Origin of the sequence: Vibrio sp. 070316B, assembly GCF_013114115.1 — a bacterium.
GTDB lineage: Bacteria > Pseudomonadota > Gammaproteobacteria > Enterobacterales > Vibrionaceae > Vibrio > Vibrio chagasii_B.
This window is the reverse complement of sequence record NZ_VTYC01000008.1, coordinates 1-57,671: the sequence shown is the minus strand read 5'-3', so window position 1 is coordinate 57,671 and position 57,671 is coordinate 1. Positions and strand designations below refer to the sequence as shown.

Here is a 57,671-nt window from a genome sequence, read left to right as displayed (position 1 = left end):
CATTTGGTTTATCGCGGTCGCAATGTTTTCGGTTTGTTGTTGCTGTTTGTTTAGCGCGCTTTCAACGTCCATACCGTCTTGTTGCTGTTGACTAGAGATGTGGCCGAGCTCATGTATCGAACCTTGTACTTGGCTTACCAGCTGGCGGATATCAATCAGTACTGCATTAAATGACCGAGCAATATCTGCAATTTCGTCAGAGCTGTTGTCTTCTGCTTTCACCGTGAAGTCGCGTTGTTCGGCGACCACACGCATGGTTGAGTTCAGTGATTGAATCTTTTGAGAGATGCGTGAAGAAATCCCGAGTGAGAGTGCGATCAAAACTGTAGTGACAATCGTCACTGAGCTGATGATAAAAGTGGTGATTGTTTCTTGGGTCGAATCGACGCCTTTTTCTAGCCGACTTTCTACGGCGGTGAAGATAGAGATGATATCTTCAAACAGCATTTTCATTTCAGATTTGAGTTCGGCGACCTTGGCTGGGTTGTGGTCGATGGCATCTACCATTAACGAGAAGTCTTTGTCGTATTGCTTTACTTCGAGTGTCAGCTTTTCTAACTCAGGGACTGCGATATCAGACTCTTTAAGCAAGACAGAAAACCTGCCCATTAATTGTTGAAAGTGAGAGTATTCTTGAGCAAATACTGGCTTGAGCGTTTTATCATGGCTTATTAGAAACTCTAATTCTGTTCGATTGAGTTGAAGCATCGAGACTTCGAGTGACTTTACCTTGATTAATGTCTTCTCAAGCTTGATTAGCTTAAGGTTCGCTATTTCTGTGAATGAAACCACGATCAGTAAAGACAGGATGGATAAAAAAACAAGGCTAATTAGGGAAGTTTTAATTTTCATAGGCGGGCACCAAAGCAAAACAATATGACTCAACAACGTATTTAGAATCGTGTTTCTCTTATTTGCGTGTTAGATAGCTTACGAAAACGATGAATGAGATCTGACTCGCACGGAAACGTTTGCTCACAGTATTTTATGAAATCGTTATGCGCAAGTTAAATATTTATTATTTTCAATACTTATTGATGATTGTTTTGTCATTATCTGGTGTTTGCGAACCCACTATTACTTGAAAAGTGGAAAACTATACGTTTGCCGAATAGCTGAAAGGTTAGGCTGTTAAGAGTAGGTAACCTGTCCCTATGTAATCTGGTGGGGACGAGCGCTGCATATACCGTGTGGTTATTTAAGGAAGAGTGACGACAGATAAGCTGAAGAAGAGTGTTCCCGCATTGAACGAAGAACACTCGTCGTTAAATTTAACTTTGAGTTGGCATCCAAACCTGCTTAGAGGTAATTTTGTGATCTTTAAAAGTCACTTCTTCAACTTTGTCACCATTAACATTCCAGCGTGTCAATTTGCCGTTGGCTATATTACCTTCACTAAATTTGGTTTCTGTCGCTTTATTGCCATTAGTGTAGTAATCAGTCACCAAGCCATCTTTTAATCCGTCGCTGTACTTTGCAGTTAGGCTCTTTTCGCCATTTGGATACCATCGAGTAGCAACCCCTGATAACTCATTATCTTTGTAGTTGAGCTCTGCTTTTTTCTGCCCGTTCGGGTACCAAGTCTCGGCTTTACCTTGTAATTCACCTTTAACGTAATTGACCTTGGAAGCGACTTGCCCATTTGGGTACCAGTTCGTTTCTAAGCCAAGTTCCAGGCCATCAGCAAATTGAGCTTGGGTTGCAATTTGGCCGTTATCGAATTTTTCTTCAAATTGACCAGTGAAGGGTTTTGAGTGGTTTACTTGATATGCCACGCCTTTGCGCATCTGTAAATAGTCGACAGCATCTTCTCGTGGAGCCGCGGCATAACTCATAGAAGACACCGTACTAAGAGCAATCAATATTGGGATGTATTTCTTCATAATGACACCTTTTTATTGGACGAGGGAAAGTGTAACCGGTGTGTTAACAGCATTTCACTTCTATGAATTACTGTCAGTATCTATTAGTGGTTTTCAAGTTTTCATTATTAGCGGTCTAATGAAGGGAACTTTTCAAAGCGAAATTTGACTATAAACTCGCAATATTTGTAATACAAATGAGTCGTGATCATTCATTTTTATAAGTTATATCTAGTGCTGTTTCCGTTGTTCGAATATGAAAATTTGCCGTAACGATTAACCGTCTTTAACGATTGTTATTAATTTTTTAGTGACTTTGTTCTTGTTTTTCGGGGGTTGGATGGGTTTTTGGCGCTGTGGGCTGCACTAAGTTGATGAAAGGCGCTCCCAGACGGTGCAAATTTGAACTCGATCACTTGTATGATTAATTGAGAGGCGGACTGTAAGATCACTGTCACGCATTTAAATTATTGTAGTACAAATGTGCTTGCCATCTATCTATAGTGACCCTAACAAAAAACATAAACAAAAAGGTCTTAAAGATGGAACTCAATACCCTGATAGTTGGCATCTATTTCCTATTCTTAATTGCGATAGGGTGGATGTTTAGAACGTTTACAAGTACGACAAGTGATTACTTCCGTGGGGGAGGTAACATGCTGTGGTGGATGGTAGGTGCAACGGCATTTATGACCCAGTTCAGTGCGTGGACATTTACCGGCGCCGCAGGTAAAGCTTTTACCGATGGTTTTGCAGTAGCGATTATTTTTATTGCTAACGCGTTTGGTTACCTGATGAACTACCTTTACTTCGCTCCGAAGTTCCGCCAACTGCGCGTTGTGACGGTAATTGAAGCGATTCGTATGCGTTTTGGTAAAGTGAATGAGCAAGTCTTCACTTGGTCTGGTATGCCAAACAGCGTTATCTCTGCAGGTATCTGGTTGAATGGTCTAGCGATCATCGCATCGGGTATCTTCGGTTTTGATATGACAACAACGATTATCCTAACGGGTCTGGTTGTACTGATCATGTCAGTGACGGGCGGCTCTTGGGCGGTAATCGCATCTGACTTTATGCAGATGGTTATCATCATGGCAGTAACGGTGACATGTGCAGTCGTTGCTATTTACCACGGTGGTGGTGTTACGCAAATCGTTAGCGACTTCCCAACGGATTCGTTCATCACGGGTGACAACCTTAACTACATGAGCATCTTCAGCATCTGGGCGGTGTTCATCTTCTTAAAGCAGTTTAGCATTACCAACAACATGCTTAACTCTTACCGTTACCTTGCTGCGAAAGATTCAAACAACGCACGTAAAGCTGCTCTGCTTGCTTGTGTATTAATGACGCTTGGTCCAATCATCTGGTTCATGCCTTCTTGGTTCATGGCTGGCCAAGGTGTTGATTTAGCAGCCGCTTACCCTGAAGCTGGCAGCAAAGCCGCTGACTTCGCTTACCTTTACTTCGTTCAAGAATACATGCCGGCAGGTATGGTTGGTCTTCTGATTGCCGCTATGTTCGCAGCAACTATGTCTTCAATGGACTCTGGTCTAAACCGTAACTCAGGTATCTTCGTTAAGAACTTCTACGAGCCGATTCTTCGCCCTAAAGCGAACGAAAAAGAGCTAATGGTTGTTTCTAAACTAACGTCTACTTTCTTCGGCATCGCGATCATCTTGGTTGCTCTGTTCATCAACTCTCTTAAAGGTCTGAGCCTTTTCGACACCATGATGTACGTGGGCGCATTGATCGGCTTCCCAATGACGATTCCAGCATTCTGTGGCTTCTTCATCCGTAAAACACCGGATTGGGCAGGTTGGGGCACGCTAGTTGTAGGTGGTGTGGTTTCTTACTTCGTTGGTTTCGTTATCACTGCTGACATGATCCAAAACTGGTTCGGTCTAAACGAGCTAACTGGCCGTGAGTGGGCTGACCTGAAAGTAGCTATCGGCCTTATCGGTCACATCGTATTTACTGCTGGCTTCTTCGTTCTATCAACACTGTTCTACAAGCCTCTTGCCGAGCATCGTGAGAAAGACGTAAACAAGTTCTTCAACAATCTAGCGACACCATTGGTTGCTGAAAGTAACGAGCAGAAGAAACTGGATAACAAGCAACGTCGTATGTTGGGTTCACTTATCGCAGTTGCGGGTGTGGGCGTAATGACAATGTTCGTACTGCCTAACCCAATGTGGGGACGCATGGTGTTCGTTCTTTGTGGCTTGATTGTATTCTCTGTTGGTTTGCTGCTTGTTAAAGCGGTAGATGACAAGGTAGAGAAGCAAGACGAAGTAACACCAGCTGAAAGCTAAGTCCTTATTCTTCAAGAAATACGGCTTTCAACAAGACGATAAGTCTTAAGAAATTATAAGTTCAAACAAAGAAAACTTTAATAAAACGGTCACCAGTTTGGGTGGCCGTTATTTTGGTAATCCAGTATTTAACGTGAGATGTAAGATGAAGAAAAAATTAATTTCGGTAAGCATTATTAGCGCGTTTACGTTGGCTTTCGCGACAGGCTGCACGACTCAAGAAAAAACAGCACCCGTGATCAGCGTGGCTGAGCAAGCAGTGCCTTCGATCAGCGAAATCGACCGTAGTTACTTATTAAGCAGTGACCGCTTAACTGAAGTTGATGGCAATACACTAGACGTTGCTTTAGAAGAACAAGTGGCTGCACTTAAGGCGCAATTTGAGAACCTAAAAGATGGCGACGAAGTGGTTATCCCCAATGGTAAATACGCAAATTTAGGCCAGGTGACGATCACTGCAAATGACGTCACAATCCGAGCTGAACAAGCAGGCTCCGCATGGCTGACAGGTCTAATTCAGTTTGAACTGAAAGGTGATGACATCACGCTTGATGGTCTCGTATTTACAGAGGGTGGTCCAAACGAACGCTTTGGCGCAGTTCGTATGATGGGTAATGGCAACACGTTGCAAAACTCAACATTCTACTACTTCAACCACGATTACACGTACGAGCCAGACGAGCGTCGTTCTGAGTATCCAAAGTACCTTTGGGTATCTCTATGGGGTAAAGATGGCAAAGTCATCAACAACCGTTTCGAAGGTAAGCAAAAACGCGGCACTTTGATTGGTGTACAAAAAGATGACACAGCTGACAACCACCTGATCGCAAATAACATCTTCATGGATCAAAAGCCTAACCAGTTCAACGAATTCGACATCAAAGAAGCGATTCGTTACAACGGCAACAGCTGGGAAGCGATCCGTATTGGTGATTCTAAATCTTCACAGTGGGATTCAAGTTCTAAGTTCGTGAACAACCTAATGATCGATATGGACGGTGAGCGTGAGCTTATCTCTATTAAGTCGGGCGACAATACGATTTCAGGCAACACGATCTTCCAAAGTGCTGCACTGATTTCACTGCGTCACGGCAAAGGCAACACGGTTGAGAACAACATGATCTTGGGTAACGAGAAACGCCTAACGGGTGGTATTCGTATCTATGATGAAGACCATGTGATCCGCAACAACTACATTGCTAATACTCGTGGCCGTGATGGTGTGATTGAAGGTAACGCTGACTTACGTGGTGGTATCGTGATCAACACGGGCATCATTGATGTGGCGAACGGTGAACAGCTTGAACAATCAGTGAAAGGTAAAGAGCTTAATAAGCAATGGACTCCGAAAAGCATCACCATCGAAAACAACTCTCTTGTCGATACGGAGTGGGGTATTGTTTACGGTAATCAAAGCCATCGCGTAAGCCTGTTTAATAACGCAGAAGTAGAAGGCATTTATGCCGGTGTTGATATTGCGTTCAAACACAACGTGGTTGATAACTCACAAACACCTGAATTTGTGAGTGTTCGCGCGACTCATGACTTCCCATTAGTGGGCGCAACTTACACAGATGAAACTTACGTTGGTCAAGTAACAGACTCAGAGCTGATTGAAAGCTACTCGGTTGAACTACCAAAAGTGACGGTCGAGAATGGCCTGAATGCTTACCAAGGTGAGGGCGCAGATGTGTCTAAACTCTCAGTTGTGACCGCTGAAACAGCAGGTCCAGATTATGTACTTGAGAACACAACTAAGTAACTTATTTATTAACGCTAAATACTTAATGGTATGAGCTATCGAATCGGCCCACGGTAGCTCGTCCAATCAAAACGAAAAAAGTCTCAACGACTAATACTTGTTGAGGCTTTATCGATCTTGAGCCATCACTATGATTTGTATTTATGCAGAAGAACCCAAGGGATGTGGCATAAATGATGGTCTTCTGGGAAGTGGCTTAAATGATGCTGGTGGATGTCGTCGCTGGCGATATAGTTAGTCAATGGCAACACTTCAACAGCGATGCGCTCGGCGTCTTCACGTGATGCGATATAGCGCTGCGCTTCAGCTAAGTGTTTGGCTTCGGTGCTGTAAACGCCAGTGCGATACTTTTCACCTACATCAACACCTTGTTTGTTGATACTGTAAGGGTCAATGATCTCAAAAAGGTGGCCTACTAGCGCTGTTACCGAGGTGAGGCTTGGGTCAAATTCAATTTGTACACACTCAGAGTAGCCATCGTATTCGCTTGGTTTGCTTTGGTTATCCTTTATTTGAGAACGTCCATTAGCACGACCTGCTTCTGTGCTTATCACGCCAGGCACATACTTAATGAACTCTTGTACGCCCCACAAGCAACCACCCGCTAAATAAATTTGTTCCATACTTCCTTTTGAGCTCTCTGAGTTTTTGTTCGATGGTTTTGATTTATCGCCCAAACCGTAGCAGTAGGTTGGAGCTTATATCAATACGCGATAGACGCGCATAAAAACAAACGCCTAAGCATTGCAAATCGTCGTAGATGAACAAATGTAAGTTGAATGCTATATCGAGATTATATAGGCCATCGCAACTTGTCACCAACCCGAAACTCAACATTAAGTGAGAGTTAACCTAATCATGTTTGAACAAGTCAAAGACTTCATTAACCCGAGCAAGAATCCTGACCTAACTCAGGCACACGAATATCAACGAAAGCACTTGCCGACCTTGTGGCTTCTCGGGAAAACGGGTGCAGGTAAATCATCGTTTATTCAAGCGGTCACGGGAGATTCCTCGGTGGAAGTCGGCAACGGATTTGCACCGTGTACCATGACAGCCATGTCGTATGCGTTTCCTCAAGACAAACCTGTGATGCGCTTTCTTGATACTCGTGGTTTGGGTGAAGCGGATTATGATGCGAAAGAAGATCTGGAAGAGATTGGTCAGGCAGGTAATGCGCTCGTTGTGGTGATGAAAGCCGACGAACCTGAACAATCCGCCGTGCTTACTGCTCTAAAACAGATTAAGAAACAGAAGAAGATTAAACACTTGTTGCTTGTTCATACGGCTGTGTTGTCTTCCAGTGAAATAGATCGAGCAAGGCAAATTCAATTTAACACTCAACAAGTAGAGAAGGTGTGGGGTAAAGGCTTTGAATCAGTCGCGGTTGATTTTGAGAGCGACAATGATGATGTCTATAACCTCGAATTATTGTTAGAACGGTTGACCAACATGCTCCCTGTTATAGGGATGATGGTGCAAGACAAAGAACACGCTACGCAAGAAGAAGCTAACTTTGACAAGGTCGAAAATGAAGTGCTTTGGTATGCGGGAAGTGCAGCGGCTAGCGATTTAGTTCCAGGCGTGGGCTTGGTGTCTGTGCCTGCGATTCAAGCGAAAATGCTTCATAGTTTGGCTAACCAATATGGGGTGGAGTGGAATAAGAGAGTCTTTAGTGAACTTATTGGTACTCTAGGCAGCAGCTTTGCGGTGCAATATGGAGTGAAGCTTGGCACTCGACAATTGGTTAAGTTGATACCTGTTTATGGGCAAACGGTTGGTGCCGTGGCCGCTGCGGCAATGAGTTTTGGCACCACTTATGGTCTTGGGCGAGCGGCATGTTACTACTTTTATCACAAGAACAGAGGCGAAGAAGTTTCTGAACAAGAGATGCAAAAAATCTATAAAGAATCCCTGAAAAAAGGTAAGGCAGCGTCGGGTTATGAAGAAAATTAAGAACTTATTTCGATTGCTCGCTGTGTTGTCGAGCGGGCGGTGGGGCATCGCTCTTATTTCGGCGATTTTTCCAAGCCTTATCATGATGTTCTTTGGTCTGTTCTTGGCGATTAAATATGGCTACTTACTGGAAATGTCGATAGCCATTGCTGTGAGTACTTTGCTGTTTACCATTCCGTTATATATTTCTAGTCGTTCGTCACGCAATTCAACCAATAGTGATGCGGAAAAAAATACAACAGATGAACCCCAAACTGAGTCATTAAGCCACAACATCGACGATGCGTTGGTCAAGGCGTCAAATGAATGGTCTCAAGCTGAACTGTCGATCTGGAACGACTCGAAACATTACGTTCGTCAACAATTAGTTGATGATATTGAGTGGGGCAATTTAGACCAAACTGGTTTGCAGGTACTGGAGTTCGTCGCCAAAAAGTTTGGTAAGAAGTCGCTCGATTTTTCAATTCCAGAAGGGCTCAAGCTGTTTGAAGAGGTAAGTCGTCGTTACAAAGTGGTGGTAAATGAGCACATACCGGGCATTGAGTACCTTAAGGTTTCTTACATCAAAGCGGGCTACGAAGCCTATGATAAATATGGTGAGTTGGGGCAGAAGATCTTCAAAGCGGCGATTTGGGGGAATCACCTTAAAAATCTGTATTTGAATCCATTGAAGGTGATTTCTGACTTGGGTCGTGAGCAAGCGACAGCCTCAATGACAAAAGGCGTTGTGGATGACATGCAATATGCAGCGAAACAAGCCTTGCTTGATGAAGTGGCAGCGGTTGCCATCGATTTATACAGTGGGCGTTTCAGCATTGAAGACGAAGCGTTAAAAGCGTCTGGTGTTTCAGAAGTCGACGAGAAACGTTTTGCTCATGAATTAGAGCCTGTGAGAATTGTGCTGGTGGGGCAAACAAGTTCGGGTAAATCATCGATTATCAATGCTCTCAAAGAGGAAATGGTTGCAGAGGTGGATGTTCTCCCATCAACGGACAGCTCTACGGTTTACAACGCATTTGTTGATGACAATGATGTGAGAGTGGTTGACCTTCAAGGGCTTGATGGCAATGCTAAAACCGAAGCTGTGATGCTTAAAGAGATGACTCAAGCTGATGTGGTGTTATGGGTACTTAAAGCGAACCAGTCTGCTCGTGAACTGGACAAGCAGCTTAAAGATAAATTTGATGCGTTTTATGATGATCCTAAGAACATTTCGCGCAAGCAGCCAATTGTGATCACCGTGGTTAACCAAGTCGATCGGTTAAAGCCTGCGGAAGAATGGCAGCCACCTTACGATTTGGAGAATCCAACCTCGGCAAAAGCTAAGATCATTGCTCAGGCCCTTGAATATAATCAAACACTTCTGAAGCCTGATATTGCTTTACCACTAGCGATTGCACCTGAAAAGGTACAGTTCGGTTTAGAGGCTTTGAAACAGACGCTAATAGAGCACATTGCAGATGCCAATAACGTACAGAGAAATCGTCAGCGCCTCGAAGCTATCAACAGAGGAACTTCGGTAAAAGGCCAGCTTAATAAAGCCATGAAAGCGGGTAAGAAGGTTGCTCCAAGCGCATTGAAAGCCGCGACCCCTAAGCTGGCTGAGATGGCGATAAAACAAGTCACCAAGAAAAAATAAGCAACAATACCAAAGCGATATTCGTAAGCCTCAATATCGCTTTGGTAAACCATTTCTTTTATATTTATGAACTTTTGGCCCTTGAACTTATTATTACTTTAAAAATAATGAACTAGTATAATAGTGCATTAAGTCGAATTCATGATAGTGTGATATCAGACAATAAAACATAAAATTATGATTCTAAATATTGATCACATTTATGATTTATTCGTCTTTATTTATAAAATAATTGCACTATATTTAAATTTCGGATCACCTTGATTTCAACGTAGGGATATATTGTGAACATGTATCTGAAATGGCAATCAACAACATGGCTAACCCTGTTAGCTTGGTATACTTTAGATCATCAGCTCTCTTTCCACCTTTCTTCAGAGTAGTACCCTCTGGGCGTGACGCGCCAGCGGAGCCTTTGAGCTTTGCCAATCCGATTAGTTTTGTCTTTGACTAATGCGCTAAGCAATGCGGTCACTAATACATTAGCTGTTAGTTTCATGCAGTCGTTATTTATCTCTTGGTCATTATTAATTGGATCCTAATCAATACATTGTTGATTTAATAATCTATTTCTAGCTATTAATTTTTATCGTAATTATCACGAGTGTGATAGTTCGTAAAAATAAAATTAATAGTGATGACTCGTGACATCTAAAAATAATTAATTTGGCTTCTTCTCCCTAAGCTGAATTTGTTGAAAGGTATTATTATGGAAAATTTCAAACATCTACCAGAACCGTTTCGTATTCGTGTTGTAGAGCCAGTAAAAAGAACCACCTATGCTTACCGTGAGCAAGCCATTGTCGAAGCGGGAATGAACCCATTTCTACTCGACAGTGATGATGTGTTCATCGATTTGCTGACAGACAGCGGTACCGGCTCAATCACACAACGTATGCAAGCGGCGATGTTGATGGGTGATGAAGCCTACAGTGGCAGTCGCAGTTACTACGCACTGTCGAACGCAGTGAAAGATATCTTCGGTTATGAGCTGACTATTCCTACTCACCAAGGTCGCGGCGCTGAGCAGATTTACATTCCTGTTCTGATTAAGAAGCGTGAAATTGAAAAGGGGCTCGATCGCAGCAAAATGGTCGCTTTGTCGAACTACTTCTTCGATACCACACAAGGCCACACTCAAGTGAATTGCTGCGTGGCGAAAAACGTCTATACCAAAGAAGCGTTTGATACTTCAGTGAATGCAGATTTCAAAGGCAACTTCGATGTCGTGAAATTAGAAGAGGCGATTTTAGAAGCGGGTGCTGCCAATGTTCCTTACATCGTGAGTACCATTACCTGTAACTCGGCTGGCGGACAACCTGTCTCTATCGCCAACCTCAAAGCCGTGTATGAAATCGCTCAGAAGTACGATATCCCAGTCATCATGGACTCTGCACGCTACGCTGAAAATGCTTATTTTATTCAGCAGCGTGAACCGGGTTATCAAGATTGGACGATCGAGCAAATCACTCGCGAATCTTATAGATACGCAGATGGTTTGGCGATGTCGGCCAAGAAAGACGCGATGGTACAAATGGGCGGCTTGTTGTGCTTTAAAGACGACTCTTTCATGGATGTGTACACAGAATGTCGAACCCTGTGCGTAGTGCAAGAGGGTTTCCCAACCTATGGTGGCTTAGAGGGCGGTGCAATGGAGCGCCTTGCGGTTGGGCTATACGACGGCATGCGTCAAGATTGGCTGGAGTATCGCATCGGTCAGGTACAATACCTGGTTGATGGCTTAGAAGCGATTGGCATCGTGTGCCAACAAGCGGGCGGTCACGCTGCGTTTGTTGATGCGGGTAAGTTGCTTCCACATATTCCAGCGGGTCAGTTCCCAGCTCATGCTTTAGCCTGTGAGCTGTATAAAGTTGCGGGAATCCGAGCTGTTGAGATTGGCTCGTTACTACAAGGTCGTGACCCGGTAACGGGAGAGCAGCATCCATGTCCTGCAGAGTTATTGCGCTTAACCATTCCGCGCGCGACTTACACACAAACCCACATGGACTTCATTATTGAAGCGTTCGAAAAAGTGGCAGAGAATGCAAGCAAAGTGAAAGGGCTCGATTTTGTTTACGAACCACCTGTACTAAGGCATTTCACTGCGCGTTTGAAAGAGGTGGAAACCTATGAGAGCCAACCTGAAAAAAAGAGTGAACCAACGCTCGAAGAAGCATTTTAAAATAAAAACATAAGCGAATAGTCACTAGAAATATAATCAAAGGCTCCCTCGGGAGCCTTTTGTTTTTCGAGTAAGACCAAGGGCGCAAGGTATCATCGGCTGGTGTCGAATAGGCTTGTTTAATCTAGGCTGGGCTTAGTTGTTTTTCAGGGTTGCTTTCAGTATGCGTAATAACCACTGATTTAACGGTGCATCTTTTTGCGAACGGCGGCAGCTCATCACATAGCTCACGTCAATGGCCAGTATTTCAGGTAGATCTATACTGCGGCAGCCCTCTGGCACGCTACCACTAAGTGTGATGCCATAATAGTCAGACTTGAGGACCACATCGTGAATCATCGCAGGGTGGTCGACTTCTACTTTTGGAGTGACGTCGAACCCTATGTTTCGAAGGCGCTCAAGGATAGGGTATTTGTTGTCATTCCACCCCGGGGTTTTAAATAGAACCGTTGGAAAATTTGCCAGTGACGCGAACTCTTTCGCTGGGTGAGCATCCCTTACAAAGAACACCACTTTTTCTTTTCCGAACTCCATTTGAGAAATCGACTGTGGCATAGTTTCATCAAAGTAGTGAACCGCTATCGATTCTTCGCCGTCAATCAATCGGTTCTTAACATTGCTTCCCCATCGAACAAATGAATAGTTTGCGTGCGGCGCTTGTTTACTCAAAGCAAAGTAGAGTTTCGAGCCAAAGCGCTCCCAAAATAGCGTATTCGCGTAGATCTTTATGTCGCCTTGATAGGACTCTGGGGAAAACTCTTGGTGTTTTATGGACTCAATGCTACTGAGTATTTGTTCAAAATTACCGATATTACTTTCAACAAATGTTGTGGGTTCAAACCCTTGCTTAGATTGAATGAACAAAGGATCACCGAGTTGGGCTTTGAGCTTGGCTAGGTTTTTACTGATCGCCCCCGGCGTTTTACCTAATGACTCCGCCACTAAGCTAACATTACGCAGTTCATACATTCGCTTTATAACAAGGATATTTTGAATATCTAGATTGAGGTCCACAGGCTCTCCAAATTGGTCCTTAATAGGCAGAAATTATGTGACCTTAATATCATAGTGGTAATGTCCGATTTTTAAGACAGCACAGCGTCAGAAGATCGCTAATCTGTTGATTTTCCATTTGGTAAATCTCGCTTTTCCTCGTGTCATTATCACCCTATCGCTAAAGTTACCTTAACAAAGCAACACAGATATCAGACGAACAAATAATTAGAAATACAACGAGGTGATGTATGAATAAGTTAATCGCACTTGGCTTGATGGCGTTTTCAATGAACACTGCTTTTGCTGCTAGCGACGCACATACCGGTACTATCGATATGACAAGAAGTGAAGGCAGCCAAGTTAAGGCTGAGCGTGTAGAATCAGACTTAACACTTGAAGGAAGAAATGAGGCAGCTTTGGGTGGAATCAAATTTCAAAAGCATGTTGAGCAAAACCAACCGATCCAACTTACAGGTCGTCGTGATTAACGCTTAAAGTGTGCTTACCACTTTAAACGTTCTGCCATTGTCATGAGAAATGCTGTGCCTTAGGGTGCAGCATTTTTCGTTATGGACTCACTCTCTTGTGACTGTGATGCTCATCAAGCCTTGGCACGGTGTGTAACGTGTGGCATTTTGGTTGGTTGTTAGAGGCTAGACACATATTTCACTGGCTAAGTGACGCGTTGAAAGGGAAGAATAGATGATTCGCCATATTTTACTGATTAAGTTTCAAGAACAAGCAGAGCCTTCAGAGATTGAAAAGCTGAAAGGGTTGTTTGAAGCAATGCCAAGCAAGATTGAAGGCGTAACTTCCGTAGAGTGGGGGCTAAATGATAGTCCAGAAAACAAGAACCAAGGTTATAGTCATTCGGTCTTAATGACGTTTGAAGATGAAGCTGGGCGACAAAACTATCTACCACATCCAGAACACGATGCCCTGAAAGAGGTATTTCGTCCGTTGTTGGATGACATTATCGTGTTTGATTATTCTCTTTAGCCCTAATAATTTCTCAGTTACAAGATGTAAAGCGTATAGGCATAGGCCCATACGCTTTGGTCAGAGCGAAAAATTACATGTTACTCTGTCGGCAATATGGTGACAGGAGTGAAAGAGGCTACGGCATTACCACCAGCACCAGGACGGTCAACATAAGGGGTGTTTTGCATTAAGGTGTAGTAGACGTCCACAAAATCATCGTCATTAACCAACACATTGTTTGGGATCAGCTCAATGATTTTACTGGTGATCTGAGGAATGATCGTATAACCCTGTACTTCTGGATCTGGAATCATTTTCAAAATCTCTTCAGCGGCTTGCACCAGCAGCTTCGCTAGGTCTTTATAGTTGGTGCCGTCATCATGTTCCATCAAGATCATGTCTGCAGCCCCCCAGCGGTAACGAGGCCAGAAGATGATGCTTTGGCTCGGATAGTAAGTCTGTTTGTCGTAGTCTAAGTAAGGCATCTCAATTAAGTCGATTTGCGGAGCTATACGACTTGAATCTACTCCAGTGACGATAGCGTAGATTTCCGCTTTGCCTGAGATCCACGGTTCTCTATCGATGGCTAAGCGAATCTTGGTTAACTGAGTGGTATTCAACTCTTCAGGCTCCGATTCAGCTAAAGAGCGCGCATCACTGTTAAATAGCGTCTGCTTTTGAGGTTCTTCGTGCTTGCTGCTAGCACTGTTGCTGCCTGAGTTAAGTTGTGTGTCTGTACCTTGTTTTTGCATTTCAGCTTGCATGGTCATCAACCCAGCCTTGAGCTCTTCGGCACCATTGCTGTCGATTACAAATACCGGGACATCGGGCATTTGGTACACGTCTAATTCATGAACTTGCCCATACACATCGTAAGCTTCGATGTATTGCCAATTTGAATCATCGCCCGATGGTTCGTAAGCAAACAGTGGGCTTTCTCCATTTTTCCAGGCTTCAACCATGGCTTCATCAGCCATCCTAATTTCTAAGACAGAATCACTGAAGTCGTCGATCCCTTTCATCTTACGATAGCTAAGATCGGCTTTGTGCATCTTGCTTGAAAAGGCAGAGTAGGGTTGAGCCGAGTTCAGTGTGTCTAATGGCGTCGATAAACTTTTTTCGCTGATTTGCTTTTTTAGAGAAGACTCAATGTCAATATAGCGAGCACTTATTTGTAACGCTAGTGATTGCTTTTGTTCAGCGACATTCTTTGCAACAGCAATAGAGTCAGTAAAAGAGTGTGGTGTATCGATATTGTTTGCATAAGACTGAAAGCCAACTACTGTCGTCGCAAGTACCATACTGATTTTAAAAGATGGTCTCATAAATAATCCTTATTTTAATTTTTATCATTAATAGAGCAATTGCCCTACAGGATTAACCTATCAATAAGGTGAATGTGTTTAAAACTTAGTTAGTGATTTCTGTATCGGTATTTAGCACAAGATCTCAGTTCTATTGATTGTTGTAAAATTTATATAATGCAAACTTGATATTTGGATTTTTATAAACAAATCAATAGTTTAATGATAATATTATTATCTATTTATATGTTTTGTGTAATGAAGGTATGTTTTCAGTACTGATTTTGAATTGGCTCCTAAACGACCGAATTAGGAACAGATGTGGGTAGGTAGGAATAATATTAAGAGGTTACACGTCAATAAGAGTTATAGGATTTCACTATATCTACTATAGTTTTGGCCGCATTTCGGAAGAGATAGTTTTCGGTATAATTCGACTCCCTTAATTACTAGCGCGATGAGATGATCTGCGCACTACGTTATTTTTAAGATCAGTCCACTCCTCACTGAACAACGTTATGGCGACTTCCTCTCGTTAAATTGCTTCGCGTTAAACACTTCCTACATTGCACAAGTATTACTGAGGTTTTTGGCTTTATCGCATTGGAAATGGCGCTACAGGAATACTGCATATGACGAACATTAAAGGCGCTTCACGCTTATCGAAAGCATTGCTCTTTATCTCTATTCTTTCTAAGTCCGCTTTCAGTCTAGAAGTGCCAGATAACGCACTTGAATCCTATGTTGGTGATTTCTCGGCTTTGAAAGAGAAAGGTGTAGTACGTGTTTTGGTCTCAGGTGATATCGGTTTCTATCACATTGAAAACGGTAAGCCGAAAGGGATTTTAGCCGAGCAAATCTATTACTTTGATCAGGCACTTAAACTGAGTGATCCACTGTTGCGCGTCAAGGTGATTCCGGTAGAACGAAGCGAATTGCTTGAAGCGTTAAACCAAGGGCGAGGGGATATTGCGGTAGCTAACCTTACGGTAACCGAAGAGCGTCAAAGGTTGGTGGATTTCAGCATGCCTATTCGCCGCGATATCGATGAAGTGTTAGTCACAAGCGTATCCAAGCCTTCAATTAGCAATATCTCACAGTTACAAGGTAAAGAAGTGTGGCTTAAGCAGAATTCTAGCTACATCAGTAGCGTTCAAAAATTGAATCAGCAGTTTGAGAGAGAAGGAATGGAGCCTATTTATATTCATTTGCTCAACGCGAACCTGCAAGACCTTGAACTCCTCGAACTGATTAAGAGTGAGAAGATCACAGCAACCATTGTTGATAGCCATAAGTTGGAGTTGTGGGAGAGTTTAGAGAAGGACATTAAGATCCATAAGGGAATCACCTTTAGAGAAGACGCAGATATCGCGTGGGCCATTCGTAAGAATAGCCCTCAACTGAAAGCCCAAATAGACCACTATTTGCAAGAATCGAAGCAGGGCACGTTACTCGGGAACGTGATTGATAATCGATATTTAGACAGCGTTTCATGGATGACTCGTGCGTCTAATCCACAGCAAAACCGACAAAGAGATAAACTAGAAGCTTTGTTTGTTTCTTATGGTGAGAAGTACGATATCGACTGGTTCATTCTCCTGGCAATGGCTTTTCAAGAATCAGGGCTCGATCACTCGAAAGTATCGCACCGTGGTGCTGTGGGGATTATGCAGGTGATGCCTAATACGGCTCGGGATTGGTATGTAGACATTGATAATGTGTACGATTTGGAAAGTAACATTCATGCTGGAAGCAAGTATTTACGCTTTATCCATGACAGATACTTTGATAAGCCTGAAATATCTGACATCGATAAGATTTACTTTAGCTTAGCTGCCTATAACGCTGGACCAGCAAAAATAAGAAGAATGCGAAAATTAGCGGCGCAGCAAGGGTATAACCCAAATAAATGGTTTAATCATGTTGAGAGTGTCGCAAGAGAGAACATAAGCCAAGAACCAGTAAAATATGTCGCGAATATAAGTCGCTATTTTACGATTTATCAGCGCCTAGATGAATTTCAAGACACGCGAGAAGAGCAGTTAGGTAATATGACAAGGCAATTGAATATCAAGCGACTGTCTGACTATTTTGCTTATTAATAAGTGTCTGATTAATATGATGAGTCAAAAAAAGGGGTAGCGTTCTGCTACCCCTTTTCGTGTTATAAGCACTGACGATTGCTAGTTATTTTTACTCACTCACGATGAGCTTATGATTGCTTCGCAGAAGCCATGTACATCTGCATCTCTTCTAAACTGGTTTTTGCGATAACTTGGTTATCAAGAGAGTAGTGGACTTCATCGCCAAAACGATGACCTGTTAGTGTTGCACGTGTGCCGTCGTTGTACGTGAGTTCGATAGCAACTTCATCTTGATTGATAACTTTCATCTCACTGTGATCAATGACGTGTCTAGCTAATGGGTCGATAGGCGCGTCGGTCAAGCTTTCGTCCAATTGGTCGTTAATGTCGATGTAAGTATCAACTTTAGTATCAAAAATGTGCGGCTTTTTATTGATTGGGTTTTTGCCTGTCCAGAATTCTAGTGAGTTAAACACAATGTAATCGGCAGCAACCGTGATACCGTAGGCAGGGGCAAGAAGCATGTTTAAGCCACCACGAGCATAGCGGTTATCAACGGCTTTTACGTTGAATTCCATCAATTTACCCGTTACGGCATTACTACCTACACAACCAAATAAGGTGACAAGGCTCGCTGATATAATTATCGGTTTTACAAATCGGTTCATCATTCTTTATTTCTATAGACGTATATTAAGGAGCCGATAATTATGTCAAAGTCATCAATCTTCTAGTATAAAGCGTCGCCTATACTAGATATCAGAAAAACCTATATCTCTATATAAACCAAAGAACTAGCGCCGTTATTCTTGTAATTTACCGTTCATATTGGTGGTGGGTTAAGTCATATTTATTAGAAGGTTTTAACAAAGCTCTGTCATAACCCTAACTGAAGTATGGAATTAGGTTGGGATAATAACGAGTCAGTTAAACGAAATTACTTTCTACGTTTATTCATTTAAATGACTGCCTGAAGAGCCCGAATGAAACGATTTAACCTAAACCTCATCTATTACTTTATTGCGATATATGAAGAAGGAAACTTAACGTACGCAGCAGAAAGGCTCAATATATCTCAGCCTAGCCTCAGTGCTCATTTAAAGCAGCTTCGAGATGAATATCGTGATCTGTTGTTCGTAAGAAAATCGTACACGCTTGAGCCGACACCAGTCGCTAATGACTTGTATCCTATCTTTAAGCAAGCGCACAAGCTTGTCTCTCACTCACTGCCTGAAACGCATGATTTTGAACCGAAAGAGTGCAGTTACACGTTTAGAATTGCGGCGATGAGCATTTCAAGTAGTGTGATCTTGCCTCAAATACTAGACAGGATTCAGGAAGAAGCCCCAGAGTGCGTTATCGAAGTCGTGAATATCAAAGAAGATATGGCAACCGACATTCGAGAAAAGAAGATCGATCTTGTGGTCGATTTAACCAACGCGCATCCAACCTTGCTGAGTCAGGAAATTTGGGGCGACGAGCTGTGCATGGTTTGCAGCCAAAATCACTCTCAGATCAGCGAGCAAGTGACTCTTGAACAGTATCTTTCAGCAAAGCATGTCATGCTCACACACGACAACTACCGAGTGAACCAGTTAACTGAATTTCATAGCCCGATTTTTGCGGATCGTAAAGTGGCAAGAAAGCTCAATTCTATCGCAGACTTCTCAGACACAATCTACAGCAGTGATTGGATAGCCACCTTCCCCAAAGGTGTCGCGAACGCTTATTTTGATAAAGATAAAATTAAGCTTCTAGAGCTCCCTTTTGAGTACACCAAGCCTTCACTCAGTGTTTATTGGCACAGCAATCGGAATGATGACATCGTCAACCAATGGCTAAGAGAGTTGTTCACCAGCGAAGTTTTAACCTTGAGTTCCGAAATATAAGATAACGCCTAGTTGTGTGAGTAGGCGTCTTAGTCATTCGACTCGCTCTTCATGTATACAGTACCTTGTGGTACAAATGACAGCATGAAAAATGCTGGTGGCTTTTGCCACATAGACTTCCAATTTAACTGAAAAGACTGACTTATGAATATTGATATCCAAGCACTCAAACACCACCAATTGGTCGAAGATGGTCAACTAGAAGGATGTTACATTCATCAGCCAGTTCAAGGTAGCCAGCAAGACGACCAAGCAGTATTGGTAGAGCGCCAAGCGCTAGAAAATATGGGTTACAAGGTTGTGCAAGTGAAGGCTAAAGGTGGAACAACAACGTTCGCCGAGGCTATGCAAAAGCTAGCCAAGAAGACTGGGTATCAGTCGAATAACTAAGAGGGTAATACTTGTTGTTTGGCGTGTCGTCTCTTTCAAAGGGGCGACGATGCTATTGTGGTAAAGCATGTAGGCAAACTTTCGACAAAATCTTTTTTAAGTATCGATTCGACATTAAAGGACGTATAGCTGATCTTCATAGCAATTAGGACGTATAGGCTGCTTAAAAAGCAAGGAAACAATATGGCCACCGTCTATGTAAGCATCGGAAGCAACATCAACCGAGAACATCACGTCACTGAATCTCTCAAAGCTTTAAATGACCGCTTTGCACCACTGCACCTATCCAATTTTTACGATTGCGAGCCTGTTGGTTTTGAAGGCGACAATTTCCTTAACCTAGTGGTGGGGTTTGAATGTGACCTCGCTGTCACAGAACTCTCTCAGGTTCTTCATCAAATCGAACTGGACAACGACCGCAAGCGTGAAACCAAAGAATATGCTTCACGTACAATGGACATCGATATTCTTCTTTATGGCAATCAAACCGGCATCATTGACGGTATAGAGCTGCCTAGAGGTGAAATCACCGAGTACGCTTTTGTACTTCGCCCATTAGTCGATGTTGCGGCGCAAGAGCGACATCCCACTCTAGACATATCGTTTCAGCGGCTCTGGAACAACTTCGACCAAGCGAGTCAGAAAACCGCCCCCATCCCTTTTGAGCTCAGTTTCATGCAGCCATCGCAGCGGCTAAATGAGGAATGAACTCGTCATCACCTGAGCTCTACTGATCTTTTCTTAAAATAAGCACGTAACTGACTTCACTTCCTAAGGATTGGACACTGTTATGAATCACAACGCCATTATCACCATTACAAATCTCAGACTAAGAACCTTCATCGGCTTTAATGAAGAAGAGAAGACTAAACAGCAAGATATCGTTATTAATGCTGAGATTCATTATCCCGCTAACAACCTTTGTCTCTCTGACGACGTCGACAACGCACTCAATTACAAAAACATCTGCAAACAAATCATTCATCACGTCGAGTCAGGGCGCTTTCTGCTTTTAGAGAAGTTAACCAGCGACGTCCTCGGTATTTGTATCGACCACTCATGGGTTCGGTACGCGCAAGTGAGAATCGACAAACCTCATGCGCTACGTTTCGCTGATTCCGTCTCGCTCACCCTGACCTATGAAGCTGAACTCGAAAATTAATGAAAAAGGAGCAGGCCAATGTTAACTACAGAAGCAGAAAAAGTAAGGGAAGCTTTGCTCGGGAAGGGACTAGAAACCCCAATGACATCGAGCGAAATGAACAATGACCAAAAGTACAACCGCATTAAAGGACTCTTAACAGAAGTGGTCAGTACACTTGGATTGGATTTGACCGATGACAGCCTCGCTGAAACACCTCATCGTATTGCAAAGATGTATGTTCACGAGATATTTTCAGGGCTCGACTACAATAATTTCCCTAAGGTCAGCGTGATAGATAATAAAATGTCGGTTGATGAGATGGTTAAGGTCTCGGATATAGATTTAACTTCGACGTGCGAACATCACTTCATTACCATCGATGGTTTAGCGCAGGTAGCCTATATCCCCAAATCCAAGATTCTTGGGCTTTCTAAAATAAACCGTATCGTGCGTTTTTTTGCTCAGCGTCCTCAAGTGCAAGAACGCCTAACTCAGCAAATCCTAGTCGCGATCCAAACTCTCGTTGAGACAGAAAATGTGGCTGTGACGATAAAAGCCACTCACTACTGCGTGAAGTCTCGAGGCGTTATGGATGCAAACTCGGAAACGACAACAACTGCGCTCGGTGGCAGCTTCAAAACTAACCCTCAAACTAGAGCTGAGTTCTTACGATGAGTGAAACGATACTGATAACCGGGGTGGGGAAGCGCCTCGGCTTCGCTTTAGCGCAACAACTTTTATCGGACGGGTATAAAGTGGTTGGCACATACCGAAGTAACTACCCTCAGCTGCAATTGCTACGTGACAATGGGGCAGACCTACAGCAGGTCGACTTCTATCAACAAAGTAGTTTAGAGAGCTTCCTTCATTACGTTGGTCAAGAATATAAGGCACTTCGAGCCATCGTTCATAACGCTTCCGACTGGAAGCCAGAGAGTAAGAAAGACCCCAGCGAAAACGCGTTACAAATCATGAATGATATGATGACGATTCACACCACCGTACCTTATCTGGTGAATTTAACACTCAAAGGCCAATTGATGTCTGGAGATCAAACTTCAGATATCATCCACATCAGTGACTATGTCGCAGAAAAAGGTAGTAAAAAACACATCGCTTATGCCGCCAGTAAAGCCGCACTCAATAACTTAACGCTTTCATTTTCAGCGATGCTGGCCCCTAAGGTGAAAGTGAATACCATCTCCCCAGCCATGGTTAAGTTCAATGAACATGACGACGAAGCGTACAAGGCCAAAGCATTGCAGAAAGCATTGATTCCAGCAGAGGCCGGCTTTGAGGAAATAACAGATGGCATTAAGTACGTGTTGGCTAGCCACTATATGACTGGGAGAACCTTGCACTTAGATGGCGGCAGACATTTGAAGTAAAGCTAGTGAGCTTTATGCTTAACGCGGCATAAGTAAAGTAATTGCGCTTATCCTATGGAGACGCAATACAAAATGACTCATAGGTCTATTTTCTGAACGTAGACTCGTGGTATTTAGATATCGAAAAGTGTCTTAACCAGCAACGATGAATGCTCGTGGGAAGACTGTGCGAGCTTTTTTGCGGCGCGCCGAAGACTCCCGCATCCTCTCGCAACTATCTAATCAAATCTTTGTTTAAACTGATAAATCAACCAGTAAAAAGCCCGAACTTTTAGATCTCAGTTGAATTCAAAAGAACGCCTTTTTCAATTAAGGGTAACGGTGTTGTCAAGCGATAGAACTTAATCTACGTTTTGTCGTGGAGAGATTTAACCATCAATCTTAGTTTCATTTAAAACTCGATTGAGGAGAACTAAGTGAGAAGGTACTCACACTTTCACGCACCCATTAAATAAAGGAATTAGAATGGAAATTGGTGGTTACGATGAATATCGTTACGAACAATTAAGGTCTGTCGGAGTCGGTAATATAGAAAAGCGACTAAAGTACTTAAAAATCAATGAAGCAGTGGAAAAAGAGTGTCTAGATGCGTTGCACCAAATGGCGTTACAAATCACTCAGACCTCATATGGAGCACATTGCCGTCAGAATGGAAATCCAATGGATTGGATAAATATGATGAGAGGCTTTGTTAACCAATTCAAAGTGGCGCAAAGTATGCGGCACAACTGGGCTCTACCTGACAGCATTAGATCGAAAGTCACTGCTCCCGAAGCTCAAGCATTGGTAGAACAAATGGAAATGGTTACGGCACTTTCTTACTATACGTTTAATTCTAGCGCGCTTAATACCGGAATGACTGGGTACACAACCAAGGGGAAAGCACTTGATACCCGTGCGGTTGACGTCTGGAATTCTTACAAAAAGTGGAGACAACACTCAACGTCACATGTCGATGTTCCTGTGTACCGTCAAATTACGATACCAAACCCGCAGAATTCAGCTTGGTGGAAGTATGCGGATGACATCGTCAACGGTGCTAATCCCAAAGGGCCAGTCGGAACCATTAAAAGTAGCCGTTATTTGTCCTGTAGTTTTCATAAAGGTTTTATCGAAGGCGCTTGTTTTCCCGTTTACAAAAATACAGAGGGAATTCTGAATTTTGTTATTCGTCGGGCTCAAGGTGTCAATATTAGTGCCTTCAGTGGTTACAATAGTACCAACCTCGCTAATCGCTTAGATGAAACTGCCGTTAGGCTTCTGAATTTAAATGATCCCTCTATCAATAGTGTTGCGAGCTATGAAAAGAAATACGTTAACGATGTAATCGAAAAGAGTAAGACCCTATATTTTGAACATCGTCGTAGAAATAAAATGAAGCAAGGGTTTGAGAACATGGCAAAGCTTATGGGGTTCAAGAGCAATGACTCAGCCATTGCTGTTCAAGCTGAGTTTTTATTACCACCTTCAGCTCAACTATCTGTAGACCGTATAGTCAAAAAACCAGCCTACTCAGGCGCAGCCAATGTACCTGTATTAGAAGTATATTGTACCTACGTAAGAAGCACAGAAAAGTCCAATGGCTTACCGCAAGTTTTGGCTCCGAGCGAGCAATCTATGTTCCTTGGTCCGACTAAACTTTACCCCGCAAATAGTTGATTTCATGTAAGCGTGACAAGCTAAGTTGGGTAGAGGGTGGCATTGAAGGTGGGTAATTGAATCTCCAATGCTCAATGTCTTCGCTACAGCCTCTTAATAAACAAAAGACCCTAAATAAAAACCTCTGCTCATGCTAAGCGTAATCAGAGGTTTTTTTGTATTAGCAGCCTATAAGCAATTAGCTATTTATCAGCGATCGAGGTGTATAGGCTTAATCTAGGCGCAAGGTCACTCCAGAGTAATTTGTGTACCCGCGAAGTAACACGTGATAGGTGACGCCCGGCAGAGCGCTGACACTGCATTGCTCATTATTACCGGTACGATAAGGACGACAATCATAGCTTGAGGTGCTTGGTTTACTGCCTGCTTTAACATATAGGTCTGCATCGCCAGATCCACCAGATATTGCGACCGTAACGTTGGATGCAGAATCTACGGAGAATGTGTAGAAGCTTTCAGAGTATTTGTTACCACTCAGGTTCGAGATAGGTGCCCCTTTGGTGAGTACATCGTCACCTGGAACCGTAGGGCCGCAGCTTGCATTGACGCCAACACTGTTAAACGCTTCTTCCACGTCGGCAACCGTATAACCCAGATCTGCAGCCGCTTTGGCTACGCCACATGCACCGGCATCAAAGGTACTGTTGGCTGTCCAATACAGTTGGTTGGCGACGGTAAAGATTTCAAAACCTTTGCGTACATCCCAGCCTGATTTGTTAGCTAAAAGGTAAAATGCTCGGTTATAAACACCGCTCGACAAGTGAACATTCAAACCATCGTAGTAATCAGAGGCGTGATCGATTGAACGACCATCTTTTGATGGTTGATCAAAGTAACGCAAGCCACCTTCCGATTTGAAGATATCGCTACCGACAATCCAATCCACATTTCCACGCAGATAGTATTCAGCCGCTTCGCCTGCGATGTCGGAGAAGGCCTCGTTTATGCCGCCTGACATGTTTCTGTAGACCAACCCGGAGTTTTGTTCGGTGAAACCATGGCTCACCTCATGCGCACTGACGTTGATGTCGACTAATGGGTAGAAGGTATTTTTACCGTCACCAAAAGTCATGGATGAACCATTCCAGAAGGCATTCTCATAATCGGTACTGTAGTGAACACGCATAGTGAGTTGGAATGATAAAGGCGATGTGTTCATCCACTCTTTGTACATATCAAAGACGACGTTTCCGAAATAATGCGCATCGTTAAGGGGAGAGTAGGCGCCATTCACGTATTTATGATCTGTGTAGTTGCTGTCATCGCTACAGTTGTAACTGTAGGCTGAACTACCAGAAGTTCTGTTATTCAAGTCGACCGTTTTCACTGCGTCGTTCTCTAACGTACATGTGGTCCCGGTTTTATCAATCGAGAATCCTGGAAAGTCAGTACCATATTCATATCGATTGGTTTTGGTATTACCACCAGGTCCAGTTCCCAAGGCTTTGGCGTGATTTAATCCGTTCCATTTTTGAAGTACTTCCCCCGTCATGGCATCAATAAAGAAGAAAGGACGTTCTGGGTAATTGGACGCGACAAAAAAATCGACCAAATACACTACCTGCGCGGTTTGGTTCTCATCGAGCCTGACAACTAACTTCGCATTTTTGTTTTCAATCGACTTTTTGCCGACGGTAAACGAGCGGTGGGAGTACAATGCAGCTTCGATGGCTTGCTCCTGATTCAATTTAGGCGCGATGTGTGATAGATCATCGCTGATCCCTTGCGCCATTGAACCAAATACTTGGGAGGGTTGGTTTTTGGATAGGGTGGCGACAACGGAGGTATTAAAGACGGGTAGACCAAAGTGGGTTTGTTGGTAGCGTACTTTGGTTTTTCCATTGGGCAGTACCACCCGTTTAACTTCAGAAAAACCTAGCTCTAGCGGTGCAATGCTCTTTGATTGAGCAATGAGGCTTTGTTGGAGTAGGCTATCATTCTCGATGGTGACCATTTCAGCAGCGTGTGCATTAAAGCCAAAAGATGTACCTAGAATAGCTGCTATTTTCCAGCTTAGTTGACGTTGTTGGTTCATTTCTTGTTCCTGATTTTATATAAACTCCTTCTTCCCAACGGCTAAATAGGAAGTCTATATGCAACACAGTAATGCCATGTGTTACGAATCAAGATTGGAAGAGCATTTCGGTTTATGACAAGTTTTTATTAGAGATTAAATTTTAGAGTATGTAATTCATAATTTACAAAAATAATTATTGATTTAATTGTTTTTAATGTTGGTGTTTCTATTTTAATGGTAATTATATGAAGTGAAAGATGTTATTAAACCTTAACTTGTTTCAATCGTGTTGATTTTTTAACCTGTTGATCCGGTTTTCTTAATTGCATTATTAACAATAATACTTGTAGCTATTATTATTGTTAATATAGTAATTAAAATATGCATCGCAAAATTAAATGACTTATTTGTAATTAAGCCTTGCGTTGGTAGGGTTACCTTCGATTTGAATTGCAAATTTAAGCTGTTTTTGCATAACCCCTTGTTATAAATGCTAATTAAAGTAACATTTTTACCGGGTATAATGGATAATGGATCATTTACTCCAATAACTAATAATAAATTTACAGAATTAAGTTCTACAAAATTAAAGGGAATCCAATGTTTAAGGTAGTTAGTTTATTTTTATCGATTTCAATTTTTTCAGTTGCTCAAGCCAATGAAACAGTAGAGTTTGAAACGGCTCAAGAGTTGTTGACTGTAATGGAAGTTGATAAGCAAATGTTAGGTGGCTTTGAGGCTATGTTGCCAATCGTTAATCAGTTAGCTAATAAACTCAAGCTGAACGCTCAAGAGACAGAAGAGCTTAAAGGGATTTACAGGGACTGGTTTGACAACGATATTGATCGAGTAAAAATGCGAACTGAAATAGCGAACCTTTATTCAAGACAATTCACGATGTCAGAAATGAAACAGATAATAGATTTTTATGGTACACCTATTGGAAAGAAACTTATTCAACAGTCGCCGGAGCTTACAAAGCTTGGAGCGCAGATTGGTATGGCTGAAGCTCAAAATAAGCAACATTTGCTAGTTGAAAAACTGACTCCTTTTATGGACGAGCATAGCAGCAAGTGATTAATTTCTAGATCACTGTTAGACCTGATATGGAGCAGCTATAACTGAAGCCTAGAATATGACCTCTTATCGGCTATTTGCTCGTATCAAGTAAAAACCAAGTTGCTCTCGAATAGGCTGATGAAGTGAGTCGCTGATACAAATTTCTTTTGCTTGAATCGTAATACATGGCATTTTTCCGTACATTACGATAAGCATATGATGTGTATGTGGACGTTCGGTGTGGAGCAGTATTGATTCTCCCACCGGACGTCAGTTTCATGGAGGAAACATGACAAGCGACCAACTATTGGAAAAGGCACTTTATAGCAGTGCTAGCATCCATCAACCTCATTCTCTAAAAGCTTATTTGTCTGCGAATTATCTAAATGGGTATTTCGCGAAATCAGACAATGTCTGGCTTAAAACGAGTGAGCTAATAAACCAAACCGAGATTGAGGTTTTAGGCGAGTATTCTGCAACGGTGCTAGCGCCAAAGTTTACGGATTTTCGTATTCATAGGATATTGGAAAGTGGGGTATACCCAGCGGCGTATGTTGCTTTAATGCAGTGGCATGAGAATAAGGGCTTTCAAGATATCTTCTCGCATTACGTTTCGCAGGCTTCTCAAATAAGTGAATATCTTTCCCACAATGTGACTATCTTATTGGCGCTTAATCGTGTTTACCGTGAGTTAGAGCCGTCTCAGATTCCAGCGTTCCTTAACCGCTTCACTGAATTTGTCACATCGACCCGTTCTGATGGCGACCAAAGCATTGATACAAGTGAAGTCGTAGAGCTGAAGAGCGTAGTACTAGCATGCTTAAAACAGTTTGGTTTCTTTGGGCACAACCTCATTACGCTTACGTGGATATTGCGTTGCAAGGAAGAGCTGTCGAAGGAGCAATATGACGCAATGCTTTTTAATCTCTATCGACAGGCCAATAGCCCATTAGAAGATCCAGACGATGAGATTGATCAAGCTATCTTAGCGCAGTGTCAAAGCTCAGATAATTCAGATGAGTTCTATAACAATGTCCACCGATTAGTTTTTAAGTATACGTCGAATCTGCACCAGATAACCCTAGCGGATGCATTGTGTTTTCTTCACGAACAATTCCCTGCACATACTGCTGAGCTAAAATGTGTCGCAGAGTATCAGTGTCGTTTATTAGAAAGGTTAATTTAATTAAGGTGTTGCAGCTAAAATTATGCAACGTCAGCAATCTAGGAGGGGACATGAAAAAGCTATTTATTGGCTTAATTTTACTGGTTTCGACGAGTGTAATACCATCTGAAAACGTTCCGGAAATGTCGATTAAAAATGGCTATGTTGAACCTTTCCAAATGTTAGATAATGTTTATTACGTTGGTGATAGGTGGGTGTCGTCTTATGCGGTAGAGACTTCAAAGGGATTAGTTCTGATTGATACACTCGATTTCCCTTATTCGCTATGGATACCAATTAATCTAGAAAAGCTTGGATTACAAGATAAGGCAATCACGCATATTTTGGTCACTCACGGCCATTCTGATCATGCTGGTGGAGCGCAATATCTTCAGTCTGAATATGGCTCAAAAGTTGTGATGACGCAGAAGGGCTACGAATTAGCCATTGCTCAAGCCAATAAAAGCAGCGGTAAGAATACCTTTTTGCCTCCCCAAGTAGAGTTATTTGTGCAAGACAGTAGCAGCCTTAGCGTTGGTGAAGACGAGTTTAAGTTTTACCTTACACCCGGCCACACGGAAGGGGACTATTCAATAGATCTTATGGTGAAGGACAAGGGTATATCGTATCGCGCATTTGTTGTTGGCGGACACAGTATAAATGCACGAGATCCAAAGCTAGCGAAGCAGTTCTTCGAGAGCATGGACAGAGTCCGAGAGATCGCTTTGCAGCCGCCTGTAGTGAGTGTGAATTTGTCTAACCATCCACATAAGAATCATTTATTCGCTAATCGTGAGAAACGAAATGTCGATGATTCGAATAACCCGTTCATTAGCGAGAGCAACTTCTTTAGCTTCATAGAGCAGCAAGAGGCTTTAGCGAAAGAGAAGCTTAGCCAAGCGGAATTTCGGGTTAGCGCGGAAGCTTCATCCCCAGAGGAGCAGTAGGTCATTTGCCGCTGTCTGCATATCTTGTCTAAGTTGAACTTTGTGTTCATATCTTAATAGGTTAAGTTTATTGTCTGTGTCGTACCATTTGTTTAGTCGGCGCAGTATTCTTTCTCGAAAACAAGAGATTTCATGGCTGACAACGCAGTAGAGCAAGCAATCGAAAACATCCGATTGAAATCACAAGGTACTGATTGTTTAACGAATTGCTCGGTGACGATCAACTTCCATCCCGATCGTTATACGTCTGGCAATAAACCTTTGCTCGAAGCGATTGCTGAAGATGGTTGTTTGAAGTCTCAATTTGAAACGGGCACCAGCAATGGTGGTATGACGGCTTATCCCGGTGGTGATCGTTGGCATTGGGAAAAGCGCGTGTTCGACGGCGCGTATGATGATGCTCCGAACACGCTTAGGCCGAAGTATGGTGCACTGAACTACCGAAATTACGAAACAGGTGCGTCACCTCGTTTTGGATCTTGTTATTTCCAACTGAAAGCGGAGACCTTGGAACGAACTACGTTCTGCTATCCAGACAGTTTCTTTGAGCCAGAAGACTTCGCAGTTTCTAATCGCGTAAAAGTGCTGATTGATAAGGCATCGTCATCGGATGTCGATTTGCTTGATGATTATATCGAGGCGCATGTTCATGGGGTTATCTCTCTGAAAGGCGATATTGAATGCCTTGTATTAGACCCTATTTACCGCTCGACGATTATTGAAGAACACGCGGTGAAATTGGGCGTTCCGATAAAGTGGCACAATGGATACGAGTTAAGCCTAGAAGAGATGAGTCGCTACCCAGATTATCGCGGCCAGTCGTTTATCGAACTCGCAAAAAAGTTAGCGGTGAACGGCAAGATCAATGCGAAAATACTGGGGCTAGCCGTGACAGAGCAAGGTTATGACCAACAAGACGTAAAGAAGGTTTGGCATTACTTGGCTCGGTTTGGTTATAAATCAGAATAAGCCTCTCTAATCGGAGAGTAGGTTATTGGGAGGTTGTTAATCGTACCTCCCAGTATTTAGCGGAAACCCGCAAGCAAAAACTATAGTCGGTAGGATTTTAAATGAGTGAGATCGCTCGCTTTATCTCTGGTGAAGTGCCAGACAAATTTGGTCGTAATATTGAACGGTTGTTAGCTTATAATCACTTTTGGTTGGAGCACGACCATAAGTATATTCAAGTGTTTTTCCCAATCGTGAAGGGACTAAGTTTAATCAACATGCACCGTTGGTGACTCAAGAAGACAGGGCGATTTTTGCTAACTCAGAAGATCTGCGCACAGCTCATCTACAAGTGCTTGACCTGATGCTTGAGTTTTGGGGAATGCAGCGAGATGGAAGTGAGATATCGTCATTGTTGCCACTTAGCCCAGCCAACCATGTATGGTTGAAGAATCACGACCATAACCAGCTTCGACTAACGCGAGCCATTCGCAGTTTATACTTGTTAGGCAATGAAGAGGTTGCAACCAACTTATGTGACTTCTTGATCACAGCGGCCAATGATACGGGTTCTGTCTCTGATAAAACGGTGCAATATTGGCGTAATGCCTTGGAAGGTTAGTTTTTCTGTTCAGAGCTTTCGGAACTGAACATAATTGATTCCCAATGCGCGGTATTCTCGTGCGATGCCGCTTTCTCTATATTCAACATTTGAATGCAATTTGTGGTATACATCAAAGTTGATATCATCTCGGTTAACTTATTATTTTTCATTATGTTAGGGTGCTTCTAGTTTTTTAAGAAGGCGACTAGATTATGAAAAAGGGATTTGTCATCGCTGTATCAATTGGCTGTGTTGTCTTCTTCCTCGTTGGCCGCGAACTTCAATGGTTCGGGTCCAGTAATTCTGAGTCATTTCCTAAACTGCCGAATCGCCCTCAATTTGTACCATCTACTGACTTTGACGGTGAGTGGCTAGGTCGCCGTGTTAACACCACAGGCAATAATATGTGTGAGCGAACAACCATCACAGGATACATTCGTGAAGGTAAAGCCACTTTGAGGCTTACCTACAACGGAACAGCATTAGAGGGTTGGGTTTCAGAAAGCGGTGAATTACGGTTATATGCGAAACATCGCCAGTGGGACTATCGCTTTTCAGCAACAGGCAGCGACATGCGGTTTGATGGTCGTTGGTATTTAACCAATGGCCCGTGCCAAGGAGCTTGGTTTATAGAAAAGGTCGATGCTAAGTCCTAATCGCGAATCAGTGAGAACCGAAAGGGTATTAAATGAAAATTAGAACTGCAGAGTTGTCCGATATAGCCGCAATTACTTGCATCTTCAATTTCTATATTGAGAATACTAACGCGCGCTTTGAAGAAGAGAAGTTTTCGTTGGAAAATCGACAGCAATGGTTCTCTCAATTTTCGAGTGATAGTAAATATCAACGTTATGTCGCAACCGAAAACGACTCGCTACTTGGTTTCGCATGCTCTCAACCGTACAGAGCAACATCAGCATTTGAAGATACAGCCGAAGTCACAATTTATTTAGCTGAAGATGCAAAAGGTAAAGGGATAGGCTCTAAGTTGTATTCTCAGCTCTTCGCATCAATCATTGATTTCGGTGTTCATCGCGTCCTTTCCGGTGTGGCATTACCCAATGAGGCATCGATCGCACTACATAAGCATTTTGGCTTTCGAGAAGTTGGTGTGTTCAATGAATATGCAAAGAAAAATGGCAAATACATCAGTTCAATGTGGTTGGAAAAGGCTTTAGATGCGGATATTCCCCTTAAATCCTCTTAACGTTCTTGATTCAATACTTATAACATTTTTTGATGCTGTATTAGGAAGCAACTTGAAAACAAAGGACACAATATGGAAGTAAAGTTGGTCAAAGGTTCAGACCCTAAGTTCGCTGAATCGATCACCAAAACGAATATGGCGCCTTACTACGATACGCGCGGGATCGTTTGGGGTCATGAGCAGTTTTTACGCAGTTGGGACGAGTTAGATAACTATGAAGTTTATGTAGGTGATATGCGTATTGGTGTTGTCCGCTTTAGTTATACCAGTGACATCACGTTCCTTCGAGATTTACAGATATTAGCCGAATACCAAGGTAAAGGTTTTGGCTCTAAGTGTTTGGATTTAGTGATTGCACATGCGAGCAGTCAGGCATCGAATCAGTTAGTGCTGCGTGTATTCAGTGAGAACCCTGCGATTAAGCTTTACCAATCAAAAGGTTTTACAAAAATTTCTGAAGTGAAGGGGCTTGTTGAAATGGAGCTGCAATTAACTGGACTATAAAGGAAACGAAATGGTTGAACGTATAAATTATCAAGGCTTGCCATCAATTGCTGGGCCTTATGTTCACGCGACAAAGCACAACGGTACGCTCTATGTCTCTGGTTTGACTGCTTACGGCACAAGTTCACAGGATCAAGGAATTGGTGAGCAGACGAACGAGATACTTAGTCAGATCAAGCAAATACTAGAGCATGAACAGCGAGCAGTCAGTGATCTTATTAAGCTGACGATCTTTATCTGTGATATGTCTGAACTAGGCAGTCTTCGAGAATTATTGTTCGACTTTTATGGAGAGTATCTTCCAGCTTGTTCTCTAGTCGAGGTATCTAAATTGATTCACCCTGATTTAAAGGTTGAAATTGAAATAACGGCAGCACTCTAAGCAGACATATCAATATAAACGTAACGGTCACACCTCTAATCACCTTCATGATCGCGAGAAATCTATGAACAGCCGTATCAAGTTGAATTATATTAAGTATGCATTTTTCGAGTTGTTATTCGTAGCTGCTCTAGTGGCGCTGGTGTATTGGTTATCCGGCGGGGATAATCAAACCTTGCGGACCACTGGGTTGATATTCCCTGTTGCTGTAGCGATAAAGACGGTAGGGCTTTGGTGGAAGCTCCACAACATTTCATTCGAAATCTCCAACGGTTATGTTCTTTTCGACGGCTACGCTTGCGATATCAAGTTACAGGGAAGTATTCTTCCTTTTGGTATTGGCTCATTTATCAAGCTTTCCTACACAAAAGGTGCGATGCAAAAACGTAACATCTACCTTCCGAAAGGCGCAATGAACAAAGAAGAGTGGACCCGTGTGTTAGCGTGTCGAAGATAGTTCTATTGCTTTAGTTTGTGTTGTGCGTCAGTTTGTATTTCAGATTTAGTTCGTGTGCTAGTATCGCCTTTTTTGCATCGAGCTAATTTATGACCAACGACCATTTCAAAGGCAAATATGAGGTTGAGCTGAAGTATCGACTTAGTTCTAAGTCTGAGTTCTTGAAAACTTTGAGCCTAATGCCTCATCAAGTAATGCTGCAAGACAATCAGGAATGTGATTGGTATTTCGATAGCCCTGATAGAAGCTTACAGGCTCAGAACAAAAGCTTGTGTATTCGCACTATGGAGCCCTCAGGAATTAAGCTATGGATCGTAAAAGGCCCAGAGTCTGACCGATGTGAAGCGACAAATATCACCGACGCGTCGAATGCTAAGAGTATGCTAGAGAACTTGGGATACGAAGTGATTCTTAAAGCGCAGAAAACTCGCAGTATCTACTTTGTTGGAGAATTCCATATCACGGTCGATTGTCTTGCGGGTATCGGTGATTTTGCCGAATTTGCAATTATGACGGACGATGAATCTAAGTTGTCTGTGTATAAAAGTGATCTTGAGTTGTTAGCCAATAAATTTGGGTTGACTGAATCGGCACTGCAAACTCAGTCTTACAAACAGATGTTCGAAGAAATGAACGCATAGCACAGCGCTTAAGCGTCAAGGAGAGTTATGGACACCATTATCAAACAAGCCATCGAGTTGCGAAAAGAAGAAAAGTACCAAGCGTCGCGTGACTTACTGGCAACGCTACTCACTGATGAAAACTATGCAGCAAAGGCGCACTTGCAGATAGCTTGGTCTTACGACAACCAAGGTCAAGAACAGCAGGCGATTGAGCATTATGTTTTGTCTTTGCAAGGGAGGCTTTCTTCGGTAGAGCGCTTTGATGCGTTGTTTGGCTTAGCAAGCACTTACCGAAGCCTAGGTCAGTATACTGAGGCTTTAAGCTATTTCGAACAGACTATGTCTGAGTATCCTGATTCCCTTGAAGTTCAGCCGTTCTACGCAATGTGTTTGTACAACTTAGGTCGACATAAAGAGGCGACGTCTCTGTTGCTTGAGTTGCTGGTTTCTACGACCAATAGTGAGGCGATCAAAGAGTACCAACGAGCGATCTCCTTATACGCTCAAGATTTAGATAAAACTTGGTAAGCTGCTGACAATAAAGCTCATCTGTTTGCTTAAAATCGATGAGCTTAGCCTTGCTTTACTTTCTTTGGACGAAACTTTCTGCCGTCCATAATATTCAAAGACATCAGTGTTAGATTGGTCGCACCAGCTATCAGTTCTAAAACCTGAACACCATAAAACACTGAGTCGAACTCTCCTAAACTTGCCCATTGATTCAAAAAGTACGCGGCTGGAATCAAAATAACGATCCCGTTGAACGCGATAATTGGCATGCGTTTACTTTTACGTTCAACTATTTTCCCTTTACGTTGTTTTGCCATAGATGCACCGGTCGCACCAGTGATAGCAATGGCAGGGACAAGAACAAACAAGCCCGGAAAAACGATCATCGATTTGACTAGTTTCACTGATTCCAAAGTACCAAACAGCTCTACAAGTAGTGTGCTGGTAAAGAATGTAGCGACACACAGTGTTGCTGTTAATGCCGCTATTCTGTGAATTATTGGTTTCATATCATTTGCGCCTTTATTTTGGTAACATGTTGTCAATTTGGTTTGAGTCTAATTTAATGACAGCATATTGTCAAAGTGAGTGTTATGGATACGAATGGAGAAGTTTTCACAAAGATCGCACTAGAGATCTTTAAGGTCAGTGGTCTATTGAATGCTGAGGGTGACAAATTAACCGAAGAATTCGGGTTAAGCAGTGCCAGATGGAAAGTGATGGGGGCGATCGAAAAGTCCGATGAGCTGGTCACGGTTTCTCAAATTGCTCGTATTATGGGGCAAAGCAGACAAGCGACACAGCGTGTTACCGACATCATGGTGAAAGATGGCCTGCTAACTTGGCTTGATAACCCGAATCACAAAAAAGCAAAGTTGGTTAACATGACTGAAAAGGGCAAGGAAGCGTATTCGCTATTAGATAAAAAACAGGAAGTATGGGCAGAAAGTGGCGCAGAAGGCATTGAAAGAGACGAGCTGGATAAGGCACTAATTACTCTGAAGAAGATGGCTACCTTCTTAGATAGATAAGAGTTTGATAGATAAGAGATTAGATAAATGGAGAGTGGCAGTTGAGAAGAATACAGAAGCCTAAGCACCATTCGATACTTAGGCTTCAAGATTTAGCTTTTCTATTTAGATTAGTCGTTAAGCTGAAAGCTCTTTACGAACTATCTCTGCGCCAGCACTTAGCGCATTGAGCTTCGCTGAGGCAATTTCGCGAGTTAGGGGAGCCATGCCACAGTTGGTGCAAGGGTAGAGCTTGTCTGCATCAACATACTTAAGTGTTTCTCTTAGAGTGCTCGCTACTTCTTCCGGTGTTTCAATCGAATCGGTTGCAACATCGATCGCACCGACCATGACTTTCTTGCCTCGCACTAGTTCAAGCAGCTCAAGAGGTACATGAGAGTTGTGACACTCTAAAGAGATAATATCGATATTTGATTGCTGCAGCTTAGGAAATACCTCTTCGTATTGGCGCCACTCAGTGCCTAATGTCTTCTTCCAATCTGTGTTTGCTTTGATTCCGTAGCCATAGCAAATGTGTACTGCGGTTTCGCATTTAAGCCCTTCAATGGCCCTTTCTAAACAAGCGATACCCCAATCATTCACTTCATCAAAGAACACGTTAAATGCAGGCTCATCGAACTGAATAATATCAACGCCTGCAGCTTCTAATTCTTTGGCTTCTTCGTTGAGGATCTTTGCAAATTCCCACGCCAGTTTTTCACGGCTTTGGTAATGTGCATCGTAAAGTGTATCTATCATGGTCATAGGACCCGGCAGAGCCCATTTGATCGGTTGGTCGGTTTGCTGACGTAAGAATTTCGCATCTTCAACAAACACGGATTTCTGACGAGAAACTGGGCCAACCACTGTCGGTACACTTGCATCATAACGATCTCGGATCTTAACGGTTTCACGCTTTTCAAAATCAACACCATTCAAGTGTTCAATGAAGGTCGTTACAAAGTGTTGGCGGGTTTGTTCGCCATCACTCACGATATCGATGCCTGCTTGCTGTTGTTCATGCAGAGACACACGCAGCGCATCTTGTTTGCCGTCTGTGAGTTCATCGCCTTCCAGTTTCCATGGAGACCAAAGTGTTTCTGGCTGTGCTAGCCAAGACGGCTTAGGCAAGCTGCCTGCTGTTGAAGTCGGTAATAGTGTTTTCATAATAATTCTGCCTGTCCTTAGATTCCAAAAGTGGAGCGTATGTTTCCTATTGCGAGTAAAATCGAACGATTACAGCGCGTAGTTGGCAGACCAGTTTTCTAGTACCGACTGGTATGGCTTAATGAAGTTTTCTTCTGCGAACTTACCTTGTTCAACAGCTAGCTTGCTTCGTTCTTCACGGTCATACACGATTTGAGTCAGTGAGTGATCCAAGTTTTTCAAGTTTGGTTGGTAACAGTTACCTGCAACAGCATTCGCGTTGTAGATTTCAGGGCGGTAGATTTTCTGGAACGTACCCATGGTACTGATGGTGCTTATAAGCTCTAGGTTAGAGTAATCGTTCAGCAGATCACCAAAGAAATAGAAAGCCAGAGGAGCAACACTATTTGGCGGCATGAAATAACGAACCTGTAATCCCATCTTCTTGAAATATTGTTCAGTTAAAGAAGACTCGTTAGGTTGGTATTCAAAGCCTAATACAGGGTGTTGATTTTCAGTTCGGTAATAGGTTTTATTATCTGAAACACTCAAACAAATAACAGGTGGTTTCTTAAAGTTCTCTTTGTACGCTTGAGAGTTAACGAAATATTTAAACAGCTTGCCGTGCAAATCACCAAAATCGGCTGGAATACTGAATTTATCTTGGCCTTTATTGTGATCTAAAAGTAATACGCTGAAATCATAATCTCGAACATAAGAAGAGAAGTTATTCCCGATAATACCTTCAATGCGCTCATTCGTTTTGTGGTCCAGAATATTGGTTTTTAGCACTTCAATTGAAGGGAATGCTTCGCCGTTGCTTTCAATGTCCATATCAACAGAAATGATTTCAAGCTCAACAGAGTAGCGGTCGCCCTTAGGGTTATCCCAATGAGCTAAGGCATTGAAGCTATTATCAATCATCTGTAAAGCGTTACGTAAGTTCGCTTGGCGGCTTTCACCGCGAGCCAAGTTAGCAAAGTTTGTTGTGATACGTGTACTGTCTGCGGGTGTGTAGTTTTCGTCGAGGCTGATGCTCTTAATCGTAAAATTAAATTCGTTATTCATACTGTTCTGACTTCCCAATTCGTTGTCTGACTTTCTCTCGGTCTTTTATATCAGTGCGTTATTTTCGCTTGTGACCATATTAAGAGTGCTGGCTATATTCTTTAAATATGTCGCATTAAGTTAATCGCTTAATATTTTTATACTTGGAAGGTGGGAGGATTAACAATGGTAATACTTCACAATCAACATGAGGAATATTCATGATCTATCTGTTTGAAAATCAAAGCTGGTGTCAGTTATATTAATTATCTTGATGGAAATATAACCACATTAATTGTGTGTTATTTAAGACAATTAATTTAATTAAGAGATGGATGAAATGAGTGAATTGCTGTTGTTGATTTTCTACTGTGCGTTATTAGGCAGTGGTGTTGGGTTTCTAGCCGGTTTGTTAGGCATTGGCGGAGGGCTGATCATTGTGCCGGTGCTAAGCAGCATTTTACTGTATTTAGACGTTCTACCGTCCGACCAAGTTGTTGTTGCTGCAATTGCCACTTCGCTGGCCTCGATTCTATTTACTTCAACTTCTTCTGCGCTAGCTCATCATAAGAATGGAAATGTGCCTTGGAATATTGCGCCTTGGATCATGCTTGGTGTTGCTCTGGGCGCACTGATTAGTGGTTTTATGGCGGCTCTGTTGCCCGAGAAAGTTGTTCGTATTGTGTTTGCCGTGAGCGTGGTTCTTATTGCGATCAAGATGTTCTTAAGCAGCAAAAATGACGCACCTAAGGAACGAAAGCTACCGAATAAAGGTGTATTAACGGTTCTGACGACCATTACTGGCGGCTTGTCTGCAATGATAGGGATTGGTGGCGGTGCATTGCTGGTCCCGCTATTAACGTTCTTTTCGGTCGATATGAAAAAGGCGATCGGTTGTGCGTCTGCGTGTGGCATTGTGATCGCGCTATTTGGCTCAATCGGCTACATCGCATCGGGCAGCAGCCACTTTGCGCTAACCGACGGTTTTGCTGGCTTTGTTTATCTGCCTGCGCTGCTGGGTATTGTGTGCACGTCTTGGTTCACCGCACCTTTAGGTGCAAAAGCAACAAACCATTTACCCGTTCCAACCATCAAGAAGATCTTCTCAGTACTGTTGGTTGTTATCGCGGCAAGTATGGTGGCTCGTTAATTGAAGATCGTTCAAGTATCAATATATAGAGCAAAACCGAATAAATTGATCAACCACCAATAATGAGAAAAGGGCATTTTCATAACTGCTCTTTTTTTGTTTATCGGTCTATGCTTATACAGCTATGTACATGAGTATATTGATAAAATCATTTGGTTATGACAATCCACTGCTATAGCTAAATGTACTTGTTCAGTTCAAGGGAATGCTAAAAGTGGGTGATTTATGGATCCGTTAACGCAGGGCGTGCTAGGCGCTTCTTTGTCACAATCGGCGAGTAAAAAACAACATTTGGTTGTTGCTGGGGTATTAGGTTTGCTCTCCGGGTTGGCACCAGATTTAGATGCATTGATTAAGTCTCAAAGTGACCCTTTATTGGCTTTGGAATTTCATCGACAATTTACCCACTCACTGTTCTTTATTCCCATTGGCAGTTTGATCTGTGCCTTGGTTCTACATCATCTGATTGCAAAAAGATGTGGGCTTTCTTTTAAACAAAATTGGCTGTTTTGTGCATTGGGATACGGTACTCATGCACTGTTAGATGCTTGTACCACTTATGGCACTCAACTGTTCTGGCCGTTCACCAACGAACGTTATGCTTGGAATACCATTTCGATTATCGACCCTGTCTATACCATTCCTATCTTAATATTGTTGGTGTTGGCGACATGGAAGCGAGCCCCTTGGTTAGCGCGTATTGCGTTTCTGTGGGCTTTGATTTATCCGACGTTAGGCATGATACAAAGGGATAGAGCAGAAGCGATAGGATGGCAATTAGCGCAAGAACGCCAACATACTCCTATTCGGTTAGAAGCCAAGCCGAGCTTTGCGAATATCTTAGTGTGGAAAGTGGTGTACGAAACAGAATCTCGATACTACGTAGATGCTGTTCGAGTCGGCACCTCCGTTAAAACTTATCCTGGAGACTCTATTGCGAAACTGAATGTGAGTCAGGATTTCCCGTGGCTCGATCCTAATTCACAGCAAGCAAAAGACATTGAACGCTTCCGTTGGTTCTCGAATGGTTATATTGCTCAGGATCCAACAGACGCTCTACGCATTATCGATGTCCGATATTCAATTGTACCTAATCAAATGAAAGCACTATGGAGCATCAAACTATCAAAAGCTGTTGATGCAAATACGTATGTAAAATACGAAACGCACAGAGACAACACGCCAGAGTCGAGACAGATCTTCTTCGGTATGCTCAATGGCGATAAATGATCTAGTTTTGAAAAGTAAAAAGGCTGAGTCAGATAATCTGCTCAGCCTTTTTATTCGTTTATGACTTAGCTACTGATAATTTTAGAGTTAATACGACCTAAAATTAGTTCTTGAGTATCAATATTCACGATACTCAAATTAATAGAAGCAGAAAGACTTGTTTCCATTGTTGGCAATTTTCTAGGTTGTTAGGATATAGGTGCCCCATTACGAAGGAGCTTTTATTGATGTAATGGGGATACTTATCATTGGCTTCAAAGTTATTCTTAAACGATACTGTAGTAAGTTGAAATATTAAGGCACTGAGTTGTTCCAATAAAAATGAAGAAAAAATACACGCGTATATCGTTAAGGACAGTGTTAGGGGGGATGTTTGTCTTTTGCACTCTCGTGACGGCCAGTGTTGCTATCCTCTTGCAATACCATTTTGCGAAAAAAACAGAGCTACAACACACCCTTACTCAATATCAAACTATTGCAACTGGCGTATCCAGCCACTTATCTAGTCTTCAAAATTTAGCTGACAACGTAACGCGGAGAGGCGCGCAATTGGTATCTCTGATCGGCGTGGATACACCGGAAGAGAGTGTCATTGTCCCTTTGTCTCAATTGCTAGTGAGAGAACCTAGCATCCACAGTATTTTTGTGGCTAAAGAAAATAACGATTTCTTCCAACTGATTAATCTTTCTTCTAAGGAAATTCGTTCACGTGTGCAGGCAAAACCCGGCGATAAGTGGTTGCTCATAGTTCACCGCGGAGTAAATCGAGAACGTAGTAAGGTGAGTATTTATTACGATGAGAATTTTATTTCACGACATATTTCAAATGAGTTCAGTAATTTTATCCCCACCCAGCGCAGTTGGTTTGAAAATGCTGAATATGATGAAACTTACAACACATCGCCTTACTTGTTTAATACGCTAAAAGTCTCAGGTGAAACTTTTTCGATCAAAGTGCCGGGTTCAAAAACTGTGGTGGGTGTGGATATCCTTCTTTCCTCTTTAGAAGCGCAATTGACTAATCGATTTGTTAAGAATAAGAAGACCTCAGAGGCTGAAGCCTTTATCTATCAAGAAAATGGGCAATTGATTGCAACGAATAAGATGGTGGATATTGAAGGGCGATTACCGCTAGTCTCACCAGTTAATTTGACCGATGAGCAGCGAATGTTAGTTGAGCAAGCTCCGGAACTAACAGTGTCAAACCAAAATAACTGGGGCCCGGTCGACTTTGCCGTGGGTGGGCGTCCAAATGGATTCGCAATAGATTTATTCAAGATGGTATCGGAAATGACAGGCTTAAAATTTAAGTTTGTGAATGGCCGTAGCTGGGATGAGTTAGTGAAAGACTTTGGTCGCGGCAATATTGACATTCTTCACTCCATTGCCGCTCAAGACGATCTTTCTAGTATTGGTGTGGTTGGTAAACCTCTATATCACGCTAAGTTTGCTTTTCTGACTAAAAAGGCAAATCAACACATCAATACCCTAGAGCAAGTAAAGCAAAGTCGAATTGGTTTGCTTAAAGGGTGGAGCATTCAAGATGATTTGAAAGAAGCTTACTCGCAAATGAGCATCATTAATTACGCTTCGTTGCACGATGCGATTGATGGTGTATTGAATGACGATATTGTTGCTGTGCTCGATATTCGACAAATTTTGAGAAACAAGATACGCGAAACGTTCCGCCAAAATTTGGTAATTAATTTGATTAAAGGGCCCAACATTCCGAACGCCTTTTATTATTTAGTTAATGAAGATCAAAGAGCTTTAGTTGAGATTATTAATCTTGCGGTCAGCGCTATTACGCCAGAGCAGAGAAAATATCTGCGTGAAAAATGGTTTAAGGGTAGTACAGCTCAATCGACCTATACTTTTGTGCCATACGAGGAACTTCTTGAATTCGCAAGAGAGCCAGCATTTGTTAACTCAGTGCGCTTGGTACCAGTCCATGGTGTAGAGAAATATGTCTATGTTGCTAAATTGACACATAAAGAGGGACGTTATTTTGCTGTTGTGATCCCTAAAGCCTACTTAATGGCAGGCGTAAATGAAACGGTAGTTTACTCAGTCGGTGCATCATTCCTTGTGCTTACTCTTTTAATTCCAATTGCGTGGGTAATGGCAAAGCCTATCTCGGAGCCAATTAATGCATTAAGAAAACAGGTCAGGTTTGTTAAAGATCGTGAGTACGAAAAAGTGCAGCGTATTCATTCCCGTATTGAAGAAATTCATCAGCTTGGTCTATCTCTGATGAGAGGTAGTCATTCGCTACAGCAATTTGAGCAGCGTCAAAATGAGTTTTTTGAGTCTGTGATTCAACTTATCGCGCGCGCGATCGATGAAAAATCTCACTATACAGCGGGCCATTGTAACCGTGTGCCAGAGATCGCTCTGATGTTGTCGGAAGCCGCCGAGAAATCCGAGCAAGGTTCGTTTAGAGGATTTGCTTTTGAAAATGACGAAGAACGACGTGAGTTTCGTATCGCGGCTTGGCTGCATGATTGTGGCAAAATTGCGACGCCAGAGTTTGTGGTCGATAAAGGCAGTAAACTAGAAACCAACTATAACCGAATCCACGAAGTTCGTATGCGCTTTGAGGTGCTTTGGCGAGATGTACAAATCCAATACTTGCTCAAAAAATTGCAAGAATTGGGCATTGATGGGCAGCCAGAACAAGTATTACAACAAGAGTTTGCGGTACTCACCGAAGAGTTTAAGTTTATTGCCACCGCTAACGTAGGGGCAGAATTCATGTCTGATCAAGATATTGCGCGTCTGCATGAACTGGCTGAGAAAGAGTGGGTGCGATACTTCGATCGCGGATTGGGTTTATCTCCATTAGAGGAAGCGCGTTATCAGTCTAAAGCGACACCGGCAGTAGAGAAATTACTGACCGATCGCCCTGAACATGTGATTGAACGTGAACAGCCGTTTTATATCGACCCTGAGTTTGGCATCAATATGAAGGTGCCCGATATTCTCTATAACCACGGTGAGTTATATAACTTAGCTGTACAGCGTGGAACATTATCGACAGAAGAACGCTTTAAGATTAATGAACACATGATAAGTGGAATCAAAATGTTGGAGAGCATCCCATTCCCGCCAGAGCTTGAGCGCGTTCCTCGTTATGCGACGACTCACCATGAGGCGATGGAAGGCTTTGGTTATCCGAGAGGCTTGACTGGGGAAGAGTTGTCGATTCCTGAACGTATTCTTGCAGTAGCTGATATTTTTGAGGCGCTAACCGCTGCCGACCGACCTTATAAGAAAGCCAAATCGCTAAGTGAGGCTATCCACATCATGTCGAAAATGGCGTTAGGCGGGCACATTGATAAAGACGTGTTTAAATTATTGCTCACTAGCGGAGCTTATCTAAGTTATGCTAAGCGCTACTTACCAGACGTACTAATTGATGATGTTGATATCGAGGGGTATGTAGACAAGCTTTCATAATCCCAAAAGATTTGTCCAGAAACGAGCCAGTAGAACATCGTTCTAACGTCTACTGGTCGCTATGCTTAACCTTTCAAATAACGACTTCTCAAGTGATCTTTGAAGTATTGCGCATTCAAAGTTTCGCCTGTTGCGCCTTTCACCAAATCATCAGTGCTTAGTAGGCTGCCTTTGCTCCAGATGTTCGACTCTAACCAAGTGAAGATAGGGGATAGGTCACCGCTTTCAATCACAGAGTTCACATCAACCGTTTTCTTCATTGAAGCCATGAACTGAGCCGCGTACATCGCACCTAATGTGTAAGATGGGAAGTAACCAAATGCGCCGTCTGTCCAGTGGATGTCTTGCATACAACCGTTAGTGAAGTTGCCTTGAGTGCTTAAACCAAGGTAAGACTGCATTTTAGTGTTCCAAAGTTCAGGAACATCAGTATGTTTGATTTTGCCGTTTATCAGGTCACGTTCGATCTCGTAACGTAAGATAACGTGTGCAGGGTAGGTCAGTTCATCGGCATCAACACGGATGAAGTCTTTCTTCACGCGAGTGTAGATCTTCTGGAAGTTTTCTTTCTCAAACTCTGAGCCTGAGAATTGCTGACCAGCTAGGTTCGCTAAGTGCCCAATGAACGGGTCGCTGCGGCCAACTTGCATCTCAAAGAATAACGATTGAGATTCATGAATACCCATGGAGCGAGCTTGACCAGCAGGTTGGCCTGCTAGGTGTTTAGGTAAGCCTTGTTCATAACGTGCGTGACCTGTTTCGTGGACGATGCCCATTAAGCTTTGAACGAATTCAGCTTCGTCATATCTGGTTGTGATGCGCACGTCGGTAGGAACACCACCACAGAAAGGGTGAACACTTTCATCTAATCGGCCGTGTTCAAAGTCAAACTGAAGTAACTTCATGACTTCTAAACCAAGCGCTTTTTGTTTTTCTGCAGCATAAAAACCGTTTGGAGCGTTAAATTGCTCGCTCGATTGCTTTTCGATCACTTCGTCAATCAGGCTTGGTAGCCATGTTTTAACATCTGCAAATAAGATGTCCAGTGAAGCAGAGCTAGTACCTGGTTCGTAGATATCCAGCATTGCATCGTAAGGTGTTAGGTTGGCTGCATCAGCACGAATTTGAGCCTCTTCTCGAGATAGCTTAACCACTTCACGCCAGTTTTTTTCGAAGCCAACCCAGTCGTTGTTTCCACGTTGACTACGCCACGCATGTTCACACTTTGAGCCCGCTAGAGACTTCGCTTGAACCAGTTTTTCTGGAAGTAGGTTAGCTTGTTGCCATTGGCGTTTTATTTCACGAAGTGATGATTGTTGATCGTTGTTCAGCGCTTCGTTTTCAGCGTTTGCGATCCAATCGCCAAGTTGTGGTTGAGTCATTAGGCCGTGAACATGAACCGAAAGCTCGGCCATCGCTTCGCTACGCGCTTGGTTACCACCAGCAGGCATCATTGAAGCTTGGTCCCAGCCACAGATAGAGGCTAGGTGTTGAAAGCGTGAACATTTTTGAGAGTGTTCGACTAGTTTTTTGAATGCGCTCATTTGACTACTCTTAATTTGGTTTCTTTAAATGATCCTTAGGGCCGCGTCAGCGTTAAGTTTCATCTCTCATGTACTTTGATTATGGCTCTGCTTTTTAATGGCGCTGACCTTCGTAGTCGAAGATATAGCGAGAAAAGCGTGAGGCGGTACGATGCCTTGAATTTACTATTTCTTAACAAATTAAACTGTACCATTGTGCACAAAATCAGTGACTTGTATAGCTGGTGGTAATTGTTGCTTGCGAAATGTGCAGATAAGCGGTATTGATGATAGATCGCTAAACAAAGATGATAATGATATGGATATTTTGAACTTTGAGGCATTTCTGATTGCCATCACTATTTTAACGTTAACGCCTGGCTTGGATACAGCATTGGTGATTCGCAATACCAGTCGCTCTGGCTTATCTGACGGTGTGATGACCAGCTTTGGTATCTGTAGCGGTCTTTATGTGCACGCCTTTTTCTCTGCAGTGGGTATCTCTGCGATTCTTGCTCAATCCGCTGAACTCTTTCAAGCCGTTAAAATGGTGGGTGCGGTTTACCTGATTTGGCTTGGTTTAAGCAGTTTACGCGCCTTAATGAAAAATGGTGGCGGGCTGAAGGTTGGCGAGCAAACTCATCAAGCCTACAGCGCAAAACGTTCTATGCGTGAAGGTTTCTTATCTAATGTGCTTAACCCGAAAACAGCGGTTTTCTATTTGGCTTTTTTGCCTCAGTTCGTAAACCCTGAAGGTTCGCCGTTATTACAATCTATGTTGATGGCTTCGGTACACTTCATGATTGCTATGCTGTGGCAATGTGGCTTGGCTGGTGCACTTAACTCGGCTAAAAATTTGCTAAAGAATGCGAGCTTTATGAAGTGGATGGAAGGTGTGACTGGCATAGTGCTGGTGGGGCTGGGCATTAAGCTTCTCATGGAAAAGCCGGTTTAGGTATTTCTGGTTCGTGATGAACGTATTAAAGCCCACGCTAGGTTATTGTGACCAAATTAGCGTGGGCTTTATCGTATTACGGGGTAAGCGTTCTGTTATCGTGTATCTACACTATATTAGTCAGCTAGACGAACGTTGAACTCAGCCCCTTCAAAGCCTAGGTCGCTCAGTTCTTGAGCATCAAAGTTGGTCGTTACATCAATGTTACCAAGCTGTTCAGTTATTTGGTTTTCGCCGTCAATACTGCTTTCAGAACGTAGACCACCTGCATTCAGCGGTTTAGCTTGGCCAATTTCGATTGTACCAGCGTATTGAGATTCTGCGTAAAAATCACCCGATACGTAAGAGTGGAAGGGACGTAAGCTTCCGCCTGTTGCGTATTGCATGTTAGATAAGCCTGCTTCTTTAATTGCCCAGCCCCAGTCCCACCATTTTGATTCGCCAGGAATGTAGCGGTGGTCCCACTGGTAACGAATGTCAGCGGAGTGATCGCTCGTACGACCCATAGTGAACGTATGTCCGATAGTAGGGCGGTTGTCCGGGTGCGTATGCCATGCGTTGCCACTCCAGCGAAGGAAACCATAGAATTCAACGTCGTAAGCAATATCGGCGTTAAATTGGTATGGGTACGAGATAGTTGAACGGTACAGCTCGACTTTAATTGGGATCTCAGAGTGAGCAGGAACCATCGGACGAGCTTGAAGCGTTACCGTCTCACTTGAAGAGCCGCCATTCGTTTTTGCGAAGCTTTGATTCGCTTCAAATTTGATGGTGAGCTTGGTATCACCAACTAAAGGCCATTTGAACGTATTCTCAGTAGAAACGCTTTCAGAAAAACCGTAGCTGTTTGTTTTTGACCAGTTTGTAGACTCATCTACTTTTAAGTCAACGACAACTTGCTGTGCAATATCACTATAGTTTCTAGCGGTTGCGTGAACTGTTTTTATGAGTTCGCGATCTGACTCTGTCACCTCACCGTGCGAGAAGTTGTCATCGTTAACAGTGTAGGTAAAATTATCAACGATGATTTGTGTTTTATTACCACAGTGATACCCACTACAAGAGCCGTTGTTGTTTCCTTGAATTACCCAACGATCGCCGGAACGATCTATGACCATATCTTCGCCGACATAAGGGCTGTTATTGCCGCCAACCCAAGCGTACCCGAGGAAATGAGCCAAGTAACTTAGAGGACGTATAAAGTCTTGGCGATCAGTGACTAGGCCATACTCAACATCAATTTCATCGCCTTCTGGCACCGATTTAGCTGGGTAGTTTGGAATTTCTGATTGGTAGTCATTCGGGTAGCAGAAGGTTTTATCGTTTGGCGTATCTTGTTTGATTAGCCCGTAATAACCCGGCCCCATAATTACCCAGTTGTCTTTAAGGCCAACAATATCCCAAGTGCCCATGCGCGGTAGTAGTGAGTTTTTATGCTCTTCTGCTTCAAAGCGGTCTAACGGGCGATAACCTGAGCGACAAACATCATCGCCTAAATTGTCACGCACGATTTGATCTGGGTATATTTTCGCGTTTACTCCGGTCGATAGTACAGACAACACTGCCGCTGCCAAGATACTTTTATTTTTACTGATCACTAATAATCCCCTCATTTTCTTTTTTATATTGGTAATTCTGTTTTGCCTTGCTTACACAGGACCATTTCACTTTTTCATAATGATAAAAATAACGATACTGAAAATGATTGAATAAATTTGTTCTTATAAATGCATATTTCGGAGCATTCCGATCAGTCATTTCGGGATTATCCGATCACCCATTTCGGTTTAAACCGATCACTGATTCCGCGATTATCCGATCACTTTTAGCCTAACTCCGAAATCGGTGATCGGAATAGCGAAAACCGCGATCGGAATGCCCGAAATCCTTCCTTTTTCTCTTTTAAATCAATAGCTCGCTATTCTTTACTTCATAAACAAGAACGTAAGGAAGCGACAATGGCCAAAAAGAGAACTCCAATGAACAAAATCAAAGAGGTATTACGCCTTAAGTACGACTGCGGTCTCTCCAATCGTGGTATCGCTTCTTGCCTGAAACTCGGCCCGTCCACCATATCGGAACTCCTTACTCGCTTTAAACAAAGCCAACTTGGCTGGCCTCTACCCGAAAGTTGCAGCGATGCTGATCTCACGCAAGCGCTGTATCACGGCAAGAAAGCCAGTCGCGATAAAGTCATGCCAGACTTCACTCAATACGCAGTCGAACTCAGACGTAAAGGTATGACAAAGATGTTGTTGTGGCAGGAATACCATGAGCAATATCAAGAACAAGCTTACGCTTACACTCAGTTCTGCGAGCACTTCACTCGTTGGTTCAAAACCCAAAAGCGCAGCATGCGCCAGCTCCATGTGGCAGGTGACAAGCTGTTTATCGATTACTGTGGGCCTCGGCTTCAAGTGGTCAACCCTGATACAGGTGAAGTGCGCGAAGCAGAAGTGTTCGTGGCGACCTTAGGTGCGTCCAATTACACCTATGTTGAAGCCTTCCCGAGTCAAGGTAAGTCTTACTGGTTAGAGGCGCATGCCAATGCGTTCGAGCACTTCGGTGGTGTACCACAGCTCTTGATTCCCGATAATCTACGTAGCGCGGTCACCAAAGCCAATCGTTATGAGCCGAGACTTAACGACAGTTATCAAAAACTGGCGAATCACTATCAAACCGCAGTGATGCCAGCTCGCCCTTACAAACCGAAAGACAAAGCCAAGGCAGAGAATGCCGTGCTCCTAGTGGAACGCTGGATCATGATGCGACTACGACATCAAACCTTCCATACCTTCAAAGAGCTAAACCTTGCCATCCGTGAGCTTATGAATGACTTAAACGAACGTGAGATGAAACAGTATGGTGCGAGCCGCAAAGCGCTGTTCGACAAACTCGATAAGCCAGCGTTAAAGCCGCTACCTAAGCAGCGATACCTCTATACCGAAACCAAGCGAGCCAAGGTTGGGCCTGATTATCACATCGAATATCGCCGCCACTACTACTCGGTGCCACATCAACTTGTTGGTCACCATGTCGAACTGGAAGCCTCCAACCGTCTGGTGCAGATCTACCATCAAGGTAACTTGGTAGCCCAGCATCCACGCAGCCAAAGAGAGCGCGGAAACAGCACCCAACCAGAGCACATGCCGAGTAATCATCAACATCAGAAGTGGTCGCCTGGACGCCTGCTCAACTGGGGAGCCAATATCGGCCCAGCCACACGAGAAGTCGTCAATAAGATGCTCTACTCCAAGCCTCATCCAGAGCAGTCGTATCGCTCCTGTCTTGGGCTGCTCAATCTGAGTAAAGCGCATGGCGAGTCGCGCTTAGAGCAAGCCTGTAAAGATACGCTGATGCTGACAAAACCGAACTACACCTTCATCAACAATCTACTGAAGAACAATCGTGAAGGACAACTGAGCAAAGACAACACGAGCACGCCGAACCTTGTTCATAGCAATGTCCGTGGCCCGAACTGTTATCACTAGGAGAAATACAAATGAACGCACTGAACGACCAACTCAAAACCCTCCGCTTGAGCCATGCAGTGAAAGCGTTAGAGCAGCAACAAGAACAACTGAGCACCTACGCAGAGCTGGACTTCGAGGAAAGGCTAAGCCTACTTCTGGAAAGTGAAATCTTGAATCGCAATCAGACAAAAATCCAACGCTTAAAACGACAAGCCAAACTGAGAGTGGATGCTCAGCCGAGCCAACTCATCTACAAGGAGGGACGAAATCTCAATCGTAAACAGATGAGCGAACTTCTAACGGGCAGTTATCTACATAAGCACCAGAATATCTTGATCACAGGCCCAACAGGTGCTGGCAAAACGTATCTTGGCTGCGCACTGGCAACCAGTGCCTGCGACCAACAACACACGGTCAGATACTACCGATTAACTCGCCTGCTTGATGACCTGACCGCAGGTCGTCTGGATGGTAGCTATCAAAAGCAACTTCAATCGTTGGCTAAGAAAGCTCTACTAATCCTCGACGACTGGGGGATGGAAAAGCTAACCCAAGAGCATGCAGGTCACTTATTAGAAGTGCTTGAAGATCGTTACCAAAACAGCAGCACGATCGTCATCAGTCAGTTACCTGTAAAGGAGTGGTACAACATGATCGGTAACGCCACTGTCGCAGACGCTCTAATGGATCGGCTGGTACACAATAGTCATCGAATAGAACTAGGAGGTGAGTCGATGAGAAAACTGGCGTAATCCGATCACTTAGAGTAAAAATAGGAAGAGAGAAAAACGGCAGGATCAAGTGATCGGAATAAACCGAAACGAGCGATCGCAATCACCGAAATACGCATATAAATCAATACCTTGTAATAATTCTATTAATATTTTATGAAATTTTGATGCAACGAAGAGAGATTTCCTCGGCGCACTTCATAATGAATTTAGAAAAATGAAACTTTTTTAGGATTCGATGTACGTTAATGTGGTTTTGACGTTAAAGATGTTTCCGTGATTTACCATGGATTACCAAATAATAAGCGTCGTTGTAAATGACGGGTCGGCATGAGGGATGAGAATGAACGATGGGCGTTATTGAATCGATAATTATTCTCAAACATATCATTTGGAAATAATATTAAGTCGTTTCTATGGGTATTCAATTGGGACTAATAATGAGATCTTACTTCAATTATTTTGTGAGACCGTATTATGAAGTGACGATGTATGTCTAATCGATAAAGCTTAATATAGAGACTTTTTCAATTATGAGACGTGTTAGTTTTAAGGATGGAAAGTTAGATAAATAAGGGGTAGAAGAGGGGAGGATTTCGAACTGAGTCGAAATCCATTTTAATAAAATATGGTTTGAAGAGAATTTACTATGGGTTAACCGTAGAAGTCAGCGTTTGGCTAAAAGCTGGGTACGTCCTGTATTGCAACTCCGAATAATGGCAAATGCTTCATTGGTGCTTAAAATATCAATATTCAACGTTAGTGGATCATTGTTCAACAAAAGGTATGGCGATAACAAGTTGTCATTCATTGCCTCATTTATCTTTTGTACAGACAGTAAGTCTATCGTGCCAGCAATCGCAAAACTGAATGACTTAGAGTATCCCACATTTCCCTGGAAGCGAAGAACGATAGGGTTTGGTATTTTGTCGTCTTGAATGGAGACGATATGCAGTACTTTGTTGTCCCTAATTTTAGTGAACCCATCGCTTCGCAATACGTTATCTTCAGCGAGTAAATCGATCATACTATGTTGGTAACTGTGATCTTCAAGTTTGTGAGAATCAGGAATACTCCATACGCTTGCAAACAAGATTAGTGCGGAGAAGACGGCAATAAATGGCATCATAATGACCCCTTTTCTAGGAATAGCTCAATCTCTTTACTGGCTTTGTCCAGTTGTGATGGGTTGTAAAAAATATTCACTGATTTACGAGTCACTTTATTGAGTATCGCAAGTTCAGAATAGCCAGGTTCTTCGCTGATGTAAGCAATACAGTCACATTGATACTTGTTAAGAATCCTTTTCAACTCTGGGGTTAGGGTCATTTGAGGGTCTTGATATATCTGTAGTTGACCTATCCAATACTCGGTCAGACGATCAGAAGGTTTGACTTCATGGAGACTCTTGTCGTGAAATTTACTGAATGCCAATGCGATTGATGCTGCTAGCAGCACGCTAGCAGTAAAATAGCACACAAGATTCTTTGAATAGGCAATTTTACGATAGACGGACAGTGCTTGGGTTCCGTTGTGCTTTTCGCCTGAGGTCGCCTTAACTTCGCTGTCAGGTAAAGGCAACGGCGGAGTTGTATCTTCAGGCGCAGTAATGCTTGTATCGTCCACAGTAGATTCGATACAAACACAATGGTCTATGAGGCGGTAACCGACCTTTGGAACTGTCACTATTGGTGAATCTTTAGTCCCAAGCTTAACGAACTTTTGCCGCAGCAAGCTGATACTTTTCGCGAGAGAAGTATCCCCTATGAATTCGTTACCCCAAGCGTAGTTAATAATATCTTGCTTACTCACAATATCGGGCGCGTGTTTAAGAAGAAGCTCTAAGACTCGTGTTTCTCGATATCCAATTTTAATGGAACGATCGTCGTTATAAATACGATTTGTTATAGGGTCAAATTTGATCATATAGCCAACGTTTTATTTTTATTATAATTATCTCAACAATGTTAGCGACTATAAACTGACTTATATATGAATAAAAGCCACATGTTGCTTTTTCTTGAATTTTTTTGGTTTCTTGAAAATACATAATATTTAACAATCATTAAATATAAGTAATGACTAATTAAGCTTTCGTTTTATTAGTGCGAGTTGCTATTTAAAAGGTCTTATAATATTTGGGGTAATTGTTTTAAGTAATCTTTTAGTTAATTAAATTTTTTATTTACTTAGGTAATAAAAAGCCCACATTTGATTGTGGGCTTTGGCTTTTATTTTGCAATTTATGTCGATTAGGCTTTTACAGTTTTATAATCACTAGAAGAAGATAATGGTTTGAAAAACAGCTTAGTTTCTTCGATAACGACGTGGCGTAGCAAGATAAGGCCGATTAGGTTTGGAATTGCCATCAGGCCGTTCACGATATCTGCCATTATCCAGATCATGTCGAGCTTCAAGAATGCACCAGAAGCCACCAACGCAATGAAGATAATCTTGTAAGGTAGGACTGCTTTAGTTCCTAGCAAGAAAACAACACAGCGCTCGCCGTAGTAGTTCCAACCTAAAATCGTAGTAAACGCAAAAAAGATTAGACCAACAGAAACCAGCATAGGGCCGAGCGTGTCTGCATTCAGACCAATAGCAAATGCATGAGTGGTCATTGCAGCACCAGAAAGGTCAGTCTGCCAAGCACCGGTTAAGATAAGCGCCAAACCTGTCATCGTACAAATAATGATGGTGTCGAAGAAGGTACCTGTCATAGAGACAAGACCTTGCTTCACACATGAATCTGTTTTTGCAGCCGCCGCAGCCATGGGTGCGCTACCTAGACCAGATTCATTAGAGAATACACCACGAGCAATACCCGATTGAATAGCAAGCATGATGCTCGCACCAAAGAAACCGCCTGTTGCTGCTGTGTTGGTAAACGCAGAGGTAACAACAAGGGTAATGGCATTCAGTAGTTGGTCTGCATTTGAAACCAGAACGCTCAAACACGCAACGATGTACATAACCGCCATGGTCGGAACCACTTTTCCTGCCACCTTAGCGATAGATTGAATACCACCAAGCGTTACCACTGCCACCAAGATTGTTAAAACGATTGCCGACATTTCACGTGGAGCGCCAAATGAGATTTCAGTTGCGTCCAAGATCGCGTTAACTTGTGGGAAGGTACCGATACCGAAGCAAGCAACGCCGAGTGCGAAGACAGCGAACATTACCGCCAAAATTCTTGAGCCAACACCGTATTGAAGGTAGTACATAGGGCCGCCAACCATTTCGCCATTGCTATCGGTTCTGCGGTACTTAACGGCAAGTAGACATTCTGCGTATTTTGTCGCCATGCCAAATACAGCGGCAAGCCACATCCAGAATAGGGCACCAGGGCCACCAATCTTGATTGCGGTCGCTACACCAACGATGTTACCAGTACCAATGGTCGCTGAAAGCGCGGTACATAAAGCGGCAAAACTTGATACGTCACCCGTACCGGATTTGTCTTTGCTGAATACCATTTTTAGCGCGGTTGGGAGGTGTCTAAACTGGAGTAAGCCTAAGCGAAAAGTAAAGTAGATACCTGTACCCACTAGCAGAATAAGCAGTGGTGGTCCCCAAACGAATTGGTTGATGGTTTGTAGTGTAGCTTGTAGGTGGTTCATAGATTCCCCTTAATAAATTAAAAAATTTAAGGAGAAGAGGGAAGGCAGTGCAGATCACAGGGATCGGTAGCACTACTTAATACATACGGATTTCTAGGTAGAATTCTTTTGTTAATTAAGGCTTGTTGCTTTCCACTCCTCTGTCCTTTTGCCTGAGAGTTTCACTTAGCGAATCACTTACAGATAAGTAACGGGCACTAAGCTTGCTCCTTCGGCGACCGATCTAACGGTTCTCTCCAGAGGTTCCTCCAACGACAGTCCTCACTTTTCTGGATTTCTCCAGCATAAAGCACCTGAAAGATTTACTTCTTCGGCGGGTCAATCTAACTAAATGTTAAAGTTTAGTTAAAAACCACTCTCCTGCAGTCTTCATCGGAACAATTACCTAAATGCTTAGGTAATCTGTAGGCGTATCCTAAATCATATAAAATGTGATGTCAGCTACAAAATATCTGTTTGCACAAATGTTGTTCAACTAAATGATCAAACAACGCGACTCTGACGTAACTTGCTTATTTAAATGGTATAAAATAGGGAAACAAGGAGGATTTATGACTCGACTAATAGCGATTGTTTTTTTGTTGGCGTTGGCATTTGTACTGTTTCGTTATCGGACGAATGAAAAAGTACAAAAATGGGTAGTGATAGTTATCGTTAGCAGCTTCCTTTTGTATACTGCCAGCTTGATGATTTCGGAGTTAACTCGTTAAACCGTCTGTGAGCAGATGGGATGAACGTGTTACTAAAGCTCAAGCACTTGTGATTTGAGCGATAGGTTTAACTGAACCTACAAAATCAGTATTGGTATTAGTGCCAGTGACCGCGTAACGTTAAACATATTTTTGGGAGTACCCGCTAGTGAACCAGCAATCTGGACAAAGCGAACAAGATGAAGTGGTTGTTATTGAAGAACGCGATAAGCGCAGTCAGCTCTATATCGGCATTGCTGCGGTTATAGGTTTAGCACTGGGTGGCTTAATCGGTTCGACAGTGACGGCTTCTAAGTGGGAGTCCACTTATCAGGTACTCGAAGCTCGTTATCAAGAATTGAGTGAAAGCAAAACACAGTTGGTGTCTTCTGTTGAAGCTAAAGTGGCGAAAGTTGATACAGAAATTGATGCTAAGGTTGAAGCGGCTTTGGCCGAGCAAGCAGAAGCGCATCAAAAAGAGCTTCAAGAGTTAGCCAAGCAGTCTGCCGTGTTAGAGAAAGCGAACTATTCGTTAGAGCAGCAGTTAAACGAGCAGAAACAGACATTAGATAAAACAGAGCAAGATAATCAAAAGCTAAACCGTCAGGCGGATATGCAGTCGACTTTGTTTGAACGCTCTCGCGAACTGTTCCGTAAAGAATTACAAATATCTCAAGAGCTAGAAAAGCTAGAGAAAGAAAGAGACGAAATCGAACAGAATCTTGGTTCACTTAAGAAAGCGTGTGATGTGTTCTTAGACGGCACTTCATGGGATGCAAAATCTGACGCATGTGAGAAGCAAGATAACGCGAACTCTCGCCTAAGTGACATCAGACAAATGATCGAAGTCCACACCATGGATCTCAAGCAAATCAAAACGCTAACCGAAGAGATGGGTTTATAAGCTCAAACCTTTAATTCATTCGTCTTTAGCAGTAGCAATTCAAACGCCCACATCATGAAAATGGTGTGGGCGTTTTTCGTTCCAGATGGCTTATTTCTTCTGTTTCAGTTTTGCAGAATGGTTCATAACCGTTTTCACACTATTACCAAGCTATTCGTGATTAGAGCCGCAAAATATTTTTAATATGTGATTAATTGAATATTTGGTGACTTTGCACGCGTATTTATAGGGTTGATAAACAGCATAATAGCGGTGTTCTAGGATGAACATGCGGTCTGTTGTCATTCTTTGATTAGACCATCTCAATGGACAGGGATAAACCATGAATGAATATCTGTGTGAGAATTGCACCGTAGCTTATTGTTTTGACGACTGTAATTCGCCATTAACGAAACCATATGTGATTGAAGTAGAAGAGGTGGTGGACCGTATAAAAGTATGCCGAAATCCTAAGCAGCGTGAACAAGAAAATTTAGGTACAAAAAATCCCCACAAGCAAAACTGGTAGGGATTTTGACTAAGCCATTGTTCTGTTCTCGCTTTCTCAAGCAAAGGGTATCGCCAAGACTTTTAGAACAGTGTTAATTAGCGAGTGATTACTTTTCGTAGGTTTTGATTTCACCTGATTTCACACGAGCAACGAATGATTGCAGCTCTTTCTTAACAACAGGCATCAAGAAGTATAGACCTAGGATGTTAAAGATAGACATCGCAAAGATAGCTGCATCAGAGAAGTCGATTACCGCACCAAATTGGATTGTTGCACCAATCACAACGAACACACAGAACATCACTTTGAAAACCAGTTCCGTAGCCTTTCCTTCACCGAATAGGTAAGTCCATGCTTTAAGACCGTAGTACGACCAAGAAATCATAGTAGAAAATGCAAACATGATAACGGCTAGTGCTAAGGTGTATTTGAAGAAACCTGCAGTTTCAGTAAACGACGCCGCAGTTAGAGTTACACCTGTTAAACCTGAACCATCGAATGGACCTGTGTTTAGGCCAGCGATAGTGATAACCAATGCTGTCATCGTACAAATGATTACGGTATCAACGAACGGTTCTAGTAGTGACACTAGGCCTTCAGTAATTGGCTCTTTTGTTTTTACTGCTGAGTGAGCAATTGCCGCAGAACCAACACCTGCCTCGTTCGAGAAGGTTGCACGCTTCAAGCCTTGAATTAACGCACCAATGAATCCACCAACAACACCTTCGCCAGTAAATGCACCTGTAAAGATTGCGCTGAAAGCAGGGCCAACTTGATCAAGGTTAGAACCGATAACAACTACAGCCATACCGATATATAGCGCAGCCATCCAAGGAACCACTTTTTCTGTTACCGATGCAATAGAAGGCATACCACCAACAATCACAGAGAAAACTAAAGCAGCTAGTACAAGGCCAGTGATAACACCGTACTCACTTGGGATATCAAAGGCATACGTTAGCATTGCATGAGCTTGGTTAGCTTGGAACATGTTACCGCCACCAAGTGAACCCAAGATACACATCAGTGCAAAGCCGATCGCAAGTGCTTTACCCAGTCCACCCAATCCGCGCTCACCTAGGCCTTGGCTCAGGTAGTACATTGGACCACCCGAAACCACACCTGACGGTAAGATAGTTCGGTATTTCACACCCAACGTACACTCACAGAATTTTGAAGCCATACCAAGAAGGCCACACAAAATCATCCAGAATGTTGCACCAGGGCCACCAATGGCGAGTGCAGCACCTACACCTGCGATGTTACCAAGACCGACGGTTCCAGAAAGGGCAGTAGTTAAAGCTTGAAAATGGGAAACTTCGCCGTCTTCTTTTGAGTTAGGGTCTGTGTACTTGCCTCTAATGATATCTACAGCCATACCGACTCGCTTAAATTGGACGAAGCCAAAGTAAACAGTAAAGATCAACGCAGCGAGTAATAACCAGCCAACAATAATAGGGAAGTTGGCTTCGCCAACCGGTACACTTTTAAATATGAGTCCAACGAACCATCCTGTGTAGTCGTTGAAAAATCCATCAACACTTTTGCTTAAGTTACTGATAGCTTGATTAAATGATCCATCTTCTGCAAATGCACTGGAACTAAACAATAATATAAACCCAAAAAATAATTCTCTTATGTTTTTCATGGTTTTCCCTGTCTTTTTATTAATTTATGTTTGCTTATGTTGTGTTTGTCTTATATTTCAATAGCTTATTTATTTCTTCGATAGCGACAAAATGCTCTGTAGCCAAGTCGAAATGCGAGATAAATATCACTACTAATCACGTTTTATATGGAGATCCTTTTGGCACGTGAACCAACAAGACTATGATATTCGGCTTACCACGTCTTATTGATAACCCTATACATAAAACTAATGCCGTCAAAGAAATTTTTACAATAAATTTACAATAATTCGTGTTTTGTCGTCTTTTGGGTATAAGTCGATGATTTTTGAGTTTGAAAAAGCATATAGATTGGCGGTTAAATTGATAGCTAAAATAGATGAGCTTTGATGTAACGCTTGTTTTTGGGAGGCTTTGAAAAGTCTCTTACAAGGGAAGGAGCAAGTCGGGGGGATTAAAAAAGGTTCATCGCGGCTTTCCGGGGAAAGCCGCTTTTATCTTCAAGAAGAAGTAGTCTGTATCTCGATACCCATACCCCATTCGCTTGATTAGCTTTATCTTGTTGTTTATCCCTTCCAATGTGCAGGTGTTGAGCGGATAACTTGCCGATGCGAGAATGCCGTGAAGATAAGGACTCAG

52 protein-coding genes, 1 pseudogene and 1 riboswitch (1 of these 54 running past the window's edge) are annotated in these 57,671 nt (G+C 42.8%); of the genes and pseudogenes, 36 read left to right on the top strand and 17 right to left on the bottom strand.

Going from position 1 to position 57,671, the window contains the following annotated elements; all coding sequences use genetic code 11:
* Both F0251_RS08765 and F0251_RS08760 read right to left on the bottom strand, forming a co-directional pair.
* A protein-coding gene (locus F0251_RS08765) for a methyl-accepting chemotaxis protein (RefSeq protein WP_171730809.1) crosses the window boundary here: on the bottom strand, positions 1-852 show its 5' portion. It extends 702 nt beyond the left edge of the window; 852 of the gene's 1,554 nt are visible here — the first part of the coding sequence; the start codon lies at positions 850-852; the stop codon falls past the left edge of the window.
* A gap of 419 nt (positions 853-1,271) precedes the next feature.
* The gene (locus tag F0251_RS08760; RefSeq protein ID WP_171730808.1) at positions 1,272-1,883 is read right to left on the bottom strand and encodes a toxin-antitoxin system YwqK family antitoxin; all 612 of its coding nucleotides are present in this window, start codon (positions 1,881-1,883) and stop codon (positions 1,272-1,274) included.
* A gap of 521 nt (positions 1,884-2,404) precedes the next feature.
* Here F0251_RS08760 and F0251_RS08755 point away from each other — a divergent pair.
* On the top strand, positions 2,405-4,177 hold the full coding sequence (locus F0251_RS08755) for a transporter (protein WP_061032691.1): 1,773 nt from the start codon (positions 2,405-2,407) through the stop codon (positions 4,175-4,177).
* A 145-nt stretch (positions 4,178-4,322) separates the two neighbouring features.
* Positions 4,323-5,939, top strand: coding sequence for a polysaccharide lyase 6 family protein (locus F0251_RS08750; RefSeq protein WP_171730807.1), 1,617 nt, complete (start codon positions 4,323-4,325; stop codon positions 5,937-5,939).
* A 128-nt stretch (positions 5,940-6,067) separates the two neighbouring features.
* Here F0251_RS08750 and F0251_RS08745 read toward each other — a convergent pair whose 3' ends face one another.
* Positions 6,068-6,562, bottom strand: coding sequence for a peptide-methionine (S)-S-oxide reductase (locus F0251_RS08745; protein ID WP_171730806.1), 495 nt, complete (start codon positions 6,560-6,562; stop codon positions 6,068-6,070).
* Positions 6,563-6,797: 235 nt separating this feature from the next.
* Here F0251_RS08745 and F0251_RS08740 point away from each other — a divergent pair, with 235 nt between their 5' ends.
* The 3 genes from F0251_RS08740 (at position 6,798) to tnaA (ending at position 11,716) form a co-directional block, all read left to right on the top strand.
* Complete coding sequence (locus F0251_RS08740; RefSeq protein WP_171730805.1) at positions 6,798-7,895, top strand: YcjF family protein; 1,098 nt, start codon at positions 6,798-6,800, stop codon at positions 7,893-7,895.
* On the top strand, positions 7,882-9,534 hold the full coding sequence (locus F0251_RS08735) for a GTPase family protein (protein WP_171730804.1): 1,653 nt from the start codon (positions 7,882-7,884) through the stop codon (positions 9,532-9,534). The genes F0251_RS08740 and F0251_RS08735 overlap by 14 nt, the downstream gene beginning before the upstream one ends.
* Before the next feature lie 709 nt (positions 9,535-10,243).
* Complete coding sequence (gene tnaA / locus F0251_RS08730; RefSeq protein WP_171730803.1) at positions 10,244-11,716, top strand: tryptophanase; 1,473 nt, start codon at positions 10,244-10,246, stop codon at positions 11,714-11,716.
* Between the two features lie 135 nt (positions 11,717-11,851).
* Here the strand turns inward: tnaA and F0251_RS08725 are convergent, their stop codons facing one another.
* The gene (locus F0251_RS08725) at positions 11,852-12,730 is read right to left on the bottom strand and encodes a LysR family transcriptional regulator (RefSeq protein ID WP_061032685.1); all 879 of its coding nucleotides are present in this window, start codon (positions 12,728-12,730) and stop codon (positions 11,852-11,854) included.
* A gap of 230 nt (positions 12,731-12,960) precedes the next feature.
* On the opposite strand from F0251_RS08725, the gene F0251_RS08720 reads away from it, so the two are divergent.
* Both F0251_RS08720 and F0251_RS08715 read left to right on the top strand, forming a co-directional pair.
* A complete protein-coding gene (locus tag F0251_RS08720; RefSeq protein ID WP_171730802.1) occupies positions 12,961-13,200 on the top strand; it encodes a hypothetical protein in 240 nt (79 codons plus the stop codon).
* Positions 13,201-13,414: 214 nt separating this feature from the next.
* Positions 13,415-13,711, top strand: coding sequence for a Dabb family protein (locus tag F0251_RS08715; protein ID WP_061032683.1), 297 nt, complete (start codon positions 13,415-13,417; stop codon positions 13,709-13,711).
* Between the two features lie 80 nt (positions 13,712-13,791).
* On the opposite strand, the gene F0251_RS08710 is transcribed toward F0251_RS08715, so the two are convergent.
* The gene (locus F0251_RS08710; protein ID WP_171730801.1) at positions 13,792-15,018 is read right to left on the bottom strand and encodes a DUF3103 domain-containing protein; all 1,227 of its coding nucleotides are present in this window, start codon (positions 15,016-15,018) and stop codon (positions 13,792-13,794) included.
* A 611-nt stretch (positions 15,019-15,629) separates the two neighbouring features.
* Between F0251_RS08710 and F0251_RS08705 the strand changes: the two genes are divergently transcribed.
* Positions 15,630-17,099 (top strand): transporter substrate-binding domain-containing protein, encoded by a 1,470-nt coding sequence (locus tag F0251_RS08705; RefSeq protein WP_171730800.1) that lies wholly within the window; start codon positions 15,630-15,632, stop codon positions 17,097-17,099.
* Between the two features lie 110 nt (positions 17,100-17,209).
* Here F0251_RS08705 and F0251_RS08700 read toward each other — a convergent pair whose 3' ends face one another.
* A complete protein-coding gene (locus F0251_RS08700) occupies positions 17,210-17,752 on the bottom strand; it encodes a DUF3332 family protein (RefSeq protein WP_061032680.1) in 543 nt (180 codons plus the stop codon).
* Between the two features lie 312 nt (positions 17,753-18,064).
* On the opposite strand from F0251_RS08700, the gene F0251_RS08695 reads away from it, so the two are divergent.
* From F0251_RS08695 to F0251_RS08665, 7 genes are all read left to right on the top strand, one after another.
* Positions 18,065-18,970, top strand: a complete 906-nt coding sequence (locus tag F0251_RS08695) for a LysR family transcriptional regulator (protein WP_171730799.1) — start codon at positions 18,065-18,067, stop codon at positions 18,968-18,970.
* Positions 18,971-19,114: 144 nt separating this feature from the next.
* A complete protein-coding gene (locus F0251_RS08690) occupies positions 19,115-19,360 on the top strand; it encodes a hypothetical protein (protein ID WP_116871958.1) in 246 nt (81 codons plus the stop codon).
* A gap of 183 nt (positions 19,361-19,543) precedes the next feature.
* Positions 19,544-20,068, top strand: a complete 525-nt coding sequence (folK, locus tag F0251_RS08685) for a 2-amino-4-hydroxy-6-hydroxymethyldihydropteridine diphosphokinase (protein WP_171730798.1) — start codon at positions 19,544-19,546, stop codon at positions 20,066-20,068.
* Positions 20,069-20,150: 82 nt separating this feature from the next.
* Positions 20,151-20,522 carry a dihydroneopterin triphosphate 2'-epimerase gene (gene folX, locus F0251_RS08680; RefSeq protein WP_008223740.1) on the top strand — a complete coding sequence of 124 codons (372 nt, stop codon included), beginning with the start codon at positions 20,151-20,153 and terminating at the stop codon, positions 20,520-20,522.
* Positions 20,523-20,540: 18 nt separating this feature from the next.
* Complete coding sequence (gene folE / locus F0251_RS08675) at positions 20,541-21,179, top strand: GTP cyclohydrolase I FolE (RefSeq protein WP_171730797.1); 639 nt, start codon at positions 20,541-20,543, stop codon at positions 21,177-21,179.
* A complete protein-coding gene (gene folM / locus F0251_RS08670) occupies positions 21,176-21,892 on the top strand; it encodes a dihydromonapterin reductase (protein ID WP_171730796.1) in 717 nt (238 codons plus the stop codon). The genes folE and folM overlap by 4 nt, the downstream gene beginning before the upstream one ends.
* Positions 21,893-22,357: 465 nt before the next feature.
* Positions 22,358-23,551, top strand: coding sequence for a hypothetical protein (locus F0251_RS08665; RefSeq protein WP_171730795.1), 1,194 nt, complete (start codon positions 22,358-22,360; stop codon positions 23,549-23,551).
* A gap of 211 nt (positions 23,552-23,762) precedes the next feature.
* Here the strand turns inward: F0251_RS08665 and F0251_RS08660 are convergent, their stop codons facing one another.
* Complete coding sequence (locus tag F0251_RS08660; RefSeq protein ID WP_061032674.1) at positions 23,763-25,586, bottom strand: M4 family metallopeptidase; 1,824 nt, start codon at positions 25,584-25,586, stop codon at positions 23,763-23,765.
* Positions 25,587-26,168: 582 nt separating this feature from the next.
* Here F0251_RS08660 and F0251_RS08655 point away from each other — a divergent pair.
* From F0251_RS08655 to F0251_RS08600, 12 genes and pseudogenes are all read left to right on the top strand, one after another.
* Positions 26,169-26,645 (top strand): DUF2059 domain-containing protein, encoded by a 477-nt coding sequence (locus F0251_RS08655; RefSeq protein WP_061032673.1) that lies wholly within the window; start codon positions 26,169-26,171, stop codon positions 26,643-26,645.
* A gap of 271 nt (positions 26,646-26,916) precedes the next feature.
* The gene (locus F0251_RS08650; protein WP_061032672.1) at positions 26,917-27,813 is read left to right on the top strand and encodes a hypothetical protein; all 897 of its coding nucleotides are present in this window, start codon (positions 26,917-26,919) and stop codon (positions 27,811-27,813) included.
* Positions 27,814-27,863: 50 nt separating this feature from the next.
* A complete protein-coding gene (locus F0251_RS08645) occupies positions 27,864-28,739 on the top strand; it encodes an MBL fold metallo-hydrolase (RefSeq protein ID WP_061032671.1) in 876 nt (291 codons plus the stop codon).
* A 132-nt stretch (positions 28,740-28,871) separates the two neighbouring features.
* Positions 28,872-29,708: a DUF3626 domain-containing protein gene (locus tag F0251_RS08640; protein WP_061032670.1), complete on the top strand. Its 837-nt coding sequence runs from the start codon at positions 28,872-28,874 to the stop codon at positions 29,706-29,708.
* Positions 29,709-29,809: 101 nt separating this feature from the next.
* Positions 29,810-30,309, top strand: a pseudogene (locus tag F0251_RS08635) (opioid growth factor receptor-related protein).
* Between the two features lie 194 nt (positions 30,310-30,503).
* A complete protein-coding gene (locus tag F0251_RS08630; protein ID WP_061032668.1) occupies positions 30,504-30,947 on the top strand; it encodes a hypothetical protein in 444 nt (147 codons plus the stop codon).
* 32 nt (positions 30,948-30,979) lie between these two features.
* Positions 30,980-31,498 carry a GNAT family N-acetyltransferase gene (locus tag F0251_RS08625; protein ID WP_171730794.1) on the top strand — a complete coding sequence of 173 codons (519 nt, stop codon included), beginning with the start codon at positions 30,980-30,982 and terminating at the stop codon, positions 31,496-31,498.
* A 72-nt stretch (positions 31,499-31,570) separates the two neighbouring features.
* The gene (locus F0251_RS08620) at positions 31,571-32,002 is read left to right on the top strand and encodes an N-acetyltransferase (protein WP_116871968.1); all 432 of its coding nucleotides are present in this window, start codon (positions 31,571-31,573) and stop codon (positions 32,000-32,002) included.
* Between the two features lie 10 nt (positions 32,003-32,012).
* Positions 32,013-32,384, top strand: coding sequence for a RidA family protein (locus F0251_RS08615; RefSeq protein ID WP_116871969.1), 372 nt, complete (start codon positions 32,013-32,015; stop codon positions 32,382-32,384).
* A gap of 64 nt (positions 32,385-32,448) precedes the next feature.
* Positions 32,449-32,841: a hypothetical protein gene (locus tag F0251_RS08610; protein ID WP_061032665.1), complete on the top strand. Its 393-nt coding sequence runs from the start codon at positions 32,449-32,451 to the stop codon at positions 32,839-32,841.
* An 89-nt stretch (positions 32,842-32,930) separates the two neighbouring features.
* Positions 32,931-33,482, top strand: coding sequence for a class IV adenylate cyclase (gene cyaB / locus F0251_RS08605; RefSeq protein WP_061032664.1), 552 nt, complete (start codon positions 32,931-32,933; stop codon positions 33,480-33,482).
* A 27-nt stretch (positions 33,483-33,509) separates the two neighbouring features.
* Entirely contained in the window at positions 33,510-33,992 is a 483-nt protein-coding gene (locus F0251_RS08600; RefSeq protein WP_061032663.1) for a tetratricopeptide repeat protein, read from the top strand.
* Positions 33,993-34,036: 44 nt separating this feature from the next.
* Here F0251_RS08600 and F0251_RS08595 read toward each other — a convergent pair whose 3' ends face one another.
* Complete coding sequence (locus F0251_RS08595) at positions 34,037-34,483, bottom strand: hypothetical protein (RefSeq protein ID WP_105057222.1); 447 nt, start codon at positions 34,481-34,483, stop codon at positions 34,037-34,039.
* 84 nt (positions 34,484-34,567) lie between these two features.
* Between F0251_RS08595 and F0251_RS08590 the strand changes: the two genes are divergently transcribed.
* Positions 34,568-35,005: a MarR family winged helix-turn-helix transcriptional regulator gene (locus F0251_RS08590; protein WP_061032661.1), complete on the top strand. Its 438-nt coding sequence runs from the start codon at positions 34,568-34,570 to the stop codon at positions 35,003-35,005.
* A gap of 117 nt (positions 35,006-35,122) precedes the next feature.
* On the opposite strand, the gene F0251_RS08585 is transcribed toward F0251_RS08590, so the two are convergent.
* A complete protein-coding gene (locus tag F0251_RS08585; protein WP_105057221.1) occupies positions 35,123-36,151 on the bottom strand; it encodes a methionine synthase in 1,029 nt (342 codons plus the stop codon).
* A 69-nt stretch (positions 36,152-36,220) separates the two neighbouring features.
* A complete protein-coding gene (locus F0251_RS08580; protein WP_061032659.1) occupies positions 36,221-37,198 on the bottom strand; it encodes a DUF1852 domain-containing protein in 978 nt (325 codons plus the stop codon).
* A gap of 319 nt (positions 37,199-37,517) precedes the next feature.
* Here F0251_RS08580 and F0251_RS08575 point away from each other — a divergent pair, with 319 nt between their 5' ends.
* The 3 genes from F0251_RS08575 (at position 37,518) to F0251_RS08565 (ending at position 43,016) form a co-directional block, all read left to right on the top strand.
* Positions 37,518-38,327, top strand: a complete 810-nt coding sequence (locus F0251_RS08575; protein ID WP_061032658.1) for a sulfite exporter TauE/SafE family protein — start codon at positions 37,518-37,520, stop codon at positions 38,325-38,327.
* A 225-nt stretch (positions 38,328-38,552) separates the two neighbouring features.
* Positions 38,553-39,557, top strand: a complete 1,005-nt coding sequence (locus F0251_RS08570) for a metal-dependent hydrolase (RefSeq protein ID WP_105057220.1) — start codon at positions 38,553-38,555, stop codon at positions 39,555-39,557.
* A 369-nt stretch (positions 39,558-39,926) separates the two neighbouring features.
* The gene (locus F0251_RS08565; RefSeq protein ID WP_171730793.1) at positions 39,927-43,016 is read left to right on the top strand and encodes an HD domain-containing phosphohydrolase; all 3,090 of its coding nucleotides are present in this window, start codon (positions 39,927-39,929) and stop codon (positions 43,014-43,016) included.
* A 65-nt stretch (positions 43,017-43,081) separates the two neighbouring features.
* On the opposite strand, the gene F0251_RS08560 is transcribed toward F0251_RS08565, so the two are convergent.
* The gene (locus F0251_RS08560) at positions 43,082-44,560 is read right to left on the bottom strand and encodes a carboxypeptidase M32 (protein ID WP_171730792.1); all 1,479 of its coding nucleotides are present in this window, start codon (positions 44,558-44,560) and stop codon (positions 43,082-43,084) included.
* Positions 44,561-44,858: 298 nt separating this feature from the next.
* Between F0251_RS08560 and F0251_RS08555 the strand changes: the two genes are divergently transcribed.
* A complete protein-coding gene (locus tag F0251_RS08555) occupies positions 44,859-45,494 on the top strand; it encodes a LysE family translocator (protein WP_061032647.1) in 636 nt (211 codons plus the stop codon).
* 116 nt (positions 45,495-45,610) lie between these two features.
* Here F0251_RS08555 and F0251_RS08550 read toward each other — a convergent pair whose 3' ends face one another.
* Positions 45,611-47,092: an aerolysin family beta-barrel pore-forming toxin gene (locus F0251_RS08550; RefSeq protein ID WP_061032646.1), complete on the bottom strand. Its 1,482-nt coding sequence runs from the start codon at positions 47,090-47,092 to the stop codon at positions 45,611-45,613.
* A 360-nt stretch (positions 47,093-47,452) separates the two neighbouring features.
* On the opposite strand from F0251_RS08550, the gene istA reads away from it, so the two are divergent.
* Together istA and istB are read left to right on the top strand one after the other, a co-directional pair.
* Positions 47,453-48,985, top strand: coding sequence for an IS21 family transposase (gene istA / locus F0251_RS08545; protein WP_171730791.1), 1,533 nt, complete (start codon positions 47,453-47,455; stop codon positions 48,983-48,985).
* Positions 48,986-48,996: 11 nt separating this feature from the next.
* Positions 48,997-49,719, top strand: a complete 723-nt coding sequence (gene istB / locus F0251_RS08540) for an IS21-like element ISVch3 family helper ATPase IstB (RefSeq protein ID WP_171730790.1) — start codon at positions 48,997-48,999, stop codon at positions 49,717-49,719.
* 646 nt (positions 49,720-50,365) lie between these two features.
* Here the strand turns inward: istB and F0251_RS08535 are convergent.
* From F0251_RS08535 to F0251_RS08525, 3 genes are all read right to left on the bottom strand, one after another.
* On the bottom strand, positions 50,366-50,827 hold the full coding sequence (locus F0251_RS08535; protein WP_061032645.1) for a hypothetical protein: 462 nt from the start codon (positions 50,825-50,827) through the stop codon (positions 50,366-50,368).
* On the bottom strand, positions 50,824-51,624 hold the full coding sequence (locus F0251_RS08530; protein WP_061032644.1) for a winged helix-turn-helix domain-containing protein: 801 nt from the start codon (positions 51,622-51,624) through the stop codon (positions 50,824-50,826). Before F0251_RS08530 ends, F0251_RS08535 begins: the two co-directional genes overlap by 4 nt.
* 326 nt (positions 51,625-51,950) lie before the next feature.
* Positions 51,951-53,321 carry a sodium:alanine symporter family protein gene (locus F0251_RS08525; protein ID WP_171730789.1) on the bottom strand — a complete coding sequence of 457 codons (1,371 nt, stop codon included), beginning with the start codon at positions 53,319-53,321 and terminating at the stop codon, positions 51,951-51,953.
* A gap of 130 nt (positions 53,322-53,451) precedes the next feature.
* A riboswitch (glycine riboswitch) is annotated at positions 53,452-53,571 on the bottom strand.
* Positions 53,572-54,179: 608 nt separating this feature from the next.
* On the opposite strand from F0251_RS08525, the gene F0251_RS08520 reads away from it, so the two are divergent.
* Entirely contained in the window at positions 54,180-54,914 is a 735-nt protein-coding gene (locus F0251_RS08520) for a hypothetical protein (RefSeq protein WP_061034340.1), read from the top strand.
* A 322-nt stretch (positions 54,915-55,236) separates the two neighbouring features.
* A complete protein-coding gene (locus F0251_RS08515; RefSeq protein WP_171730788.1) occupies positions 55,237-55,422 on the top strand; it encodes a hypothetical protein in 186 nt (61 codons plus the stop codon).
* A gap of 88 nt (positions 55,423-55,510) precedes the next feature.
* Here F0251_RS08515 and F0251_RS08510 read toward each other — a convergent pair whose 3' ends face one another.
* Positions 55,511-57,052: a sodium:alanine symporter family protein gene (locus F0251_RS08510; protein WP_061034339.1), complete on the bottom strand. Its 1,542-nt coding sequence runs from the start codon at positions 57,050-57,052 to the stop codon at positions 55,511-55,513.
* 445 nt (positions 57,053-57,497) lie between these two features.
* On the bottom strand, positions 57,498-57,671 hold a 174-nt coding region (locus F0251_RS08505), incomplete at its 5' end, for a transposase (protein WP_171730787.1).

What these genes read in the sequence shown, in the direction of transcription:
- F0251_RS08760 (WP_171730808.1), bottom strand. Translation starts at nt 1,883, where the DNA reads ATGAAGAAATACATCCCAATATTGATTGCTCTTAGTACGGTGTCTTCT.
- F0251_RS08755 (WP_061032691.1), top strand. Translation starts at nt 2,405, where the DNA reads ATGGAACTCAATACCCTGATAGTTGGCATCTATTTCCTATTCTTAATT.
- F0251_RS08750 (WP_171730807.1), top strand. Translation starts at nt 4,323, where the DNA reads ATGAAGAAAAAATTAATTTCGGTAAGCATTATTAGCGCGTTTACGTTG.
- F0251_RS08745 (WP_171730806.1), bottom strand. Translation starts at nt 6,562, where the DNA reads ATGGAACAAATTTATTTAGCGGGTGGTTGCTTGTGGGGCGTACAAGAG.
- F0251_RS08740 (WP_171730805.1), top strand. Translation starts at nt 6,798, where the DNA reads ATGTTTGAACAAGTCAAAGACTTCATTAACCCGAGCAAGAATCCTGAC.
- F0251_RS08735 (WP_171730804.1), top strand. Translation starts at nt 7,882, where the DNA reads ATGAAGAAAATTAAGAACTTATTTCGATTGCTCGCTGTGTTGTCGAGC.
- tnaA (WP_171730803.1), top strand. Translation starts at nt 10,244, where the DNA reads ATGGAAAATTTCAAACATCTACCAGAACCGTTTCGTATTCGTGTTGTA.
- F0251_RS08720 (WP_171730802.1), top strand. Translation starts at nt 12,961, where the DNA reads ATGAATAAGTTAATCGCACTTGGCTTGATGGCGTTTTCAATGAACACT.
- F0251_RS08715 (WP_061032683.1), top strand. Translation starts at nt 13,415, where the DNA reads ATGATTCGCCATATTTTACTGATTAAGTTTCAAGAACAAGCAGAGCCT.
- F0251_RS08710 (WP_171730801.1), bottom strand. Translation starts at nt 15,018, where the DNA reads ATGAGACCATCTTTTAAAATCAGTATGGTACTTGCGACGACAGTAGTT.
- F0251_RS08705 (WP_171730800.1), top strand. Translation starts at nt 15,630, where the DNA reads ATGACGAACATTAAAGGCGCTTCACGCTTATCGAAAGCATTGCTCTTT.
- F0251_RS08700 (WP_061032680.1), bottom strand. Translation starts at nt 17,752, where the DNA reads ATGATGAACCGATTTGTAAAACCGATAATTATATCAGCGAGCCTTGTC.
- F0251_RS08695 (WP_171730799.1), top strand. Translation starts at nt 18,065, where the DNA reads ATGAAACGATTTAACCTAAACCTCATCTATTACTTTATTGCGATATAT.
- F0251_RS08690 (WP_116871958.1), top strand. Translation starts at nt 19,115, where the DNA reads ATGAATATTGATATCCAAGCACTCAAACACCACCAATTGGTCGAAGAT.
- folK (WP_171730798.1), top strand. Translation starts at nt 19,544, where the DNA reads ATGGCCACCGTCTATGTAAGCATCGGAAGCAACATCAACCGAGAACAT.
- folX (WP_008223740.1), top strand. Translation starts at nt 20,151, where the DNA reads ATGAATCACAACGCCATTATCACCATTACAAATCTCAGACTAAGAACC.
- folE (WP_171730797.1), top strand. Translation starts at nt 20,541, where the DNA reads ATGTTAACTACAGAAGCAGAAAAAGTAAGGGAAGCTTTGCTCGGGAAG.
- folM (WP_171730796.1), top strand. Translation starts at nt 21,176, where the DNA reads ATGAGTGAAACGATACTGATAACCGGGGTGGGGAAGCGCCTCGGCTTC.
- F0251_RS08665 (WP_171730795.1), top strand. Translation starts at nt 22,358, where the DNA reads ATGGAAATTGGTGGTTACGATGAATATCGTTACGAACAATTAAGGTCT.
- F0251_RS08660 (WP_061032674.1), bottom strand. Translation starts at nt 25,586, where the DNA reads ATGAACCAACAACGTCAACTAAGCTGGAAAATAGCAGCTATTCTAGGT.
- F0251_RS08655 (WP_061032673.1), top strand. Translation starts at nt 26,169, where the DNA reads ATGTTTAAGGTAGTTAGTTTATTTTTATCGATTTCAATTTTTTCAGTT.
- F0251_RS08650 (WP_061032672.1), top strand. Translation starts at nt 26,917, where the DNA reads ATGACAAGCGACCAACTATTGGAAAAGGCACTTTATAGCAGTGCTAGC.
- F0251_RS08645 (WP_061032671.1), top strand. Translation starts at nt 27,864, where the DNA reads ATGAAAAAGCTATTTATTGGCTTAATTTTACTGGTTTCGACGAGTGTA.
- F0251_RS08640 (WP_061032670.1), top strand. Translation starts at nt 28,872, where the DNA reads ATGGCTGACAACGCAGTAGAGCAAGCAATCGAAAACATCCGATTGAAA.
- F0251_RS08630 (WP_061032668.1), top strand. Translation starts at nt 30,504, where the DNA reads ATGAAAAAGGGATTTGTCATCGCTGTATCAATTGGCTGTGTTGTCTTC.
- F0251_RS08625 (WP_171730794.1), top strand. Translation starts at nt 30,980, where the DNA reads ATGAAAATTAGAACTGCAGAGTTGTCCGATATAGCCGCAATTACTTGC.
- F0251_RS08620 (WP_116871968.1), top strand. Translation starts at nt 31,571, where the DNA reads ATGGAAGTAAAGTTGGTCAAAGGTTCAGACCCTAAGTTCGCTGAATCG.
- F0251_RS08615 (WP_116871969.1), top strand. Translation starts at nt 32,013, where the DNA reads ATGGTTGAACGTATAAATTATCAAGGCTTGCCATCAATTGCTGGGCCT.
- F0251_RS08610 (WP_061032665.1), top strand. Translation starts at nt 32,449, where the DNA reads ATGAACAGCCGTATCAAGTTGAATTATATTAAGTATGCATTTTTCGAG.
- cyaB (WP_061032664.1), top strand. Translation starts at nt 32,931, where the DNA reads ATGACCAACGACCATTTCAAAGGCAAATATGAGGTTGAGCTGAAGTAT.
- F0251_RS08600 (WP_061032663.1), top strand. Translation starts at nt 33,510, where the DNA reads ATGGACACCATTATCAAACAAGCCATCGAGTTGCGAAAAGAAGAAAAG.
- F0251_RS08595 (WP_105057222.1), bottom strand. Translation starts at nt 34,483, where the DNA reads ATGAAACCAATAATTCACAGAATAGCGGCATTAACAGCAACACTGTGT.
- F0251_RS08590 (WP_061032661.1), top strand. Translation starts at nt 34,568, where the DNA reads ATGGATACGAATGGAGAAGTTTTCACAAAGATCGCACTAGAGATCTTT.
- F0251_RS08585 (WP_105057221.1), bottom strand. Translation starts at nt 36,151, where the DNA reads ATGAAAACACTATTACCGACTTCAACAGCAGGCAGCTTGCCTAAGCCG.
- F0251_RS08580 (WP_061032659.1), bottom strand. Translation starts at nt 37,198, where the DNA reads ATGAATAACGAATTTAATTTTACGATTAAGAGCATCAGCCTCGACGAA.
- F0251_RS08575 (WP_061032658.1), top strand. Translation starts at nt 37,518, where the DNA reads ATGAGTGAATTGCTGTTGTTGATTTTCTACTGTGCGTTATTAGGCAGT.
- F0251_RS08570 (WP_105057220.1), top strand. Translation starts at nt 38,553, where the DNA reads ATGGATCCGTTAACGCAGGGCGTGCTAGGCGCTTCTTTGTCACAATCG.
- F0251_RS08565 (WP_171730793.1), top strand. Translation starts at nt 39,927, where the DNA reads ATGTTTGTCTTTTGCACTCTCGTGACGGCCAGTGTTGCTATCCTCTTG.
- F0251_RS08560 (WP_171730792.1), bottom strand. Translation starts at nt 44,560, where the DNA reads ATGAGCGCATTCAAAAAACTAGTCGAACACTCTCAAAAATGTTCACGC.
- F0251_RS08555 (WP_061032647.1), top strand. Translation starts at nt 44,859, where the DNA reads ATGGATATTTTGAACTTTGAGGCATTTCTGATTGCCATCACTATTTTA.
- istA (WP_171730791.1), top strand. Translation starts at nt 47,453, where the DNA reads ATGGCCAAAAAGAGAACTCCAATGAACAAAATCAAAGAGGTATTACGC.
- istB (WP_171730790.1), top strand. Translation starts at nt 48,997, where the DNA reads ATGAACGCACTGAACGACCAACTCAAAACCCTCCGCTTGAGCCATGCA.
- F0251_RS08535 (WP_061032645.1), bottom strand. Translation starts at nt 50,827, where the DNA reads ATGATGCCATTTATTGCCGTCTTCTCCGCACTAATCTTGTTTGCAAGC.
- F0251_RS08530 (WP_061032644.1), bottom strand. Translation starts at nt 51,624, where the DNA reads ATGATCAAATTTGACCCTATAACAAATCGTATTTATAACGACGATCGT.
- F0251_RS08525 (WP_171730789.1), bottom strand. Translation starts at nt 53,321, where the DNA reads ATGAACCACCTACAAGCTACACTACAAACCATCAACCAATTCGTTTGG.
- F0251_RS08515 (WP_171730788.1), top strand. Translation starts at nt 55,237, where the DNA reads ATGAATGAATATCTGTGTGAGAATTGCACCGTAGCTTATTGTTTTGAC.
- F0251_RS08510 (WP_061034339.1), bottom strand. Translation starts at nt 57,052, where the DNA reads ATGAAAAACATAAGAGAATTATTTTTTGGGTTTATATTATTGTTTAGT.